The sequence below is a fragment of the Pseudoalteromonas sp. XI10 genome (assembly GCF_001469895.1).
Lineage (GTDB): Bacteria > Pseudomonadota > Gammaproteobacteria > Enterobacterales > Alteromonadaceae > Pseudoalteromonas.
Genome location: NZ_LOPY01000062.1, coordinates 1 through 57,671, shown reverse-complemented (window position 1 = coordinate 57,671; position 57,671 = coordinate 1). Strand labels below are relative to the sequence as shown.

The window sequence follows — 57,671 nt, the reverse complement described above, 5'->3', positions numbered from 1 at the left end:
TAAGCAACAAGAGCATGTAAATAGTATTAAAATCAAAACACGTGGTTTAGTGCGTGATAAAACGATTATTCAACGCCTGATCTCTGAGGGGGTTGAAGAGCTACTCATCGACTTTACACAAAGCGATGTTGCACCCCCTAAAAAATACCAACCAAAGCCTGAACCAGCTAAACCTAAGGTTGAACAAAAGCCTGCAGCTAACGAAGCACCGCAAGGGATCACGGTTCAACAAGAGTTTTTAAAAGCCAGCGTGCATTACGAGCAGCACAGCCGAAAATTGCAAGGTTTCTACTCAGATATCACATCGGGTTTAAAGATGAATGTAGCTGTGCTTGATGATATCGCCGTTGATATAGTCAGCTCGGTATTTCGTAATCACAATGCCTTAACTATTTTAACTCGCCTTAAAGATAAACATATTTATAACTGGCGGCACATGATCAACACCGCTATTTTGGTGAGTGTGTTTGCTAAGTACCTAGGTTACAAAGAAAAGACAATTAAAGAGCTGGCAATGGGTGCATTGATGCACGATATCGGTCAGGCGAAAATGCCACAAGGTGTATTGTCTAAACCAAGTGCCTTGAACGACAACGAAATGCAAGTTGTTAAAAAGCATGTGGCGCAGAGTTTAGGTTTAGTGAAAGGTGAGAAGGGCATTACGCCGTTAATGCTCGATATGATAGTGAATCACCATGAGCGTTTAGATGGTACAGGTTACCCTCGCGGTATTGCAGCTGAAAAGCTGAGCCGTGCAGCCCGTATGATGGCAATCGTCGATGTTTATGATGCAATGACTGCAGACAGGCCTCATCAAATGGGTGAAGAGCCAATCTCAGCGCTGCGTTATTTACTTGCCAATAAGCAATTGTTTGACTCTGAGTTGGTGCAACGCTTTATTAAATGCCTAGGGGTGCACCCTGTTGGAACGATTGTTAAGTTGAATAATGAGCGCTTGGCGTTAGTGATGGAAGGTAACCACGAAAACCCAATTAAGCCGAAAATAAAGATCTTCTATAATGCCAAGCATAAGCATCATATTACTGCCAAAGATGTCGATTTAAGCGTAGAAAAAGAACTAAAAATTATTGCGAGTATTAAGCCTCTAGATTATCAGCTTAATTTGGCTCGTTTGTTAAAAGAGCATCTGCTTGTTTAGACTTAACACAGCGTTTTTTGGCACTGCGTTTTGCTGATATAAATGCACCACTAAAACAACTCGTCATTAATACCAACCACAGCAATGTGCCTTTTTCTACATGTAAGGCCACACAACATAACAGTAGTGATAAAACAGCACTCAGCATGGCGCCTAGCCAATAGTGATTGACTGGGTTATCGCAATCACCCGCTTTAGTGCACGCGCAATAGTTTGCTTTACAAAAATAATGAACACTCACACCACATAACATCAGTGCCGCAATAATCAATGCGATTTCCATACTCAAACTCAACAGTAAAACCTTTATTTTTAGTCTAAAGGGACAAGAAATAGATGTCAATGCAAATGATAATTACTACCGTTTGTTGTTTTTGTAATCAGAGCTCTGATGAGTTTTAATAAGTTGTTATCTTGTTGTTAAAATGCGGGTTTTTTACCTATTTCTAACGAAAAATTACAGTTTTTTGATCTTAATTAAGGTAATGTTCGAAAGTTTGTAATCATTAGAATAAAACATCTAATACCAACATACAGCGCTAATCTTTTATGCTTAACTAATAGGTTGCCCTCATTGTTGGATTAGCTTTCGCACAAGTTTGCAAGAGGACACAGATTTATGAAGTTCACTAAAACACTAATTGCAGCATCACTTGCTGTTGTTTCTGCTGACAGCTTCGCTGCAGCTTTCCAATTAGCAGAGCAAAACGTTTCAGGTTTAGGTCGCGCATACGCTGGTGAAGCAGCTGTTGCAGATGACGCATCAGTTGTTGCTCGTAACCCTGCACTTATGTCTTTATTCAAAGACAAGCAAATCTCAGTAGCAGGTATTGCTGTCATTCCAGATGTAAGCTTAAAAGGCGAAAGTGCTGCATACGGCTTAGATGAAAGCTCTATCGATGACGATAGCATTGCACCATCTGCATTTATCCCTGCAGGTTACTTCACAATGCCTTTAAACGATAAAGTGTCTTTAGGCTTTGGTGCTTTTTCAAACTTCGGTCTTTCAACTGAGTTTAAAGATGACTACGCGGCAGGCTCTATTGCTGGTGAAACTGAAATCGTAACAGTTAACATGAATGCTAGCGCTTCATATAAAATCAACGAACAGTTCAGCTTAGGTCTTGGTTTAAACTATGTTTATGCTGATGCAAAAGTTGTTCGTAATGCAGGTACCAACCCATTTGGTTTACCAGCTAGCACGCAAATTGCTCACCTTGAAGGTGACGACTACGGCTTTGGTTGGAACATTGGTGCGATGTATCAGTTAGACGAAAACAACCGTTTTGGTTTTAACTACCGCAGTGAAACAGATATCGACTTTGAAGGCGAGTACTCAAACCAACTTCCAGCTGCAGTTGGCGGTTTAGCAGGTACTACAGTACCGGGTGAGTTAAAACTGACTTTACCAGCAATTGCTGAATTTTCTGGTTCACATCAACTTGATAAGAAGCTAGGCGTACACTACAGCATCTTATGGACTGGTTGGGACAGCTTCCAAAAATTAGAAGCTTATACACCAAGCCTTGAAACGCCTGTATTCTCTAAAGAAGAGAACTTCTCAGATTCAATGCGTTACTCTATCGGTACTGACTACCAGTACAGCGATGCACTTTTACTTCGTGCAGGTATTGCATACGATGAGTCACCAGCAGACCAATCACACCTTTCAATCTCTATCCCTGATACAGATCGTTTCTGGTTCTCGTTTGGTGGTAACTACGCATTCAGCGAAAACTCAAATGTTGACTTAGGTGTAAGTATCCTTCGTGGTAAAACACAAAACTTCTCTGAAAAAGACAGCCTAGCGGCTTCTTTAGGCCAAGATGTTTCATGGGAATATGAATCAAAAGGTCACGCAGTTCTAATTGGTGCTCAGTACAACTACAAATTTTAATTTTGACGCGACGTAAAGTCGCTGCTACAGAGCATTAAAAAGCCGCGCTATAACATTGTTATAGCGCGGCTTTTTTGTAAGCGCGAATAAATCGCGCTTTATATATGCTGTTATAGACTTTCGATTTTCGCTTTTTGCGCTAATAGTTTGTCTTTCGCATCTGTAAACTCAGCCAGCTTAGCATGCTCTTTAGCAAGTACAGCTTCTGGCGCGTTATTTACGAACTTCTCGTTAGCTAATTTGTTATTAACTTGAGCTAAGCCTTTCTCTGCTTTTTCAAGCTGCTTCGCGATACGAGCTAATTCAGCTTCAACATCGATTAGGCCAGCCATTGGGATCATGATCTCAAGGTTACCAACATACGATGTTGCACACGCAGGTGCTTCGTCTTTGTTATCAAGTAACGTGAACTCTTCAAGCTTAGCAAGAGACGCTAAGAAAGCTTCGTTTTCCGTTAAGCGACGCTTGTCTTCGTCAGACGCATTAGCGAGCAATACCGATAATGGTTTGCTTGGGCTGATATCCATTTCACCACGGATGTTACGAATAGCAAGAATGAATTGTTTAACCCATTCTAGGTCGTCCATCGCTTGGCTATCAACATTTGCTTCATTGTAAACAGGGAAACCTTGAACCATGATGCTAGTGCCCGCAGTTTCGATGCCTGCAAGTGGTGCCACGCGTTGCCAAATCGTTTCTGTGATGTATGGCATTAACGGGTGCATTAAGCGAAGTAGGCTTTCTAATACCGTGATTAGGGTATGACGAGTGCCACGTTGCTGTGCTTCGTTACCTTTAAACAATACTGGTTTAGTCAGTTCTAGGTACCAGTCACAGAATTGGTTCCAAGTGAACTCATAAATGGTGTTTGCAGCTAGGTCAAAACGGTAGTTTTCTAGATGCTCAGTATAGGTTTTAACAGTTGCTTCAAACTGGCCTAAAACCCAACGATCAGCAAGAGAATACTGTTTCTCAGCATCTGTAGCGAAACCACAGTCTTGCTGTTCTGTATTCATTAATACGTAACGACTTGCGTTCCATAGTTTGTTACAGAAGTTACGGTAACCTTCAAGACGGTTCATATCCCAGTTGATATCACGACCTGTTGAAGCCATTGCTGCAAGGGTGAAACGCAGTGCGTCTGTACCGTGTGCTTCAATACCGTTTTCGAATGTTTTACGAGTGTTCTTCTCAATCTTCTTCGCTAGTTGTGGCTGCATCATGTTACCAGTGCGCTTTTCAACTAGGCTTTCAAGATCGATACCGTCAATCATGTCGATAGGATCAAGTACGTTACCTTTCGATTTAGACATCTTATCGCCGTTTTCATCGCGGATAAGGCCAGTTACGTAAACGGTTTTAAATGGTACTTGTGGCTTGCCGTCTTCATCTTTGATGAAGTGCATGGTCATCATGATCATACGAGCAACCCAGAAGAAGATGATGTCGAAACCTGTTACCAATACGTCAGACGGGTGGAACGTTTTTAAATCATCAGTGTTTGCAGGCCAGCCTTGCGTTGAGAAAGTCCAAAGCGCAGATGAGAACCAGGTATCTAAAACGTCTTCGTCTTGCTTAAGTGCAACATCATCAGCAAGGTTGTTATCGCGGCGTACTTCAGCTTCGTCACGACCAACGTATACGTTGCCTTCGTTGTCGTACCAAGCAGGGATGCGGTGACCCCACCAAAGCTGACGTGAAATACACCAGTCTTGTACGTCGTTCATCCACGAGAAGTACATGTTCTCGTATTGTTGAGGTACAAATTGAATGTCGCCATTTTTAACGGCTTCTTTTGCAGGCTCTGCAAGTGGTGCTACGCGCACGTACCACTGATCAGTAAGAAGTGGCTCAATCACTACGCCAGAACGGTCACCGTAAGGTACAGTTAGGCTGTGATCTTCAATTTTTTCTAATAGACCAAGTTCTTCAAATTCGCTCACAATCGCTTTACGTGCATCAAAGCGGTCAAGGCCATGTAGGCGCTCAGGAATTGGCGCATCTAATTCAAGCTCTTTACCGTCGAATGTGTAGCTTTCGCCTTCGCTTAATACCGCTGCATCTTTATTGAAGATGTTGATCATTGGTAGTTGGTGACGTTTACCTACTTCGTTATCGTTAAAGTCGTGGGCAGGCGTGATTTTCACACAACCTGTGCCTTTTTCCATGTCTGCATGTTCATCGGCAACAATTGGAATACGACGGTTTACGATAGGCAGTAAAATTTCTTTACCGATCAGATCTTGGTAACGCTCATCATCAGGGTTAACAGCAACACCTGAATCACCTAGCATTGTTTCAGGACGTGTTGTCGCAACAATGATGTAGTCTTTACCATCTTTGGTTTTTACGCCATCAGCAAGTGGGTAACGTAGGTTCCACATGTGACCTTGTTTGTCTTTGTTTTCAACTTCAAGATCAGAAATAGCAGTATGTAGTTTAGGATCCCAGTTAACTAGGCGCTTACCACGGTAGATTAAATCTTCTTTGTGAAGACGTACGAATACTTCTTTAACCGCTTCAGAAAGGCCTTCGTCCATAGTGAAACGCTCACGGTCCCAATCTACAGAAGCACCTAAACGACGTAATTGTTTAGTGATCGTGCCGCCAGAGTGGTTTTTCCACTCCCAAATTTTATCGATAAATGCTTCACGGCCTAGGTCGTGACGTGTTTTACCTTCTTCAGCAGCAAGCTTACGCTCAACAAGCATTTGCGTTGCGATACCTGCGTGGTCAGTACCTACTTGCCATAAAGTGTTGTTGCCTTGCATACGCTTTAAACGCGTTAGCGTATCCATGATGGTATCTTGGAACGCGTGGCCCATGTGTAAGCTACCCGTGACGTTTGGTGGCGGGATCATAATTGAGTATGCGTCACCTTGGCCAGACGGTTTAAAGTAGCCATTTTCTTCCCAGTCTTGGTATAAAGACTGTTCAATATCTTGCGGATTATAGGTTTTATCCATTACACAGAACCTTAAATAAATGCTTAAATGTCAATTTCTTGCGTTGCAATATGGGCGCCCAGTTGGCGAAGCTTTTTAAACCGCTCACGGGCGGCTTGTTTAGCATTTGGCTCAACGGGTACGAAATCATAAACCTGCTGAAAACGGCGAATAAAATCCGGTAGGTGTTCAGCTAAGTTGATTAATATTTTTCTGTTGCCGACAGGTGGAGTCATACCAATTTCAACTGGTGCGCCACCTTTAGGGCCTTCACCTTGTAAGTTGTGAGGTACAAAACTATCTGGTTCAAAAGACCAAATGATGTCGTCAATTGTGTGGGCCGTGTCGGTGTTATCAGCGTAAATAAATACGCGATGACCTAGACGATACTGATCCGCAGCAATTTTAGCTGCCAGATCGAAAACTGCGCCAGCCGTTTGGTGGGCACTATCATCTTGTTTTAGAACGTAAAATTGTGCGTTCATATTCATAGTGACTTTCGTCCCCACAGATACACAGATCAAAGCAGGGATTTTGACATAGAACGCGAATTGCTTCAATTAATAAGGCGCCATTTGGCGCCTTATTTAGGGTTAGTTTTAAGCTTACGGTAAGGCTTAATCGTGACTTGCTTCACTCACGCCTGCGCGGTTCAGTAAATACTGAGTCAACATAGGCACCGGACGACCAGTTGCGCCTTTGTTTTTACCGCCGCTGCGCCATGCTGTACCTGCGATATCTAAATGCGCCCAGTTATATTTTTTGGTGAATTTAGATAAGAAGCATGCCGCTGTAATCGTACCTGCGGCACGGCCACCTAAGTTGGTGAAATCAGCGAATGGGCTTTCAAGTTGCTCTTGATAGTCATCCCATAAAGGTAACTGCCATGCGCGGTCGCCACTTTGCTCAGACGCTTTTAGTAGGTCGTGAGCAAGTGGGTTGTGGTTTGATAGTAAACCTGTGGCATGTGAACCCAGCGCGATAATACATGCACCTGTCAGTGTTGCTACATCGACAACGGTATCAGGTTCAAAGCGCTCAACATAAGTGAGTGCATCACACAGTACTAAACGGCCTTCAGCGTCGGTATTTAATACTTCAACTGTTTGACCTGACATGGTTGTTAAGATATCACCCGGGCGATAAGCGTTTGAGCCTGGCATGTTTTCACAACCCGCTAAAACACCGACAACGTTAATTGGTAATTGCATTTGCACTAAAGCGCGCATAGTGCCAATAACACCTGCTGCACCACCCATGTCGTATTTCATTTCATCCATGGCTTCGCCTGGCTTGATTGAAATACCACCTGAGTCAAAGGTTAAGCCTTTACCCACTAACACGATTGGCGCTTGGTCTTTGTCGCCACCTTGATAGTTGATCACCGACATAACCGATTCATTAGCACTACCACGGCCAACCGCTAGGTATGAATTCATGCCCAGCTCTGTCATTTTTTCTTCGCCAATAATATCAACGCTTACATTATCGAAGTTATCAGCAATTTCTTGTGCTTGTTCACCTAAATAAGCTGGGTTACAGATATTTGGCGGCATGTTAGCAACGTCTTTACATAACTTGCTACCTGCAGCGATGGCTAAGCCATGCTCAATTGCACTTTCGCCAATGGTTAACTCGCGACGCGTTGGTACGTTGAAAACAATTTTGCGTAGTGGGCGACGTGGGTCGCTCTTTTTGCTTTTCAGTTGATTGAAGGTGTACAAGCAGTCTTGAGTTGTTTCAACTGCTTGGCGTACTTTCCAATAAGTGTCACGGCTTTTAACGTGTTGCTCAGTTAAAAAGCATACCGCTTCCATCGAACCGGTTTCGTTTAGCGTGTTAATCGTTTTTGAGATGATTTGTTTATATTGTTTGTCATCAAGCTCACGCTCTTTACCACAACCTACTAGTAGTACACGCTCGCTCAGTACATTAGGCACATGATGCAATAGCAATACTTGGCCTGGTTTACCTTCAAGGTCACCACGACGCAGTAAGTTAGAGATATAACCGTCACTGATTTTATCTAATTGTTCACCAATGGGGGATAAACGACGTGGCTCATAAACGCCTACTACAATACATGCGCTACGTTGCTTTTCTGGACTACCACTTTTTACGCTAAATTCCATTGTTACTCCTGATATTGAGTCGTATAACCTTAGTTTATAAGGGTAAGAAATTCTTTTTCGAGTCCTTTCTTACATTTTTTAGTTTAATAGCACTAATCTTAGTACATAAACTATGACTCTATTTATGTGTTTTTGAACTTTATCTTAATGTGAATATCAATATCACATAATAGACGCCATCTGCACCATTTATGCAAGATTATATGTTCTTGCTAGGTATGATATTTAACTTTGATGGCATATAATAAAGTGAGTAAAATAACTAGTTTACTCAAAATTCCTTACTATTCCAGTGAAACTCGATGTTTAACAGGGGCGAGCATTGCTAATTTTTCGTTATTTGACCACTGAAGTCTTCAAGTCGCAGGTCGCCGTATTTTTAACTTTGATGACTATTTTTGTGTCTCAAAAGTTTGTTGTTATTTTAGGAGACGCCTCTGAAGGGGGTCTTCCAGCTAAACTTGTGCTTTCGATGATTGCACTAAAACTTCCTCAACTTGCTTCACTTATCTTACCTTTGAGTATCTTCTTAGGGATTATTTTGGCATACAGTCGCATTTATGCAGACAGCGAAATGACTGTTTTCAAAGCCTGTGGTGTTAGTGAGTGGTATGTGGTTCGTGTCACGCTTATCTCAAGTACTGCGATGGCTATTTTAGCCGGTGCGCTTACTCTTTATGTTGCGCCGTGGGCCAGTGAACAAGAATATCAATTAAAAGAGCAAGCCAAAGCTGATGCCGGCTTATCGGCATTACGTGCAGGGCGTTTTCAGCAAACGGGTAATGAGAAAGCCGTAGTCTTCATTCACAACATCGAAAATAGCGGTAAAGAGCTACACAAGGTATTTGTTGCGCAGTTACCAGATCGTGAAAAAGGTGACTTAGCCCGTTTAGTATATGCAGAGCGTGGTGTGGTGATTGAGCAAGATAACGGTGAGCAGCAACTTGTTCTTAACGATGGTAAGCGCTATGAAACAGATGGCGAGTCTGCTGCGTTAAACCTAACAGAGTTCGATGGTTACAGTGTACAAATCCAAGATCAAGAAATAGAGCACCAGCGTCGTAAATTAGAAGCTATACCAACGTTTGATTTATTCAAAATGAAAACCTCTGAAGCTATTGCACAGTGGCAGTGGCGTTTAGCTATTCCGCTTTCAATTCCGTTATTAACTTTACTTGCAGTGCCTTTGAGTGTGGTGAATCCGCGCCAAGGTAAATTCGCTAAATTAGTGCCTGCAATCAGCTTGTATTTAGGGTACTTCATTTTATTAAATGCAGCTAAGTTTGCTGTTGAAGATGGTAAAATTCCGCCTTCAATTGGTTTGTGGTGGATCCATTTATCAGCCTTGTTTATTGGTGGTTTCTTGATTATTAAAGGTCGTCCGCTCGGCGCATGGTTAAAGGCAGTTGTGACTAAGCGGGAGTTAAACGCATGATGAAAACACTCGACTGGTATTTAGGTCGCAGCATAATTCAAACAACCGGTTTTGCTTTAATGGTGCTGGTAGGTATTAGTACCCTCATTAAGTTTATTGAGCAGTTAAAATCAGTTGGCCGCGGTAGCTATGATATTGCAACTGCGCTGATTTACACCCTATACAGCATGCCGGGTGATTTAGTTATTTTCTTCCCAATGGCAGCCTTGATTGGTGGCTTAACAGGTTTAGGCGCATTGGCCTCAAACAGTGAGCTGGTCGTTATGCAAGCGGCGGGTATGTCACGCCTGCAAATTATTGCATCAGTCATGAAAACCGCGATGTTTATGGCAATTTGTATGATGGCGCTAGGTGAATGGGGTGCCCCAGAAGCACAGCTCAAAGCAAAAGAAATACGTAACCAAGCGATTTATGGTGGTGATGTATTTAATGCTAAGCAAGGTGTGTGGGCGAAAGATGGTAGCAACTTTATTAATATTGAAGATGTCGATCAGCAAGGCACTTTACGTGGCGTGCATATGTATCACTTTGATAAATCGTTGCAACTTACTCAAATTACCAAGGCAGAAGAGGCAATAAACCGTAAAGATGGTTGGTTACTTCGTGATGTAAATAAAGTCATGATCACGCCAGAGCAGATCAGTACTGAGCAGCACAAAGAAGAGTTTTACGACTCGCAACTGACCGCCGAAAAATTAGGAGTGGTGTCGGTTAAGCCCGAAGCGCTGTCGTTTACTGGGCTTTGGTCATATTTAGGTTATTTGCAGCAAAATGAGCAAGACACCAGCACTTATGAGCTAGCGCTATGGCGTAAGATCATGCAGCCTGTATCTATTGCCGTTATGTTGTTAGTTGCTTTATCGTTTATATTCGGCCCGCTTCGCACAGTAACCATGGGCGCACGTATTATCATGGGTGTTATAACCGGTATTACTTTCCACTTAACTAATGAGATATTTGGTCCTGTGGTGATGGTTTACCAAATTCCAGCTGTTGTTGGTGCTGTGTTACCAAGCCTACTGTTTATAGGGTTTGCAACTTACCTATTGAATAAACGAGTGTAATGCTCGTTTAAAAAGCACAAAAAAAGCGTGGTTTGAGCCACGCTTTTTTTGTGCTTGATGTGTTGCTTAATCAAGTGAGCGATAAATACGTTTATTTTCTTCTTTGGTGAGGGTGATCACTTCAGTTTTTGCGATGTAATCTTGTAAGGCTCGCTTATTTTTAAAATCGACCAACACCACTAAGTTACCTAAACCTAATAGTGCAGTAATGGCTCTAAGTGCACCTTGATGCCAGCTAATTAAATGACCATCGAGAGTTTGCACCTTCAAACGCCATGCACGCATACCAATAGTTTGGCCGCTCTTAGCCCAAAAATAGCTAAAGAAACTAACACTCACTACTACCAATAATGCACTACGAATGCCATACAGTAGTGGCGAGTTTTGAATGAAAGCAGATACATCTTCAGCGTCACCAATACTTAGTAAGTCTAAAGAAATTAGCCCTTGAACAGCTAATAAATACAGTACGGTTGTCAGCATCGCAAAAGCAATGATAACCAAGGTATCGTAGATTAAAGAGGCAAAGCGGCGCCAGAAACCGGCACGTGGAAACTCAGCTGACATAAACAATCTCGTCCAATTAAATTGCGCAGTAGTTTAGCAAAGTCCTTCGCAAACAAGAAATACTTAACGGCCGTTTAGCAAGTCGACAAACAGGTCTGACCTGCTATAGTTGAGAAAATAATAAAAAATGAGCACACAATTATGGCCGTTTCTCAAAGCGAAACTCACCAAGTATTTAATCAACCCAAACCTCTTGAAAACTACAACACCTATGAGGCCGACACGGTACTTCAATATTGGCAAAATCGTTTTGCTGGGCAATGGGGAACTGCGCATTTAACGGCGTTTGGGGAGCAAGTGGGTGGTGCATTACTGCAAGCAGGATTCTTAGCAAACAAACACTTACCCGAATTAACCACTCACAGCCGCTTTGGTGAACGCATAGACCAAGTTGATTATCACCCAAGTTACCATCAGCTAATGCAGCATGCTATAGAGCAAGGGCACTGCGCATTGCCTTGGCAGCAAAAGAAAGCCGGTAGCCATGTTGTAAGAGCCGTTATGGCGGTGCTGCACAATCATGCTGATCCGGGCTCAGGTTGCCCATTAACCATGACGTTTGCCAGTGTGCCTGCCATTGCAAGTCAAGAAAATGTAGCGGCTATGTGGCTACCTAAGATACTGGCAAATCATTACGATTCAGACAATAAGCCTTGGACCGAGAAAAAAGGTGTCACCATAGGTATGGCGATGACCGAAAAACAAGGCGGCTCTGATGTTCGGGCGAACACCACCAAAGCAGACGCCATCAATGAAAGTGGTGCAGGGCAATTATATGCTTTAACTGGCCACAAATGGTTTTGCTCAGCGCCCATGAGCGACGCCTTTTTAGTACTCGCTAATACCGATGAAAAGCAATTATCTTGCTTTTTAGTGCCACGCTGGCTCGAAACTGGCGAGAAAAATGCCATGTATATTCAGCGCTTAAAAAGTAAATTAGGTAATCAATCAAATGCGAGCTCTGAAATTGAATTCAGGGGTGCACATGGTTGGTTACTCGGTGAGCCGGGGCGAGGCATTGCCACTATTATTCAAATGGTCGCTTTAACTCGTTATGACTGCATGCTGGGTTCAAGCTCGCTGATGTTACAAGCAGTAAAAGAAGCAATTTGGCATACAGCTGGGCGTAGTGTGTTTGGTAAAAACTTGCATCAACAGCTACTCATGCTCAATGTACTCGCTGATTTAGCTATCGAGGCCGAAGCTGCACTTGCCATTTCAATGCGTATTGCCCATGCCCTTGATAACCAAGATAATAGCAATGAAGTGGCATTAATACGCAGCGCCACAGCAATTGGTAAATATTGGATTTGTAAGCGGGCAGTGCAGCACACTTATGAGGCTATGGAATGTATTGGTGGCGTGGGTTATGTACAAGACAACATTACCAGCCGACTTTACAAAGAAGCGCCGGTAAACTCTATCTGGGAAGGCTCAGGTAATGTGCAATGCCTTGATCTTTTACGCGTGTTTAGTCGTGAGCCTGAATCACTTGAGGTGCTTATTAATGAGCTTGAAAAAGCACGCAGTTTGCACCCTGATTTTGCAATAAAATTAGATGAGCTTAAAGAGATGCTTACAGATACCGCAAACCTTGAAATGCATGCTCGGCGCATAATAGAAAAGCTCGCGTTGCTTTGGCAAGCAGCAACGCTATTACAATTTGGTGAGCCACTTATTGCCGATGCGTTTGTAAAAAGTCGTTTAAGTAGCGCAGGGTTTAGTCAGTACGGCTGCCTGAGTCATGATATCGATTGTCAGGCGATTGTTTCGCGAATGATGCCAAAACTCTAAAGTTAACAACTTGTTTAATTATTGTGCGGTTGTTCAGTGACGCCGCACAAAACGCTTGCTGCCTTACCCATTCTTTGTATAATGCTTGGCATAGAGACAAAAGCAGTTAAAAAAGCTTTTGCTCTAAAGTGGTTTTTCTTTATCTTCTCGTGTTTAGAAGGTTAAAGAAAAATGAAGCCAGTATGATGGAATTGGTAGACATGACGGATTCAAAATCCGTTGCCTTCGGGCGTGGCGGTTCAAGTCCGCCTACTGGTACCACTTTTATGACCCCAGCAGTTTTGCTGGGGTTTTTTTATGCCTGAAAAGTCTTTAGCGGACTTGAGCGCCACGCGGGGCGTGGCACTGAAGCAAGTAAAAGTCCGCCTACTGGTACCACTTTTATGACCCCAGCAGTTTTGCTGGGGTTTTTTTATGCCTGAAAAAGCTACCAACCATCAGCTGTCAGTTTTTAGCCGAGCGTTGCGGTTGTTGGGTTATGAAACCACCCTCAGCAATTTAATTCGTAAAAGCATTGTAGGAGGTAGTTTACTGCCGAACCATGAATGCCGAACCAGCAATGCTGAAAAATATAATTCATGGCTAAAGCCATTCCTACGGGTGCATTTAGCCTAGCGCCTTAAGCCTACAACTCAATTCTATATTCAGAGTTAATTAAAAGTTCAGCCATCAGCTGTCAGTTTTTAGCCGAGCGGTGCGGTTATTGGGTTTTTGCAACCACCCTTAGCAATTCAATTCGTAAAAGCATTGTAGGAGGTAGTTTACTGCCGAACCATGAATGCCGAACCAGCAATGCTGAAAATATAATTCATGGCTAAAGCCATTCATACGGGTACATTTTGCCTAGAGCCTAGAGCCTAGAGCCTAAAGCCTATCACCCAGAGCCTATAACTCAAATCTAAGTACCAACTTCAACTCTATTAAAGCACTTTTGTTCTATTTCTAAGCGGTAAAGTTCAAACTATGCTTAATCTACAAATAACCCTGAAAAAAGTGTGTTTATTTGGTTGAAAATTAATCATTTAAGACTAGAGTACGATGGTGTTTGAATACATCTTATAATACAATTTATGGTCTTAAGTATAAGTGAAGTCAATCACTTAGTGCACATTATCGGGTAAGGTAGCTTAGCGTGGGTACATACGACTTAAAGCGTATTGTTGAAAGCATTTCAAATCTTAAAAGTGAGAACTTTTATAATGCAATATGCCTGTCTTTATCAGAAGTGCTTGGTGCTTCTCATGTTTTTTTAGCTCAAGTCGATGAGTCAACTTTGCATGCAACGACTATAGCTTTGTGTGCGCATGACGAAATTGTTGAAAACATCAGCTACGATATCCGCTGTACGCCTTGTAATGATGTTAGCTGTGGTAGCATCTCTAGTTTCAGTTCGGGCGTTCAGCAATTATTCCCTAATGATCAAATGCTCGTTGATATGGGTATCGAAGCCTATGTGGGTGTGCCTTTACAAAGTATATCGGGCAAAACCGATACTATTCTTGTCGCGCTATTTCAGCACGAAATAAATGATGCGATGCAAATTGAGTCTTTTTTCTCGTTATTTACTGGTCTTATCCAGCGTGAAATCGAAAAAGACCGTTTTATTGCTAAATTAGATTTTGCAAACCAATTGATTGAGCAAAGCCACGAAGCAATTTTTATTTGCGACCACAATGTGCATATTACTTATGCGAATACCGCATTTACGAAAATGACGGGCTATTCGTTGGATGAAGTCTTAGGGCAAAATCCAAAAATTTTAAGCTCAAATAAGTATGATCCGCATTTTTATAAAGTAATGTGGCACCAAATCAATACAGAGGGTAAGTGGTCTGGTGAAATCACTAATAAAACCAAACAAGGTAAGTTGTATACGCAATTTTTATCGATAACCAAAATGCAAAATAATGATGAAGATTGTTATGTGGCGTTTATTTTGGATATCACCGAGAAAAAAGAAGCTGAGCAGAAAATTTATTTTCACGCTAACCACGATCAACTCACCGGTTTAACTAATCGTTTTTACTTCAAAGAGTACTTATGCCAATTGCTATCATCTTTGTCGTATCAAGATGATGAGAATACTAACTTAGCCGTGATCTACTTTGATGTTGATAAGTTTCAAGATATCAACACAGTTTACGGCTTAACCTTTGGCGATAAGGTTTTATGTGAGCTTTCAGAGCGACTAAATAGCAGTTTTAAAGAGTCTGCTTTTTCGCGTATCGATGGTGATAGTTTTGCCATTTTACAAACTTATCAGCATGTCAGTGAACTTGAACATGTTTGTAAACAAATTACCGCGTTACTTGTTGAGCCCGTTTCTATTGGCGGCATTAGTCAGCAGGTGTCAGTTACGCTGGGCATTAGTCGATTTGAGCAAACTGGCGCTGTTAGTTCACAAGAAAAAATCGAAAAAATAGCCCGTCGCTTAATACGCCAAGCAGAGCTTGCTACCTTGAATGCAAAACAAACAGGCGATGAGTACCTGTTTTTCTGTAAAGAAATGGATAACAAGGTCAAAAAACATAACCAGTTGGTTGAGCAGCTTACACAAGCCGTGAAGAGCAACGAAATTGATGTGTATTTTCAACCTATTATTGATATTGAAAATAACACGGTCGCTAAATTCGAAAGTTTAGTGCGATGGAACAACCAAGGGCAATGGGTATCACCAGCCGAGTTTATTCCGCTTGCAGAAGAGTCGCGGGTGATTATTCCTCTCGGCGAACTCGTGTTGATTAAAACCTGTCAGCAAATAAAGGCGTTAGAAGCACAAGGTTATGAAAGCTTTGTTTTTAACGTAAACCGCTCTTTATTTGAATTTACTGAGTTTAACCCTGAACGTAATGCATGGCTTGAGATTATTAAAGGACAAGGGGTTAAGCCATCACAAATTTCATTTGAATTAACCGAAAGTGTTTTAGCGCCAGAAAATACCAATCATCTCGATGTGTTAAAGCAGTTGAAGCAAGCTGGGTGTTTAATTTCGCTAGATGATTTTGGTACGGGTTATTCATCTCTTAGCTACTTGCGCCGTTTTCCGGTCGATGTACTTAAACTTGATAAGTCATTTATTGATGAAGTACATGTTGATTTAGGCGACGAAGCGTTGGTGAAATCGATTATTCAAATGAGTCGTGTATTGGGTATTAAAGTCGTTGCAGAAGGGGTTGAAGAGCGCGAGCAATTGGCTGTACTAACCGAAGCAGGTTGTGATTATATCCAAGGATATTACTTTTCTAAGCCATTGCCAGCAAATGATGTAGTGCCATTTTTAACGCAATTTTCTCGAGAGCAGTAGTTAATTAAGGTATGATTTTGACATCAATCAGTTAGCAAAGCTTGTGATGTCAGAATTAACCGCAAAGCAAAATATAAAGGCGATTGTTACAGCCATTAAGGCTGAGGAGCAATCGCTTAGAGCGCGTTTCCCTATATTAAACCAGCAAAATACACTTGCTATGATTATTCTGCTGGTGTCGTTGTGCTCACTAATTGGTGTTGCGACACTTTATTACTTAGCGATTATTCCCTCGTGGCTGTGTATTATTCTGGCTGCCTTTATTACCTCGGTATCGCATGAGCTTGAGCATGACCTTATCCATAAGCAGTATTTTAGTAATCGTCCTTTTATACATAACTTTATGATGTTAACCGTGTGGCTTATGAGGCCCAATACGGTTAATCCTTGGTATCGCAGAAAAATTCATTTACATCACCATAAAGTATCCGGCACGTCGCAAGATTTAGAAGAGCGTTTAGTGGGCAATGGCATTAAATCGCCATTTTTGAGAGCCTTGGTCATCACTGATGGTCTGCTAGGTTTATTAATCAATACCAAGCGATTTAGTAAAGAAATTAATGGCTTTAAGTTTTTACGGGTGTTTAATGCAGGCTTTCCGATTGCAACCGCATATTTTGCGATTCTTTATGGGGTAATTGCTTATTACGCTGTGCAGTTTGTGCAGCCATTTACATTGCCTGATTGGGGAGCTGAGTTATTGGCGGGAGCCGAGTTTTTAATGGTGGTACTTATCGTGCCTAATATTATTCGTTCTAGTTCTCTTAACTTAGTGACATCTTCAATGCATTATTATGGTGGTGTAAATAATTTGCTTGAGCAAACGCATGTGATCACCAGCCGCTGGTTTTTACCGTTTCAGTTATTTTGTTTTGATTTTGGCCGCACCCATACAATCCATCATTTTGTGCCGAATCAGCCCTTTTATATTAGACAATTGATAAGCAAAAAAATACGTCCTATTATGGCCCAGCATGGGGTACGTTTTAATGATTTCCAAAGCTTGAAACAGGCTAATCATTACCCTGTAAAAGAGCAGCCATCTCAACAAGGAGTTTAATATGAAGGTTACCGGCCGTTGCCATTGTGGTGAAGTCACTTACCACGCAGAAGTTGATGAAAATAAAGTGATTAACTGTCACTGCACTGACTGCCAAATTATCTCGGGTGCGCCTTTTCGTACCGTTGTGGTGTCTGTGCCAGATGGGGTTACTTTTACAGGTGCTGAGCCAAAAGAATATATAAAAATTGCTGAGAGTGGTAATCAGCGTGCGCAAGGGTTTTGTGGTAACTGTGGTACAGCCTTGTATGCGACTTCTGTAGGTACAGGTGAGCGTATTTATGGCTTACGTATTGGCGCCGTAGAGCAAGCTGATGAGCTTATTCCTAAAGCGCATATTTGGTATCGCTCACATAAACCTTGGCTAGATAACCTAAGTAATATGAGCGCTTTTGAAACCGCACCTAAGTAGCTGCGGTTTTATTTTGCTTGTTGGTCGATAGTGATATTTCGGCCACTTAAGTAACCAAATAAAGCACATAACAGGCTAGATGCAATACACAGCCAAAGTGCTCCTGCCCAGTTATTAAAATAACTATGTAAGGCGCCCGCAATAATAGGGCCTGTTGCAGCCAATAAATACCCGATACATTGTGCCATACCCGATAACGCTGCCGCTTGCATTGAGTCATGAGTGCGCAGGCTTACAAATGATAAGCCCAATATAAAACAGGCACCTGAGCAAAAACCTAAGGTGACTGACCAAAGCATCGCAAAACTAGGCGCAACTAATAACCCAACAGAACAAAGCGCGCCAAGTAATGCCAGGCTTAGGGTTAAGATGCGTTGATCTTTTAATTTGGCAAGTAGTGGAATAAGCACAATACCTGGTAGCGCTGAGGCTACTTGAAAGGCGCCTTGCAAAGCTCCGGCGTGCTGCGCACTGTGGCCGCCTTCTATTAAAATGCTGGGTAGCCAACCTAACATGATATAAGTGAAAAATGAGTTAAAGCCAAGCAATAACGTAATTTGCCAAGCAAGTGCAGAATGCCAAATTTTGCTTTGTGTATTGTTCGACACATGTGCCTGTTTTGGCATGGTATGTTGCTTAAGTTGTGGTAACCACACCACAATAGCCAGCACAACCAATAAGGCATAACTGGCAAGCGCCAATTGCCAGCCAAGTTCTTTATACTCAGCCAGCGGAATGATGAGTGCTGAATAGCTGCCACCAAATATGCCCATCGCTAAAACATAACTAGACGTCATCACAGCGACTTTGTGTGGAAAGTCACGTTTTATCAAACTTGGTAACAACACATTGCCAATCGCGATACCGACACCAATCACTGCAGTACCAATAAATAGTACTGTGGCAGAATCAATAACACGAGACACAACCCCAATGCCTATTAATACAAGGGCAATAAACAGTGATAATTCAAGGCCGCATTTTTTAGCGAGGCTTGCTGCCATAGGTGAAGCAATAGCAAATGCAATTAAAGGTAAAGTCGTCAACATGCCTGCTTGTGATGCATTTAACTTAAATTGATCAATGATCTGTTCAAGCACCGGTGCAATACCAGTGATAGGGGCTCGCAAACTGGCTGCAATAAGAAAAATGCCCAGCACTAAAAGAAGGTTACGAATTAGATTTTGAGAAGATGACACGCTGTTTAGAAACTATAGCAATAGGTACATTTATCATACCAAAACACTAAACAGCGTGGGTGAACTATGAGATAGCTCACCAAATAATGCGGTTACTTAAAACTGATAACTTGCTGATAACATGGCGTTGCGCGGTCTACCCGGAAAGTAGCGGTCGCCACTAAATGTTGTGTAGTCAGCGCGCTCTGCATAACGTTCGTCGGTTAAATTGTTTATTCGTGCAGTCACAGTAAAGTTAGCTGATAGCTGCCACGCCGCTCTTAAATTTACTAATGAGTGACCTTCGTAGCTATGCTGGTTTTTAGGATCAGTGAAGTAGCTGCTGGTGGTATGTAGCTCAAGACCAACACGCGTTATGTCGTTTGCTTGCCAAAGTAGCTGTAAGTTAGCGATGTTACGTGGTGCAGTATCAATGAGATTACCATTGATATTAACCCCGCTGAGCAATTGATCATAACTGTATGTATGCTTGGCGTGGCTCGCGGCTAACTGCATCGATAAGCTTGGCGTAATGGCATAGGCTAACTCAAGCTCAACACCACGATGCTGGGTTTGGCCATCATTGACGTAATAAAAATCACTGTCGCGGAAAATCGTGTTCTTTTTATTCATCGCATAAATGCTAACTACATAATGCAGCTGTGCTTGTTGACCTTTTATACCAAGCTCTAGGTTTTTAGCTGTTTCAGATTTCAGATCTGCGACATTTTGTTCGCGTTGTAACTGATAAAGCTCTGCCGCTTGCGGTGCTCGATAACCTTCTGAAGCATTGGCGTAGATAAACTGGTTATCAGCATATTGATAGCTTAATCCAAGCTTAGGCGAAAAGTTAGTAAAGCGATTTACACCGCTTTCTGGTCGAGAATAGCGACATCCGCCCATTGCGCATGCAGTACCATCTTCTTTTGTACGACCAGCCAACATATGGTTGTCGTAGTCATAACGCATACGCTCGTATCGACCCCCAAGGCTGATAAGTAACTCATCAAGTTGCCAATCAAGATTCACAAACGGTGCTAATAGGGTGCTAGTTACTTGATAATCATAATGTTTGCCTTGTGGCACGGTGGCGACTAAAAACGCTGAGCCTTCAGTTGGGCTATCCTGATATTGTAAAAAATCAGCATCTGTAAGCTCACCATCAAAGCCAACTGTTAAGAGGCTAGAACCTGTTAACTTATGCTGCCAGCTTGATTGAAGGCCAACACCTTGCTGAGCATTTTCTTCAAGGGGAGTACCCGGTAAAAAATGCTTAAAGAAGGTCATGTTTTGGTCGCGGATATAAGGCGTTAGGGTAAAGCTGTTAGCCTCACCTTGTGTCCAATTTAGCTTTGACCAAACACGCAAAGAGCGGGCTTTACGAAATGCATCAGGATCAAAATTAGACTGAGCTATTTGCTCATCCTTATAGCTTTCAAAGCCTTCGATGTAGCTAGCCGTTTGTTGATCTAAGTGGGTGTAAGTCAGGCCTGTATTTACACTTAGTTTTTCGCCATCAAAACGGTGACGCAGTGATAGCTTTTCTTGATCAACACTTTCGTCATCACGATAACCTGTATCTCGGGTGATCGTGGCATTAATGCCTAAACCTTGCTGGCCAAAGTCACGCCCCGCACCAAGTTTGTAGCGAGTGTAGCCAAACGAGCCGTAATCAAAACCAAGTTGGTTGTGATCATAGGTTGTATCTGGCGTGATCACGTTGACTACACCATGCACTGCATTTGAACCATAAAGGGCAGAGCCCGGGCCTTTCAGCACTTCGATACGTTCAGCCATTTCAGTGTGGGCTTCGAATAATTCATTGATGTTGCAAAAACCAGCTGCGCGAAGTGGAATACCATCTTCAGCGGTAAGTAAGCCGCCGCAGGCACCAGCACCAGAAAGTACAGGTGAACGTAGAGCGGGCAAATACTCTTGGCCATTACCGTGTTGAAGATTAGCACCGGCCACTTGCTTAAGGGCTTGTTCAATATGAGTAGGAGCGATAAGCGCCAGCTGCTTTTGTGAAATACTGCTGACCACAACTGGCAATGGATCTGCCAACACTTCGCTGCGCGAGGCGGTTGTTGTAATATGTTCTAGCTCATTATTAGCGAAAGCTTGATGGTTAAATAATGAGGTGCTCACAAGCACTGAGAGTATCGACAACTTCATGAAAACCCTTTGGTTAGGTACAACAAAAACCAAAGGGTAACTGCTTTTTAGGATGGGTAAAAGCTTTCGCGATTAATAACTTTGTCTGTTATGCGCTACGGCGATGTACGGCAAAACCTGCCAGTACTGCAACTAACCAGAATAAGCTACTGCCGCCAGTACCATTTCTGTGCGTGACATTAGCTACTTTTTCTTCTTTAACGCGGGTTTTAAATTGCGCCAATTCAGTATCTAGATTTGTGATCATGTCATCAACGGCACCATTAAAGCTTGCCAGCGATTGCTCTTTAGCGACTTCATCGATGCCAATCGCTGTGCTGCGTTGCTCTGCTTTATGAATACCTGGAGCACGAAACAGCATTTTTCGGCTTTTTACGTCAAATACGGCGGTATCTACAAAGGTTTGTACTGAGTTTTCATTGCCCGGAATCACATATAAACCAACAATCGTTAGATATAAAAAAGCAGCGTTATTTTCTAAGCTTTGCGATACTTGGTCGTAAGAAACAAGCGCCATAATATCCACATCATATAATCGTGATACTTGTTCTAATGTAGTAAACCCTTCGCCGCCTTTTAAATATGTGCTTGGGATCACTTCAATGCGGTCAATATAGTCATATTGCATAAACTGCTTTTTAACTTTGTTCAGCAGTGCCACTTCGTCACCGTGGTGTAAGCCATCATTGTACTTGTTAGGAATAAAGGCAATCCCTACAGTGGCAGGTAAGTTCAAAGTTGGGATCGTTGCTTGATGGGCTGCTCTGTCTTGCTGGTCTGGGTAAAGGTATTCAACCAATGAGCTTGATTGCGTTTTTTGATTGCCATATTGGCTCATCATGGCACTACAGCCCGTTAGTGCAGTAATGCTAATGACCAAACACCATTTTAGTAGATTCATAAATTATCCTTATTATGTAGTGAGGAAGCGTTTGTTTATGTTGCAAATATAACGACAGACGCCCCAAACGGAACTGTAACTCAGACTCGATTTTTCGTAAATAGTGCCAAAGAAGTTTAAAGAAATGTAAAGGTTAGCTTTCTAATATGTTGATATGTAAACAGTTGTGTTTTTAAATTGTAACCCTTCATCTATGATTCAGGCTAAAACGTTAGGCTTTTTATCAAGAGCAAACGTTGAGGGTCTCTATTATGAATAAATTACTTACTATCTCAGTTGCCGTTTTAGGTTTGAGTTTGATACCTATGGAAGCAAACGCGAAACATGATCGTGACCATGATAGATACGAACATAAGCACGAACGTAAAAAGCATAAAAAGCATAAAAAACACCACAAACATCACCATCATGACAGACATGATCGTTACGATAGATACGACAGTTACAGCTACCGTGATTTACCACCCGGTTTATACAAAAAAGTAGGGCATGGCGGTGGCTTACCACCAGGTTGGTATAAGCGTTATCACCATGGTGATATTCTTGATCGTGATATATATCGTCATGGGCGAGTGATTAAACGTCGCGACCGAAATGGGATTATTGCCATCGAAATCGATGACCGCCTTATTCATCTAGTACACGATACGCGAGAGATTTTATCAATCGTTACTCGCCATCGTTAATCCTGTCAAAAGCCGCTTAGCGGCTTTTTTATTAATTTTAATATATTGTTCAGACGTAAATGCTAGACTTGTAAGATAATAAAAACATAACGAGGGAAGTTAATGATAATTACTTTAGGGGCGGTTGTATTAGCTTTACTGATAGTTACCTTATTGCCATTCTCATACTCCCAACATTACTTAATTCGTAGTTGTGACTTTGTACGCTTACAAGTGGTTTACCTTGCCTTTGCTAGCCTAATAGCAGCAAGTTATTTAATTAGTAGCACCCACTCATTGTTTTTTATTGGTTGTGCAGTGGCTAGTATTCTAGTGCTGCTATTGCAAGTTGGCTGGATTTACCCTTACACAAGGCTAGCTAACAAAGAAGTTGCCTCAAGCAATAAAAGCGATAAGCACAGTATTCGTATTATGTCGGCAAATGTACTGATGTCGAACACTGAATATGACAAACTCATTGGTTTAGTTAAAACGCATCAACCTGATTTCCTCATTACGTTAGAGTCTGATCAAACTTGGCAAAATAAACTGAGCAGTTTAGAAAAAGAGTACCCATATCGTGTCTACTGCCCAAAAGATAATCGCTATGGCATGCACTTGTACAGCAAGTTTAAAATCAAACAACAGCAAGTTTGTGAGCTTATAGAAAGCGATATCCCCTCAATCCATATTTTGTTTGAAGATGCAGATGGTGTAGAAGTACAAGGGCACTTTATTCATCCTGCTCCTCCGAGTCCAACCGAAGAAGACAGTTCACGACCCCGTGATACTGAGTTGATAATCTTAGCGAAAGCACTTAAAAACAGACAGCGACCTTGTATCGTTGCCGGTGATCTAAATGATGTTGCATGGTCGCGTAGTACCCGCTTGTTTATGCGTATCAGTGGTTTGTTAGACCCACGTAAAGGGAGAGGCTTTTTTAATACGTTTCATGCCAGTTATTTCTTTATGCGCTGGCCGCTTGATCACCTTTTTCATAGTAATGAGTTTAGTGTTAAGCGCATTGAGCGTTTGGCAAAATATGGCTCAGATCATTTTGCACTGCTTACTGAGCTTGTTTATAACCCCGATTCTGACAATCAAAAACAACAAGAGCAGATTGATAAAGAAAAAGCAGTGGATGAGTTAAAAATGCCAGCAGCGTCTAAGCAGCAAGTGCCAATGTTTGAAAAGTGATAATCTTATTCAGGGCGGACAATTAGATATAAGAAAGGGCTCTAACGAGCCCTTTTTTTGTGGTTAGTCGTTGATCATAATGGTTTTGATATTAACAAATTCACGTAGCCCAAAGCCGCCGTGTTCACGGCCATAGCCACTGTCTTTTACACCACCAAATGGTAAGTTCGGCTGCGCAAGACCATAGCCATTAATATTAACCATGCCGGTATCAAAATGGTGCTTTGCAAGCTCAATGGCTGCTTGTTCGTCTTTTGAGAAAATACCGCCACCAAGACCATAGCGAGAGTCATTAGCAATTTGCATAGCCTCATCATTATCTTTTGCCCTTATAAGCGATGCTACAGGGCCAAATAATTCATCATCATAGGCGGGCATGCCCGGTTTAATGTTTTCAAGCAGAGTCGGGGTGTAATAAAAGCCTGTGTGCTCAGCAACTGTACCGCCGGTAACAATGTTCGCACCTGCATTTACTGAATCAGTCACTTGCTGATGAAGTTTATCGCGTAAATCTTTACGGGCCATTGGACCGAGCGTGGTTTTTTCATCATTCGGATCACCAAGAACAACTTGTTCAAATTGCTCTTTAATTAAGGCTTTAAAATCATCGTATAAAGCATCAACAACAATAAAGCGTTTTGCTGCAACACAGGTTTGCCCGTTATTGATCAAGCGCCCTTGTGTACATGCGGTAATCGCGGTATTTAAGTCAGCATCATCAAGTACAACATAGGCATCGTTACTGCCAAGCTCAAGTACGGTTTTCTTAACCTGTTTACCTGCAAGCTCAGCAACTTTTTTGCCTGTTTCGTCGCTACCAGTAAATGTCACGCCACGAATAGCTGAGTGCTCAATAAGTTTGCTTGCGGTTTTGCCGTCAATCAGTAGGTTTTTAAAGCAATAGTCATCAAAGCCAGCTTGAGTAAATAATTGCTCAATTTTTTCAGCCATGCCAAATACATTACCAGCATGTTTTAGCACCGTGGTATTACCCGCCATGATATTCGCGCAAGCATAGCGAATGACTTGATAAAGCGGGAAGTTCCAAGGTTGGATACCTAAAACGACACCGATTGGTTGGTAGCTAATAATTGCACGGCCGTCTTGCATATCACGGCTTTCATCAGCAAGCACTTGTGGCCCTTGCTCTGCGGTATAGCGACAAATTGCAGCGCAAAGCTCAACTTCTTGTAGGCCTTGTTGATATAACTTGCCCATTTCATCGGTCATCAATTGGGCTAATTCTTGTTGATTAGACTCAATTACTTGTGCAAGTTGATTAAGTAATTTAGCGCGCTGCTCATGGGATGTGGTGCGCCACTTTAAAAAAGCTTGATGACATTGGTCAACTTCACTCTGTGCTTGTTGCAATGACAATAAATTATACGTATTTAAGGTTTGCTCATTGGCTGGATTGATTGTAGTAACAGTATCAGTCATCATTATCTCCTTACAAAATTGTAGGAAAAGGTTTGCAAGGCTAATACCTATTTTTCGCTGCTCTAGCTATCTGATTTAGTTGAATTTTATTTTGTTTTGATTTTAGCTAGGCACTCTTTTTTCTGTAAAAACTGCAACAGGCTGCAAAACTTACAAGGAATACGTAATGACAAATTCTGTGTTAAATACCGAACTTGCGATTATTCAAGCGCCGATGGCGGGTGTGCAAAACGCCAAACTGACAGTGGCTGTGTGTGAAGCTGGGGGGCTTGGTTCGTTGCCCTGCGCTATGCTTTCGGCTGAGCAGCTTGCCTCAGAGCTTGATTACATTAGTCAGCATACTGATAAGCCGTATAACCTTAATTTCTTTTGTCATCAAACACCTGACTATACATTGGCTCAGCAAACTTCATGGCATAATGTACTTGAGCCTTATTTTGATGAGTTTGCTGTCGATGCCTCACAATTTACCCGCAACGCTTCGCGCCAGCCAATTAATCAGCAAGTGATCGATATTATCGCGCCTTATAAGCCTGCCGTTGTGAGCTTTCACTTTGGTCTGCCAAGTAAAGAGATTGTTTCTCAGATTAAAGCGTGGGGCGGGGCTGTTCTTTCATCAGCCACAACGTTAGATGAAGCGCGCTGGTTACAAGCAAATGGTGCCGATGCGGTTATTGCACAAGGGATTGAAGCAGGCGGCCACCGCGGCCATTTTTTATCGATGGATTTATCGCTGCAACCAACCACAGCGCAATTAGTGCGAGAGTGTGTAGAGCTTGAAATACCGGTTATTGCAGCGGGTGGAATTTGTACAGCTGAAGATGTAGCTCAGTACCAAGCATTAGGTGTATCTGCTGTGCAGGTGGGGAGCGCTTATTTACTTTGCGAAGAAGCGACAACAAGTGCTTTACACCGTGAAGTGTTAAAAACGGCTGAGCCAGACTCAACAGAATTGACAACCTTATTCTCTGGCCGACCGGCCCGAGGAATACGCAACAGAGTGATGCAAGAATTAGGGGCGATGCCAGAGCAGGCGCCGCCTTTTCCGTATGCGTCGATTGCAATGACCGCATTACGTGCAAAAGCAGAGGCTAAAGGCGACAGTGGTTTTTCACCGCTTTGGTGTGGTGAGCGCTTTGTGGCTCGAGAAGGGATTAACGCCCAGCAAATTACTGAACTACTAATGCAAGGTTGGCAACCTTGACAGATACCCAGTTACTTCCACTTGGTGATAGTTACCATCAACTAGCCTGTGAATTTCGTAACAAGCTTGCTGGGCAATGCGCCATAAAGCGTTACGCTAAAGGCGATGTTTTATTGCAGCAAGGCGACGAACAAGATGCAGGTTACTTAATTATATCTGGGGTGCTTGGGGCATTGCATGCATCCTCACAGGGTGTGCAAAAGTGTAAAGAGTTTTACTTTCAAGATGAATTTGCACTTCTTTATGGTAACTGGTTAACTAAAACCCCAGCGCTTTATCAGCTAAAAGTAATACGTGATGCTGAGCTCATTAAAGTGCCTTTGGCTTTACTTGATAGTGCCGACTGGCAAGCAATAAAACATCAGTTAATTTGTCAGCAATTATTGTTTAAAGAAGCAAAAGAAGCGTTTTTATTACTGAATACCCCTGAGCAGCGTTACCAATATTTACTAGAACAAAAGCCGCATTGGCTTGAACAACTGAGTTTAAACGAGGTTGCAATGTATTTAGGGATCTCTGCGATTTCTTTATCGCGAATTAGACGGCGTCTTAACTTAAGTTAAGGCGCAGCAAAATAGTGAACATTACACTGCTGATTTTTCAGGAGTCGTTATGTTTATTTTATCTCAGTGCTTAGTTGCCATTGCCACATTACTCGATTTGGCTTCATTTCAGTTTAAACAAAGGCAGGCAATTTTAGCTTGTTTGTTTAGCTCGGTTTTACTGACATCTGTGCACTTTATGCTGCTCGATAACTTTAGTGCAGCAAGCTTAATGCTGATTGCAGCACTACGTTATGGCTATTGTATTTTTGCCCGCAAAACCTGGGTGATGATAGCTTTTATGCTTTTGAGTATTAGCGCAGTACTATTTACTTGGCAAAGCTGGGTTAGCTTTATCGCGCTGTCGGCAACGTTACTGCAAACTTATGCTTCATTCCAAGGCAAAGATTTTACCTTACGCATACTGATGATTGTTGGCACGATTGGTTGGATAGTCCATAACATCTTGGTTTTTTCACCATTGGCAGTGCTTATGGAAACGGTATTTTTAATAAGTAACTTAGTGGGCTTATGGCGCTTTTATGCTCACCCTAAGCCCGCTTAAATTTGATTTAAGACTTACCTAGCATACGGCTCAGCATGCCATCTTTGTCAACAAACTGGTGTTTAAGTGCTGCGGCTATATGTAATGCTAAAATCACCACGATAATAAGCACTGAACTGTGATGCACAAAGCTGCCTGCATCAGCAAGCCAAGGTGTTTTCTCTGGTGCGCTTAATAATTCAAACTCAAAAAAGCTAATTGCACGACCACCCGCATAGCTCATGATAAAACCAGATAACGGCATAGCTAGAGTTGCAAGTAATAATAAGCCATGAGTGAGGTGAGCAATCGCTGTTTGCCATTTAGGCATTGCAGATGTCGCGGGTAATGCACCTTCTTTAATACGCCAAATAAGCCTTGCAATGGCAAAAACTAATACCACTAAGCCCATTGATTTATGCCAACCCATATAAGTAAATTTAGCGGGTGGCTCGGCAAAATCAGCAACATAAATGCCCATCGCGAATACGCCGATAAACAAAATGGCAACGGTCCAATGTAAAAGGATGGTTAGCTTTGAAAGGGGGGCTACTTTACTCATGGTTTACTCTCATAATTGGTTTTAACTATAAATATAGACTGCCACAATATCTGATGGTTGCGTAAAGTAATGTAAAGTAACTTAAAGAGTGTCAGCAATGAGCTTTAATAAAAAGGTTTCGCGCTGAATCGATAGGCCCTGTTTTTCACTCATTGCCATGGTGGTTTCGTTGTGTGCGATGGCATCAAAAATATTCACCCACTTAGGGTGCATGCCATTTTGCACTTCGTAATGCTCCATTTTCGGGTCTGCAAATTCATCGCTAATTTCACAGAAGTAGCAATAGGATTTGATATGAACACAATCAAAGTCATCTTTATACCAAGGCCTGATTTCTTCGTATAATCCTAATGGCTGCTTTATTTGTATTTGTAGTGCACCCGTTTCTTCATGTAGTTCTCGTAAGAGCCCTTGCTCAATGCTTTCGCCTTCATCAACGCCACCGCCAGGTAGGCTATAGTCATCATAACGGGCGGTATATAAAAGTAGTATTTGTTCACCTTTTAAAACAATGGCGCGGGCAGTATGACGAATGAACACCGTGCCATAGTCATCACTTAAACTTGGGTGAATTACTTTTCTTAATAACTTCATAGGATTACAACTCTAAATTAATGCAAGTACAGCTTAGCTTAATATTGAACGCGCCATAATAACCTTTTTTCTAAATTTAATTCATTTTACTTACCCCAAATTGAAACTAATAAGGTAATATAATTGAAATTAAGAACTATTTAGGTATCTAACGTTTAGTTTTATTTTCGAAAAACTTTGCGTAGAATGATAGAAAAAGCTTAGGAAATGAATATGTTGAACGTACTTTTAGTCGATGATGACAGTGAATTTAGCGATGTAGTTTGTCATATAGTTGAGTTCCTAGGGCATAATATAAATACCGCAGCAAACTTGGCAGAAGCGGAGCAATGGTTTGAAAACAACACATTTGATCATGTCTTTTTAGATTTCATGCTGCCAGATGGCAGCGGCCTGCATTTACTAGAGCATTTAAAAGCAATCGGTCAATCGCCTCGTGTTACGTTAATTTCAGGGCACCCTTCAGTAAAAGGTAAGCTGGCAGAAATGTGTGAGCCTAATGTAGGCCACCTAGTTAAACCACTGCAACGCGAAGACATTGAACGTGTACTCAACCCGAAAAAAGCAGCCCCTAAGAAAAAATCAACGCCAGCAATAAAACGCCATTTTGGTACTCTAATTGGTGAATCTGAAGTCATGCAAAAGCTTTATACTATGATTGAGCGTGTTGCAGCCACTTCTGCCAATGTAATGTTGATGGGTGAAAGTGGTGCCGGTAAAGAAGTAGTGGCGCAGGCGATTCATAATGCGACTGAGTGTGATGGTCCGTTAGTGGCAACCAACTGTGGTGCATTTTCAAAAGAGCTGATTGGTAGCGAGCTTTTTGGTCATGAAAAGGGCGCGTTTACAGGGGCTATTGCGCGCAAAGAGGGAGTGTTTGAGCAAGCTGCTGGTGGTACTTTGTTTTTAGATGAAGTAACTGAAATGCCAATTGATATGCAGCCAAACTTACTACGTGTACTTGAAAGCAAAAAAGTAACCCGAGTGGGTGGCACAAAAGAGCAAGCAGTAAATTGCCGTGTTATTTCTGCAACCAACCGCACCTTGACTGACCTTGCGCAAAACAATGTTATACGTGAAGACATTTACTTTCGTTTAGCGGTATTCCCCATTGATATTCCACCACTTCGTGAGCGAAAAGAAGATATTCCACTGCTTGCAAATGCCTTTTTAGAGCAACTCAATGAAGAAAACGGCACTGACTTTAAATGGCAAGCAGCACAAATCAAAGAGCTTGAAGCCCATGATTGGCCAGGTAACGTACGTGAACTTCGTCACGCTATTCACCGCGCCTTTATTATGAGTGACCCTAAAGGCACAGCTATTACTTTACCTGAATCGCTAGAGTCGCCATTTTCTAAAGTGAATAAAGAGAGCCAAGCAAACCAAGTTGTTGCAGGGCAAACCATTGAAGAAGTTGAAAAAGAATTGATCCACGCTACTTTAGATAAAGTACAAGGTAACAAGACGATTGCAGCACAAATGCTGGGGATCAGTACGAAAACACTTTATAACCGTTTAAATGCTTATGGAGGCATTGGCGAATACAAATAAAAGGATAGCTATGAATAATAACGAGTCTTTACGAAAAATGGTGCACGATGCCCGTGCGCCGCTGAACCGTATTTCAATGAATGCAGAGTTAGTTAAGCTCGTATTAGAAAATGATATGCCAAAACAAAAAGCATTAGAGGCATTAAATAAAATAATAGCTAATTGTCAGCAGTGTAGTGAGCACTTACAAGAAATAAGTGACACTCACGCTGCAGATTAAGCGCTCATAGATTAGGAAGCAAATGCAAAAACAAAAAGGAAAGATAGCGGTCAATTGGGCAGGCTTTATAGCCGTGGTGCTCTGTATCGTGGTGGCTAATGCGTTTTTAGCTCTTAATAGCATTCGCTCACTCACCGAAACACAAAGTAGTCTTGATAACACCAATTCACTGAATACTGCGATAGAGCGACTACACTTGTCTGTAGTTCAAGCCGAGTCAGGCCAGCGTGGTTATTTACTTAGTGACCGAGAAGATTATTTATTGCCTTACAATGATGCAATTGCTTCAATGCAGGCGCAGATCATGCTTGTTAAAAGTTTGCACTCAGAAATTGAAGGGCAAGCAGACCGCATTGCTCGTTTAATACATTTGGTAAACGACAAAGTGGCGGTAATGACTAAAACAACCGACCTGGCCCTTGCAAATAAAGACGTTAAAGCTCGCCGCTTGTTACTAACAGACCAAGGTCGCGATCTATATAAAGAAATCCGTGAAGCAGTTGATGAAATACAAATGCGAGAGCTTAACTTTAAGATAGATCAGTTCGCAAAGCTCTCGCAAATCAAAGATGATGCTAAGCTAACATTTGCCATTACGTCAGTGACTAGTGCCTTATTGATTATAGGTATGTTTGTATTAACACGTATCAACACACGCAACCAAGCTAAGTACAGAGCTGAGCTTGAAAACCAAAACGAGAACCTAGCGGCAAAAGTTGCAGAACGTACGCAAGAGCTAACTATCTATTCTGATGAGCTAAGCCGCTCAAACAGAGAGCTTGAAGACTTTGCTTTTGTTGCAAGCCATGATTTACAAGAGCCACTGCGTAAGATCCAAGCCTTCAGTGACCGCCTTGAAAAGATGTTTAAAGATGAGCTAGGTGAAAAAGGTATCGACTATATTAGCCGAATGAAAAATGCGGCGCAGCGTATGTCTAATTTAATCAATGACCTGCTTGAGTTCTCACGCGTAACCACCCGTGGTAAAGATTTTACTGATACTGATTTAAATGAAGTTGTTGCAGAAGTTCTTGATGATCTTGAAATTGCGATAAAAGAATCTGAAACCACAGTTAATCTTGATACTTTACCGCATATTCAAGCCGATCCAAGCCAAATGCTGCAATTGTTCTTAAATATTCTTTCTAATGCGGTGAAGTTTAGACGTGAAAATGTTGCGCCTGTAATTGATATTACATACCAGCGAACGTCAGAATTTAGCGAAACTCACAATAGCGATGTGGAGTGGGAAGTTATTACCATTTCAGATAACGGCATTGGCTTTTCTGAAGAGTATCTTGAAAAAATATTTGTTCCGTTTCAGCGACTGCATGGTCGTTCTCAATATAAAGGCACAGGCATAGGCTTATCGGTTTGTCGTCGTATTGTTGAGCGCCATGGCGGAGAAATAACTGCAAGCAGTCGCGTTGGTGAGGGTGCAAGCTTCACCCTTAAATTACCCGTGGAAACATCGCTTTTCACATTACAAGGAGAGGCGTAATGCCACTTAATAAAGTTAAACCAATTACCATTTTAATGGCAGATGACGACGAAGATGATCGTTTATTAACCCAAGATGCATTGGCCGAAAGCCGTGTATTGAACGAGCTGTTTTTTGTTGAAGACGGTGTAGAGTTGCTTGAATACCTTGAGCGTAAAGGCAAATTTAGTGAAAAAGAAAATTCGCCTCGTCCGGGTTTGATTTTACTCGATTTAAATATGCCGCGTATGGATGGCCGAGAAGCTTTACAAGCCATCAAAGCCAACCCTAACTTAAAGGGGATTCCGGTTGTGATTTTAACCACATCAAAACAAGAAGAAGATATGGTTAAAGGCTACGACTTGGGCGCTGCATCATACATCACTAAACCGGTTACTTTTGAAGGTTTAGTTGAGTTAATGCAAACACTAGGGAAATACTGGGTAGAGTTTGTAGAGCTACCACCCTCACAGAACGATTAATACCAATTAGCAATAATAATTGATTAAGCAAACGGGTATAAGGAATAAGAATGTTAGATAAGGTAACCCGATTACTCTTAGTAGAAGACGACGAAGACGATTATATTCTTACTTGCGACTACCTAGACCAATTAGGTTCCCATACATTCGATGTTGAGTGGTTAAGTTGCCCCGAAGAGGCCATTAGTGAGCTTAGCGAAAACAAGCATGATATTTGTTTGTTAGATTATCGTTTAGGCGCATCAGATGGCCTCGAAGTACTAAAACGGGCCGTGGCAAATGGCTTTCGCGGCCCGATTATCATGCTAACCGGGCAATCAGATGAAGCTCTCGATTCTGCAGCGCTCGATGCCGGTGCGGTTGATTATCTGGTTAAGAGCGAGATGAACTCTAGCCGCTTTGCCCGTGCTATACGCTACGCTTTAGCTCGCCGAGATGTTGAAGATGAGCGTGTTGAGCGTTTAAAAGCAGAAGCAGAAAACCGCTCTAAAGACCGCTTTTTAGCTCATTTGAGTCATGAGTTACGCACACCTCTGTCTTCTATCTTGGGTTACACAGAGTTACTCATGCAAAGTGATAAAAATCAGCATGCTCAAAATGAGTTGGGCGTGATTTACCGAAATGGTAAACACTTACTGAGTTTGCTTAATGATGTGCTTGACCTATCAAAGATTGCTGCCGATAAACTTGAGCTCAATTGCAGTGATGTTAACTTAGATAGTCTAATGGCTGACGTTTATACCTTAATGCGCGTCTCAGCGCTTGATAAAGGCTTAACTCTTAAATTTGAGTCGCAGCAAGCTCTGCCTTTAGTTATAAACACAGACGCTACACGTTTACGCCAAATCCTCATTAACATCATCAACAACGCAATCAAGTTTACCAACCAAGGCGAGATCACAGTGCGTGCTTGGACTGCATGGGTTAATGAACGAGAAATGCTGTTTTTTAGTATTAAAGACACTGGCCTTGGTATTCCAGCTGAAAAACAAGCACTGATTTTTAAACCATTTGAACAAATTGCTGATGTAGAATCACGAGATGTCGGTGGAGCGGGGCTTGGCCTTGCTATTTGTTCAGAGTTGCTTAGTCGTATGCAAGGCTCTATTGAACTTGAGTCAACTCAAGGCGTGGGCTCTGAATTTACCCTTTCGATTTACCCTGGCAATATTCGAGAAATTGAACGCCAAGTGCTGCGCTTTGATTCAAATCCAGATTGCCAGCAAAAACTAGCAATGTTAAAAACCACTGGACGAGTATTAGTGGTCGACGATTTAAAAGATTTACGTAATCTCGTTGGTCACATGATTACCAGCACTGGCGCAGAAGTGGATTATGCAGAACACGGTAAACAAGCAATTGAAAAAGTAGCCAGTGCAGAGCAAGAGGGTAAGCCTTTTGATATTGTATTTATTGATTTGCATATGCCGGTTATGGGCGGTAAAGAAGCCACTATAGAGCTTCGTAAAATGGGTTATCAAGGACCAATCATCGCGCTTACCGCCGCCACCATGAAAGGGGTGAAAACTGAGTTAAGTGCGCTTGGCTTTAACGATATGATTGCAAAACCGGTTGATTCTGGGTTGCTTTACCAAGTGCTCAATCATTACATTTGCGAAGGCAATACAGAACCTGTCGTTGAGCAAGACGACAGCCCTGAAGTGACCTTACAGAGTACGCGCTATTTATTGGTTGAGGACGACGGTGATGCAGCGCAAATCACTCAATTATTGCTTGAAAGTTTAGGTGTTGAAACTGTTATAGCACCAAGTTGTGCTGCGTGTCTTGCGACACTGAGTGACGATCAAAATTTTGCTAAAGTGTTACTTGATATGCACTTGCCGGATGGCGAAGGGCTTGATTTAGCTCGCGAAATTAAACAGCGCCACCCTGACTTAAATCTAGTCATTGTTAGTGGCGCAGAGCCAGAGCCTGAAAAAATTGAACAACTTGAGATTGAACAAGTGCTATTAAAGCCAATTAACCTTGGCTTGTTATCTGAGCTGATTGGCGGCTAATTGAATGTCTAACTATCAGCTCCGGTTCAAATAGCGTTTGTAGTGGTGGGGTTTGTTTTTGATAAACATGATTTAACACCCAATCTGCTGCCATGCGACCCATCTCATCTATTGGGTAATTAACGGTGCTCAATTGTGGGTAAACGTGACGGGTGAAAAACACGTTATCGTAACCCATAATCGACAATTGCTTAGGTAAAGTTAACCCTAAATCTCTCGCGCTAGCCATGGCACCCACAGCCATTTCATCATTGGCACAGATAAGCGCAGTGAATGGGTGTGTTTGTTGATGCAGCGATTTTAAACCTTCGTAACCACTCGCTTCCATGAAATCACCTTGGAATAATAGGTTTTCATCAAACTCAAGGTTAAACTCAGCAAGAGCCTGTTTATGACCTTCTAAGCGGTCTTTAGCATCTCGTTTCCATAGCGGCCCGCTGATGTAGGCAATATCTTTATGACCTTGTTCTAAAACATGCTTAGCAGCTAAGTAACCACCTTTAATATTGTTAAGTAAAATACAGCGATCACTGAGTTCGCTGATATAGCGGTTGATCAATACAAACGGGGTACGGCCTTTACTGAGCTTAATAAGGTAGTCGTCGCTGACCGCTTCAACATGTAAAATAAGGCCATCGCAGTTACGGCTTATTAAAAATTCAATCCCTTGTTTTTCGCGTTCTTCATCACTGTGACCCGCAGCAATAATCAGGTGTTTGCCTTGGTTACGAAACGTATTTTCAATGCCACTCATCATAGGCCCGTAAAACGGACCTTGTAATTCAGAGACCAGTAAGCCAACACTGTTCGAGCAATTTGATGCCAATGATTGAGCAATTGAGTTAGGTCTATAGCCAAGCTCATCCATTGCGGCAGTGACCTTTTTACGAGTAGCATCACTGACATTTGCATTGTTGTTCATTACTCGTGAAACGGTTGCAAGAGAAACACCTGCTAGTTTCGACACCTCGTAAATGGTGGCCATATTATTCCTTTTTAAACAAAATTATGGATGCTACTTTAACGATAAATCGGCACTGATCTGCTCAACCGTTTGGTTATCCAGAATATACCTTTTCATTATAAAAGCGACAAGCATACTACCTATTGCTGGGTAAAGGGTAAACGAAATTAAGATACCTGAAAGCGTATGTTCGCTTAATTCTGTATTAGCTTCATAGCCATAAAATGCCAGTAACCAACCTGCAATGGCACCGCCAAGGGCTAGACCAAGCTTAATAAAAAAGACCACGCTTGCGTAGACTAGGCCTGTAAGCCTTTCACCAGTTTTCCACTGTCCGTAATCTATGGTGTCGGCCATTTTTGCCCACAGTAGCGGGGTTGCCATTTGCGTGAAGAAACACCATAAAAAGTAAACGGCAAAGGCAAGTATCAGTTGTTCGCCCGGCAACCAAAATGCCACGCAACTAATTGCTGCAGAGATATATTGCAAACGAATATAGGCAGTTTTCTTATCAACGCGTTTACTAAGAGGGTTTGCACAGGCGCAGCCCAGAACATTACCTATCATGCCGATGGTAACAAAGTAGGTGACCAGCTCTGCTTCACCAAGCACATATTTTACATAGTAAATGGCAAGGGTAGTGCGTAGTACCATACTGGTTAACAACATAAATGCAGCAAAGCACAACACTTTAAATGGGCCATTTTGCCATAACGTGTTCATGCGGGTTTTCCAGCTCAACGATGAGCTGTTCTGAGCTACAACGCGCTCTTTGGTAAAGCGAAAACAAATCAAAAACAAGATCACACCAAAGCCACTCATTAAAGCCATAGTGAGTTGGTAGCCGGTAGCGTTATCACCTTTTCCTAGCCAGTTTACCAAAGGTAAAGTGCAGGCACTGACAATTAAGCCGCCCAGCATACCAAATACAAATCGGTAAGATTGAATGGATACTCGCTCTTTAGGATCGCCACTTAATACTCCCCCTAATGCTGAGTAAGGAATATTAATAGCGGTATAAACCAGCATTAGCAAAGTGTAAGTGACAAATGCGTAAATGACTTTACCTGATTCTGGTAGGTCTGGTGTGGTGAAGGTGATCATACTGATCACCCCAAATGGTAAGGCGAGCCAGAGCAAGTAGGGGCGATAGCTTCCCCACTTAGTGCGGGTCGAATCGGTTAAAGCCCCCATTAGTGGATCGGTAACTGCGTCTACGAATCTCACCACCAAAAACAAGGTGCCAACAATAGCGGGTGAAATACCAAAGATATCAGTATAGAAAAAAGTTAAAAATAACATCACCGTTTGAAAGATGATATTACTTGCTGTGTCGCCTAATCCGTAGGCTATTTTTTCTCTTTTTGTCAGCATGTGTGTTCTCTATTGTTGTTATTTTTATCGCTGTTTGAGTAGCGCGCGATATTGTTTTGCGCTTTCTTTTAAAATGCGTTGTTGGTTTTGATAATCAATATAAACTAAGCCAAAGCGCTTTTCGTAGCCATACGCCCATTCAAAGTTGTCCATTAAGCTCCACGCAAAGTAGCCTTGAATATCGACGCCTTGGCGAATTGCATCACACACTGCATTTAAATGAGTGTGGTAATAATCTACCCGCTCGATGTCGTTCACTTCACCATTTTCTAACGTGTCGGCCATGGCAGCGCCATTTTCGGTGATGTACATTTTTGGTAAGTCATATTGCTGGTGCAATGATACCAAAAGCTCAGTTAAACCTTGTGGGTAAACTTCCCAGCCCATATCGGTAACACGAACATCTGTAAGGTTTGCTTCTTCAAACCAGTTATCAGCGGTATTTTTGTAGTGTATGCGGGTATAGTAGTTAACGCCAATAAAGTCGACGTCTTGGCTTATAATTGCCATATCGCCAGCAATAACAGTTGGCTTAACTTCATCAGCTAAATCATTAAATAAAGATGGATAAGCGCCTTCTAAAACCGCTTTGATATACCATTGGTTGTGATATTGATCAGCAAGCTCAGCGGCTTTTTTATCATCGGCGGTTAATGGATAGGTCGGGCTGAAGTTTAATACGATACCTGCTTCTGTATCTGGGCAGTTTTTACGTAATACTTGCATAGCAAGACCATGGGCAAGCAGTAAGTGGTGCGCAGCTTGTCGGCCAGCTTGTTGCGATTTTATACCAGGTGCATGTACACCCACTTCATAACCTAAGTAGGCACTACAAAATGGCTCGTTCAAGGTTGCAAAAGAATCAACCAAATGGCCAAGGTGCTGAGTAACAAGTTCGGCATAGTCTTTAAATTTATAGGCTGTCTCGCGATTTAACCAACCGCCATTATCTTCAAGGTATTGCGGTAAATCCCAGTGATATAAGGTGACGTAGGTCTTAATGTTGCGTGCTTTTAGGGCCGATAATAGCTGAGTGTAAAATGCTATACCTTGCTCGTTAACTGAGCCATCTTGTAGCATGACTCTCGGCCAAGAAATAGATAAGCGGTAAGCATCGACAGCCAAATCAGCAATCATCTCGATATCTTGCTGCCATCGTGCAACATGATCACAAGCTACATCGCCATGACTGTTATCTGCAATGGTGCCAAGCTTTTCGCAAAATGTATCCCAAATACAATCGAGGCGCTTATCGCGTGCCCCTTCAATCTGAAATGAGGCTGTTGCCACCCCAAAAGTGAATTCGGGCTTGAGCAAAGCCGAATCAGGTAACAGTGAAATTGATTTATACACAGTTAATACTCGTCCTTCGGGTTAGTGTAAGGCTTGAATATTTAGAGCTATGACTCCACTGTAAGCGCTTACATTTTTTCTGTAAATAAATTGCTAAATATGATTTATATGTTATAAATGTAAGCGCTTACATTTAATGTTGCAACATATTTCGCTATTGGTTGTTAGTGATTAAGTACCAGAGTTTGCTGTAACAAACTGATAAATATAATTAACTAGAGAAAAAATTATGGCTCATGTATCAACTCCTGTTTCGGCTGCAGCAGGCCAAGCAGATATGCCAAAGCAGCACTTTGCGCTGGCATCATTGACCACATTATTTTTTATGTGGGGGTTCATCACTTGTCTTAATGACATATTAATCCCTTACTTAAAAGGAATGTTTTCACTTAACTATACGCAGGCTATGCTCATTCAGTTTTGCTTCTTTGGTGCGTATTTTGTGATGTCGATTCCGGCAGGTAAGTTGGTCAGTCGTATTGGTTACCAGTTTGGTATTGTCGTTGGCTTAGTGGTTGCGGCCGTCGGTTGTGCGCTGTTTTACCCAGCTGCGGTTGCTCATGTGTATGAGTTATTCTTACTTGCCTTGTTTGTACTGGCCTCGGGCATCACTATTTTACAAGTATCTGCCAACCCTTATGTAAGTGTTCTTGGTCCACAAAAAACAGCATCTTCGCGTTTGACTATGACACAAGCGTTTAATTCTTTAGGAACAACAGTCGCGCCAATTTTTGGTGGTTGGTTAATTCTATCTGAAATTAGCCAAGCAACGGCAGAAGAAGTGAAGCTTCCTTATTTAATGTTATCGTTAAGCTTGTTGGTACTTGCGGTTATCTTTGCATTTTTAAAACTGCCAAAGCTAGGTAAAGAAAGTGATAGCGAAGCGGCACATCAAGACTTAGAAGACTTTGTTGACTTAGGCAGTGTTTGGCGTTACCGCCACCTTATCCTAGGTGCTGTAGGTATTTTTGTGTATGTAGGCGCAGAGGTAGCGATTGGCAGCTTCTTAGTAGGCTTTTTGACCCTAGATAACATTGCTGGTTTACCAGAAAATGAAGCCGCGCATTATATTAGCTACTATTTTGCTGGTGCTATGGTTGGCCGTTTCATTGGTGCTGCTGTAATGCAAAAGTTTAATGCCGGTAAGGTACTAGCCTGCCATGGCTTATTAGCTGTATTGCTGGTAATTATTGCCATGACAGGTGAGGGTAGCCTTGCTATGTGGGCAATTTTACTAGTGGGGTTATGTAACTCGATTATGTTCCCAACGATTTTCAGTCTTGCTCTACACGGCCTTGGTAAATATACCTCTAAAGGCTCAGGCATTTTATGTTTAGCGATTGTAGGTGGTGCGATTATTCCATTACTACAAGGTGTGTTAGCAGATTCTATTGGCGTGCAAATGGCGTTGTTTTTACCTATCGCATGTTATTTATACATTACTTACTTTGCGCTGGTTGGCTCAAAAGTATCGACTCAGACTCAGCAATCTTCATAGGTGTAAAAATGAAATTGAAAAAAACATTCACACTCTTCTCGTTAATGATGGCAGGCGCCAGCATGACAGCTTGCACTGGGCAAGATAAGGTGGCAAACGTGAGCGCTGAGCAAGAAATTTGGCCAAACATCGAAACGGGCATTGCTGCAAATCCAGAAATGGAAGCAAAAATTGCGGAAATGCTGGCAAATATGACCCTTGAGCAAAAAATTGCGCAAATGATCCAGCCAGAAATTCGCGATATTACCGTTGAAGATATGCGCAAATACGGCTTTGGTTCTTACCTTAATGGCGGTGGCGCATTCCCAAATAATGATAAACATGCCAGTGCCGCAGATTGGATTGATCTTGCTGAAAAAATGTATCAAGCCTCAATTGATGACTCGCTCGATGGCAGCTCAATTCCGACTATGTGGGGCACCGATGCTGTGCATGGTCACAATAACGTTATTGGTGCGACGCTATTCCCACATAACATTGGTTTAGGTGCAACAAACAACCCTGAGTTAATTGAAAAAATTGCAGCCGCTACCGCGCAAGAAGTGATGGTAACAGGCATCGATTGGGTATTCGCGCCAACAGTCGCAGTTGTTCGTGACGACCGCTGGGGTCGTACTTATGAAGGTTACTCTGAAGACCCTGAAATTGTAAAAGCATATTCAGCAGCCATTGTTAAAGGATTGCAAGGTGCGGTTGATGACGACTTTTTATCAGATAAGCGCGTGATCAGTACCGTTAAACACTTTTTAGGTGATGGCGGTACCGAAGGCGGTGATGACCAAGGTAATAACACAGCATCTGAGCAAGAGTTATTTGATATTCATGCGCAAGGGTATGTGGGCGGTTTAGGTGCTGGCGCACAAACTGTAATGGCGTCATTTAATAGCTGGAATGGTGAAAAAATTCACGGCAGCAAATACCTACTTACTGACGTACTAAAAGGCAAAATGGGCTTTGATGGTTTTGTAGTTGGTGACTGGAATGGCCATGGTCAAATTCCAGGTTGTACTAATGGCAACTGTGCACAAGCAGCAAATGCGGGCCTTGATGTGTACATGGTGCCAACAGATGCATGGAAACCTCTTTACGAAAACCTTATCAAACAAGTTAAAAGTGGCGAAATTGCGCAAAGCCGCATCGATGATGCTGTAACACGTATTTTACGTGTGAAAATGCGCGCAGGTTTGTTTGATAAGCCAAGCCCTGCTAAGCGTCCGCTTTCAGGGAAAACAGAGATCATTGGCAGTGCGAAGCATCGCGCAGTTGCAAAGCAGGCAGTGCGTGAATCACTGGTTCTTCTAAAAAATAAACAACAGTTGTTACCGCTCGCACCAAGCTCAAACGTATTAGTTGCCGGTCAGGGCGCTGATAACATTGGTATGCAGTCAGGTGGTTGGACAATCACTTGGCAGGGTACAGGTAACGAAAATAGTGACTTCCCGGGTGGTTCTTCAATTTTTGATGGTATCAAAAATACGGTTGAGCAAGCCGGTGGTCAGGTTCAATACAATATAAATGGCGAATTTGAAGCTAAGCCAGATGTTGCGATTGTTGTATTTGGTGAGCAACCGTATGCAGAAGGTAATGGTGATTTAGATAACCTTGAATACCAACGCGGTAATAAAACTGATTTAGCCTTACTTAAAAAGCTAAAAGATGCCGGTATTCCTGTGGTGTCGCTATTTATTAGTGGCCGCCCAATGTGGGTGAATGCAGAGCTCAATGCCAGTGATGCGTTTGTCGCAACTTGGTTACCAGGTAGTGAAGGTGATGCAATCAGCGATGTTATCTTTAAAAACCAAGATGGTTCTATCAATCATGACTTTAAAGGTAAGTTATCGTTCTCATGGCCAAATAACCCAGTAGGTAACCAAAACCGTGGCGATAAAGATTACGCGCCACTGCTGCCTTATGGCTTTGGTTTAACTTACCAAGATAAAAACACATTAGCAGATGACTTAAGCGAAAAATCACAAGTCGCCGCTAAATTAGAAGACTTAGTACTATTTGAGCGCGCCGTAAAAGCACCATGGTCACTGCAACTACAAAGTGGTTCTGAGCTCCAAGCCATGACTAGTAGCCGTGCAGCACTTAACGCTGTTAGCGTAAAAACCTTTGATAAAGACGTGCAAGAAGATGCGCGTGCAATCACCTTTAACGGTAAAGAAGAAGCTGCGGTTCGTTTAATGGCGGCTTTCCCGTCGGATCTTCGTTCATACGTTGAAAAAGCGGGGCAGTTAGAAATGCAAATTAAGGTAGATCAAGCCGCTGATGCGCCGCTAATGCTGGGTATGCAATGTGGTGAAAACTGTGACGGTCAATTTGATATTAGCAAACAGGTTAAAGCAGCAAATGATTGGCAAACCCTGACTATTGATTTGAGCTGCTTTGCTGAGCAAGGTGTGCAACTTGGACAAGTGTTCTCACCTTGGCAGCTAGCCACTGAAGGTGCATGGCAGGTATCGATTGCTAAATTGAATGTGACAACCGCTAAGAAAAACGATACTGCTATTTCTTGCAACTAACTTTTTTCTCCCTTAATGTTCCTCATGGCTAACAGGTGCTGTCGCATCTGTTAGCCTTTTTTATGTAAAGCCATTATTTGGTATAAATTACCTAACGGAGGAATAATGCATAAGGTTAGATTTGCAGATAAAACGTTTTTACCTAGTAAAATCATTTGTGTTGGCCGTAATTATGCAGCACATATTGCAGAGCTTAACAACGAAACGCCTACAAATATGGTGCTGTTTGCAAAACCAAATAGTGCGATCACCGATTCCCTCAATAGTGAACACTTAGCTGAGACTTTACATTACGAAACAGAGCTTTGTTTTTTAGTTAAAAATAAGCAACTGGCTGCGGTTGGGCTTGGGCTTGATTTAACTAAGCGAGGCCTACAAAGTACACTTAAAGAAAAAGGCCTACCTTGGGAGCGCGCAAAAGCATTTAATGGTTCAGCGCTTTTTACTGAGTTTGTTGCCGTTAATTCCAACTTTCACTATCAATTTAGTCTAAAGATTGATGGTAAAGACACTCAACTAGGCGATACAAAGTTAATGCTGCATAACGCAGAGCAAATCTTAGCTGAAATCAGTGAATTTATGGACCTAGAAGATGGCGACATCATTATGACGGGCACGCCCGAAGGAGTAGGGAAGGTTGTCGCTAATTCAACCTTTGCGGTAACACTTATGGATGGTCAGCAGGTGTTGTTAACTCATCAGTGGCAGGCTCTTTAAGCAGCTCTAAAATGTAGCGCTGATAATACGATGAAAACTCAGGAAAGCTTTGTTCGAGCCAAACTCGTTGGCTTTGCTGATATCTCTCGCTTGGTAGTACCTTGTTTTTCAGTGCCTCATTAATTTCTGCTAGCACTTTTTCGGCATAATTATTAGGTGCGCTTGTCGAGCAGCCTATGGCACCAAAAACCACATTCTGGGCTGGGTTAACAATAGTAAGCTTTTGAATATTCTGTTGGTTTTGTTGATTGTAATAATCAGCAACAAATGGGTAATCAATTGTGTAATCAATGTAGCCATGCTCTAACTGCGATAGCAAAGCAAAAATAGGACTGCTGCCATTACCACTTAATGCTGCACTTTCGTAAAGCTTGGTATTTTTAGCAATTTTATCTAATTGACTGCCAAATTTACGCGCATCGTTTTGACCATAAATGAAATTGGCATCAGTCAATAATGAGACTAATGACACTGGGTTACCGTGTTTTTGCTTAATTTTTAGTGCTTTTTCTTTGGTACTTAATACGCTAAACGGTGGATACACTGTGGTTGGGATTGAGTAAGTAGCAAGGTTAGTTTTTTTATCTCGATGGATCATGCAAGCATAGCATGCCATTTGTCCGTCACTGAGATATTTACTGCCACGTTTTTGCGGCAACATCACTTTGCTGTGGTTAATGTCAGGTAATGCTTCAATCAACATATCGGTAATTTCATTGCACAGCCCACCATGGGGGGTAGCGTTACTTTTCTCGATATAGAAAGGCTTCGCATCATTTTCAAGCCAGGTAATAGAGAGCTTGTCGGAGGCATGAGTAATTGGAGCTAGCAACATCCCTGCAACCACATATACTACTTGTTTTATGTATTTACTCATTAACAACCTACATAGTGAAACACTATGAATAACTATACACTAAAGTATGGGTAAAATTGTAGGTAGAGTATAAAAATGATGAATAAGTATTAATAAGCCTGTCAGGTAACAGGCTTATAATAATGCAAAATATTGCTTAGAAAGGCATTGGATAGCGGGTAAATACGTCAGCGATTTTATCGTTAGCTTCATCGCTTAATTGCACAGAAAAAGCATCTATATTTTCTTTTAACTGTGCCGTTGATGTTGCACCTATGATTGTTGAGCTTACGCCATCTACCTGATCACACCATGCTAATGCGAGCTGTGAAGGTGTTAAATTAAAGGCGTTAGCAATTTCAACATATTCAGCAATTGCAGCGCGTGATTGTGCTGTGTCTCTAAATAGGCCATTACGTTGCACGAGTGTCCAACGACTTCCTTCAGGGCGAGCACCATTTAAGTACTTACCGCTTAACATGCCGCCACCTAGCGGTGACCAAGGTAGGTAAGCAATATCTTCATGAATACATTGTTCAATCAAATACGGCCAATCTTTGGCGTGCAGTAGACTAAATTCGTTTTGAATCGATACCATACGCGGAAGGTTATGCTGTTCACTTAAACGCAAGTACTGGCTAATGCCCCAAGGAGTATCGTCTGATAAACCACAGTGCTTAATTTTACCAGCCTTGATACAGTCATTCAGACCTTCAAGAATATCTAACATGCCAGCAATATTTTGCTCAGTATCAGCCTCAGAGAAGCACACTTTACCTGGCCACTGTTTACCAAAGTGGGGTGATGTGCGGTTAGGCCAATGCAATTGGTATAAATCGATAACCTCAGTTTGTAAGCGTTTAAGAGATGCATCAACGGCTTCAACAATGGCTTGGCGAGTAATATCGCCTCCATCGCGTACCCAAGCTAAGCCGTTACCTGCAATTTTAGTGGCAATGACAAGATCATCGCGTTTGTCTTTATTACGCGCTAACCAATTACCAATGATCTCTTCAGTTTTACCGTAGGTGTCTGGAGAAGGTGGAACGGCATACATTTCGGCGGTATCAATAAAGTTAACGCCTTTATCTAATGCGTAGGCGATTTGTTCATCGGCATCGGCTTGGTTGTTTTGCATACCCCATGTCATGCTACCTAAGCAGACACGAGATACATCAATACCACTTCGACCAAGTGGGCTATAAAGCATAATAGATCCTTGTTAATCGCTAGAATGGGCTTTAAGTGCAGTTAATAACTCATCATTTAACTGGGCTTTTTTACCCGTTTTAAAATTAAACATAACCACTTGTGATGAGCCAATGGTTGTTACTGCGTCTTGGCTTTCACTAAATACAGTGTAATGCATCATAAAACGATCTTGTTCAATGTCACTAATCTTTACACCAACATGCACAGTATCAGGAAATGTCACCGGGCGTTTATAGCGGGCATTGTTTTCGCTGATCACCGGACCCACACCTGTTACTTGTAAATCTTTAAGAAAGCCTAGTTGAGTAAAAAAATCGATACGGGCTGTTTCAAAGTAGCGAAAATACACCACATTATTGACGTGCTGCAGGGCATCCATTTCACCCCATGCAACATTAATTTTTGTTCTGATAGGGTGTTGTTCTATAAACGATTGCATAGTAAATCTTCGTTGATTGTGAGAAAACTTAGGTTAGCAATATGCTGCTTTTAGCTCAAGGAAATTAGGAAACTCAGTAGATTGTGCTAGGTTTATAAGTTCACGCTTACGTAAAGTGTGAGCAAAATGAACACACATTAAAGGACCTTAATTATGCAGCAACTAACCTTGAAGGTGATAAAGTGGATTGCACTTTTCATCTTACTCGCTCTAGCTTTGCTCTGTTATAGCATGGGCACAATGTCAGGATTTATCGCTTTAATTGTCGTGGGCTTGTTATTAGAAGCCGCGTTTTGGTTATTTGGTTCACGGCTTATTAGCCGTAAAAAACCAAACCAACAAACAAGCCAAACCTCTTAGCTTGCACTCTCAGGAAGTTTAAATATAATAACTGTATATATAAACAGTTGTTGTATTCCTGATGAAAAAATTCATTCACATCGATATGGACTGCTTTTATGCTGCCGTGGAGATGCGTGATAACCCCGCGCTTGCCAATGTGCCACTGGCTATAGGTGGTAATAGTCGTCGCGGGGTGCTTTCAACTGCTAATTATATTGCCCGTAAATATGGTGTGCGCTCGGCTATGTCGAACTATCACGCCAAGCAACTGTGCCCCGATCTGGTTATCGTGCCCGGACGAATGCAGGTTTATAAAGAAATCTCCACGCAAATTCGCGCCATTTTTGCAAAGTACACCGACCTTATTGAGCCATTATCGTTAGATGAAGCCTACCTTGATGTAACCGACAGTACCGCATGCAAAGGCAGTGCAACACTGATGGCGCAGCAAATCCGCCAAGAAATCTACGACACCACAGGACTAACAGCATCAGCGGGCGTCGCGCCAATTAAGTTTATTGCCAAAATAGCCAGCGATGAAAATAAGCCTAATGGTCAGTTTGTGGTATTGCCTGATGAGGTTGATGACTTTTTAGCGAATTTACCGCTTGGTAAAATTCCCGGCGTAGGCAAGGTGACATTAGAAAAGCTGCAACTTAAAGGGCTTTACACAGGGGCTGATGTGCGTGCGAAAGGGGTTAATTGGATGCAGCAGCACATTGGTAATTTTGGCGTGTCTTTATATCAAAAGTGTGCAGGGGAATACGTTGGCAAAGTGTCAACTGAGCGAGTACGAAAGTCACTCAGTGTTGAGCACACCTATGAATACAACAAAAATAATTTAGACGAGTGTTTAAGTCAGTTACCCCGCTTGATGGATGAATTAACTCGTCGTCTTGATAAACAACAATTAAACAACCGCATCAATAAGTTATCGGTGAAGGTCAAGTTTGCCAATTTTGTCGTGACCAGTGCCGATCAAAGCCACCATCAATTAGACGAACGCATTTTTGCTGAGTTAATGAGCAAAGCCTATGAACGAGGTAACAACCAGCCCGTACGCCTGTTAGGAATAGGTGTCGGAATAAAGAGTCAGGCTCACGAGCATTTTCAGCTGAGTATATTAGACTAAAGGTTAACACCTTGGTGCTTGAAAGTTTGTTAGTGTCTAGTTGGGGTGCTAGGCCTGCCTAGTTCAACACCTTAGACAACATTATAACTTAATAAGAGAGATGACTATGCAATCGGTCGTAATCGTGCTGCTCGGAATAGTCGGTATGTTGTTCGGATGGTTCTTTTATTCGAAATTCATCGCCGAAAAAATATTTAAAATGGATGATAATTTTGTCACACCAGCTCATGAACTTGAGGATGGTGTGGATTATGTGCCAACTAACAAAGTTGTGTTATGGGGCCACCATTTCACCTCTGTTGCAGGTGCTGCGCCAATTGTTGGGCCTGCCATTGCCGTATACTGGGGCTGGGTGCCTGCGGTACTTTGGGTAGTATTTGGTACTATCTTTTTTGCTGGTGTTCACGACATGGGAGCTCTTTGGGCCAGTGCGCGTAACAAGGGTAAATCAATGGGCGCTTTATCTGAAAGCGTAATTGGTAAACGCACCCGTGCATTATTTATGATTGTGGTGTTCTTAGTACTGTTGATGGTGAATGCGGTATTTGGTGTGGTGATTGCCAAATCATTTGTATCGCAACCTAATGCGGTATTCCCTGCTTGGTCAGCGATTGTTGTGGCCTTAGTTATTGGTCAGTTGCTACGCCGTAAAGTGTCGTTAATTCCGCTTTGTTTCATTGGTGTGGGGATCCTTTATTACACCATTTACCTTGGTAGTGGCATGCCTATTTCATTACCTGATGAAATGTTTGGCTTAAGTGCTAATGCGAACTGGATCATCATCTTATTTATCTATGCAGCTATTGCTTCATTATTGCCAGTTTGGATGCTTTTACAGCCACGCGACTTCATCAATGGTATGCAGTTATTGGTTGGTTTAGTGTTACTTTATGGTGCAGTGTTTATGTCAATGCCGGATATCACAGCCCCTGCGTTTAATACTCAAACGGCGGTTGATACACCAAGTATTATTCCATTGCTATTTGTGACCATAGCTTGTGGTGCGGTATCGGGTTTCCACGGTATTGTGTCTTCAGGTACCAGCTCTAAACAGTTGAACAAAGAAACCGATGGTCGCTTTGTGGGCTACTTAGGTGCAGTAGGCGAAGGTATGCTTGCGCTTATTACGCTAGTTGCAGTTAGTGGTGTTGCACTTGCTGTATCTCCTGAAGAATGGCACGAAATTTACAGTCACTTAGGTGCTGGAAGTGTGAGCGCCTTTATTAATGGTGGCGCTAACTTAATTGAAAGTGGTTGGGGTATCTCGCAAGAGGTGGCATCAACCTTACTTGCTGTAATGGTGGTCTTGTTTGCGGGGACTACGATGGACTCTGGCGTACGCTTGCAGCGTTATATCATTCAAGAGTGGGGTGATATTTATAATATCAGCATCATTCGTAATGGTATTGTAGCTACACTCATTGCAGTACTTAGCTGTTTACTGCTTGCCTTTGGTGCTGGTGGCGCTGACGGTAGCGGCGGTATGATTATTTGGCCATTATTCGGTTCGACTAACCAAATCTTAGCAAGTTTAACCCTACTGGTTATCTCGGTAATGCTTATTAAAGCGAATCGCCCGGCTAAATACACCCTGATCCCAATGAGCTTTGTATTAGTTATGGCGTTCTTTGCTGGGGTTATTAAACTGGGCGAGTACTACCAACAAGGTAACTGGTTACTGGTGACACTTGATTTGTTAGTACTGGTTGTGAGCGTACTGGTTATGCTTGAAGCTTGGTCTGTAATTGTTAAGCATCGTAAAGACTCAGCACACATTACAGAGCAGTAAACTTAGCTTGCCAGCCATATCGTAAGCTGTCTTACTTGGCTGGCAATAGCGCTCTAAATCAATGATAATAAGGTCCTATGTTTCTAACAGCAGGACCTTTTTTATGGCATACCCTCATGCAGTTGCAGCCCCGAAATTAGCGGATGCAAATCACGATGCATTGATTATTATCGGTGATGATTTTTCTTCTTTAGCAGATGCAAGCTTAAGCCAAGCTATTAGCGCTCAACAAGCTGTAGACGCACGTATTGGCAAGCAAGTGACATTACTTGTAATTGACTCTAAACGCGTTATTTTAGCGCCTACAGGCCCTCTAAACCGTGATTATGATGATGTACGTCGTTACTTTGACGCAGCAAAGCAAGGTGTACTAGAGGCGAAAGCATCGGGTAGCACTCAGCCAGCAATTTTACTTGCTAACGTAAATCAAGACAGCCGTTACAAGCATGCCCTTGAAGTGGCTTATTTAGGTGCTTGCCAAGCGCTTTGGCAACCACTTGAGGCACGTGAGTTCCACGGCCAAGCGATTGAACCAATTAGCCAAATTAGCCTAGTGGGTGCAGATGAGGCAATGAGCAAAGCGCTTAATGCTATTGCTGCGGGTCAGTACGCTGCACGTGATTTATGTGGTACAGAGCCTGAGCGTATGGCACCACCTCGTTTTGCAGACTACTGCGTTGAGTTATTTGCTGGTAGTAAGGTGTCTGTTGAAGTGATTTCAGATATCAACACTATCGATAAAGATTACCCAATGATGAGCACTGTAGCGCGCGCATCTTATGCTGTTGAGCGTCATCACCCACGTGTTGTAAAACTAGAGTACGTGCCTGAAGGCGACGTTGAGCGTACCTTAATGTTTGTTGGTAAAGGTTTAGTTTACGATACTGGTGGTGCAGACCTTAAAGTGGGTGGCTTTATGGCAGGTATGAGCCGTGATAAAGGCGGTGCAGCTTCGGTTGCTGGCTTTATGAAATCAGTGGCTGACTTTGCACCAAAAGGCGTAAAAGTGATTGCTTACTTAGCCGTAGTTCGTAACTCAATTGGTTCTGATTGTTTTGTTCCTGATGAAATCATTACCAGCCGTGAAGGTGTGCGTGTTCGTATCGGTAACACAGATGCTGAAGGCCGTTTAGCAATGGGTGACTTACTAAGCGAAATGAAAGATCGTGCTTTAAACGAAGTAAACCCAGAGCTATTCACTGTTGCAACACTAACAGGCCATGCAGCTCGTGCGATGGGTCCTTACAGTGCGTATGTTGAAAATGGTCCAGCTCGTGCTGCGAAAATTTCGCGCCAAATTGCTGACTTAGGCGATTTATGGGCAGATGGCGCCGAAGTATCTCGTAGCCGCCGTGAAGATTATGACTTTATTCGTCCTCGCACGTTAGCTGACGATGTATTATCAAGTAACAATGCTGCTTCTGCAGTGACAGCTCGTGGTCACCAGTTCCCAATGGCATTCTTAGCGATTGTTGGTGGTTTAGATAAACATGGCACTGAATCAGCGCAACCATTACCGTATGTTCATATGGACATCGCAGGTAGCGGCGTAGAAGGCGGTGATTGGCAACATGGTAAGCCTACCGCAGCAACAGTCAGCAGCTTATTCGCTCGCTATTGTTTATAAGCTAAAAGCTATAAGTTTTTAGTTTTAAAAGCCCCGCACAGTAGTGCGGGGCTTTTTTTTGGTGTTAATCGAGCTTGAAGCGGTTAACGACATCACTTAACGCTTGTGAGCTTTGCTTTAAGTTTTCACTGGCGTTCGAGAGTCCTTCGGTATTCGACAGTGATTGCTCAGTTGATTGCGAAAGCTCATTAATCCGTAAATTAACCTCATCTGCTGCGCTAGTTTGTTGCTCGGTAGCGCGGGCGATCTGGCTGTTCATATCTTTAATAATAGAGACAAGTCGCTCAATCTCACTCAATGAACTATTTGCTTCACCTGCTTGTGAAACTGTTTCAGTTGATAACTGTTGGCTTGCTGATACAGCATCAACAGCAGCTTGTGCGCCAGTTTGTAGTTTACTGATCATGGCTTGAATTTCGTCGGTACTTTTACCTGTACGACTTGCTAATGTACGCACTTCGTCAGCTACAACGGCAAAGCCTCGACCTTGCTCACCAGCACGGGCCGCTTCAATGGCAGCATTGAGTGCCAGTAAGTTGGTCTGCTCAGCAATACTGCGGATAACATCAAGTACTGAGCCAATGTTGTTACTCTCTGCAGCAAGATCCGCCGTTACCTTACTCACTTGTTCAATATTATGCGACAGGGTCTCAATGGCGGTAATGGTCTTGTTAAGAACCTGCTTGCCCGCTTCGGCATTTTGCGCCGCTTCATTGGCGGCATGCTCAGCTTGATCGGCATTTTGGCTGACATCGTGAATTTGATGGGTCATTTGTTCCATCGCGGTTGCTACTTGTGTTGAGCTGTCGTTTTGTAATTCAATAAAAGAGTGATTTGTTTTACTGGCATCATCAACGCTATGAGCAAACTGATTTACTTGCTCGGCATTGTGGGCAACATGTTTGAGTGACTCACGCATTTTTGCGGTGTACAAGTTAAAGTAGCGCGATAAACGAGATACTTCATCATTGCCATTTTCATCAAGCTTTTGGGTCAAATCGCCTTCACCTTGCGAGATGTCTTTCATCATGTTTGCGGCAAGTTGGGTCGGGCGAAGAATGCTATTGGCAATGAGGTAGCTTAGCGCAACTAGTAGGGCAATGATCACCACAGCGGTAATAATCACATGGTTACGTAGCGAAGAGAATGCCTCTTCAATGGTATCGATGTAGACACCAGAGCCTACAATCCACTGCCATTTATCAAAGCCTTTTACGTAGGCAATTTTATCAACCGGATCGTCTTTACCTGGTTTTGGCCACTTATAAGGAATAAAACCTTCACCTTGTTTTTTGACAATATTTACCATATCGACAAATAACAACACGCCATCTGGATCTTTACTGCCAGCTAGGGATTTACCATTTAATTCGGGCTTAAATGGGTGCATGATCATCACGGGTTGATAATCGTTGATCCAAAAGTAATTGCTGTTGTCGTAACGAAGTGCAGAAATTGTTTCGAGGGCTGCTTGTTTGGCTTGTTGCTCACTCAGCTTACCTTGCTCAAACAACTCATAATTATGCTCAATAATAGAGTAAGCAGACTCAACAAGGTTTTGGGTCTTAATGTATTGCTCTTGCTTTAGCGAGCTGTATTGCTGCGTTAAACTCGAGACGCTTAAAAATATCAGCCCTATCACGACCACACTCACTAACATGGCGAGGCGCTGAAAAATTGTAAAACGGCGTAAATTCATGTGTATTCCTTCGTCATGCCCATAGGAGCAATGTATTAAGCGTAGCTAAAATAGGTCGAAAATCTAGTTAAATAGTAGAATACATTGAGACAAAAAAAAGGCTGATTTAACAATCAGCCTTTAGTCTAAGTCACCGAAATTAAACGTGATTACTCAACGTTAAAGTGTCGGTTGAAGAAACTTGTGATGGTTTGGTGTAAGTGCGTTTGTACGCTCTTGCCACGTAAACTGTGTTTTGAACCTGGGTAAGTCATCATTTCGAACTGCTTTTCTTGATCTTGCAGTTGTTTGAATAACTTAGTGGCATGAGTGAATAATACGTTATCATCTGCCATACCGTGGTAAATCATCAGTGGGCCTTTTAAGCCTTCGGCATATGGGAAAACTGCACTTGCCTCGTAACCTTTCGCGTTAGTTGCAGGGTGACCTACATAACGCTCAGTGTAGTGAGTGTCGTAAAGTGCCCAATCAGTGACTGGTGCACCAGAAACACCGGCTTTGAAGTAGTCGCCCGCTTTAAACATCGTCATAAGCGCCATATAACCACCGTAGCTGTGGCCATAAATACCAATACGTTCAGGGTCAACGTAATCAAGGGTGCGTAAGAACTCGACACCTTTAATTTGGTCTGCCACTTCAGCAACACCTAAGTGCTTATAAATCACGTCTTCAAACTTTTTACCACGGTTGTATGAACCACGGTTATCAAGTTGGAAAATAACATAGCCTTGTTGTGCCATGTACTGGAAGTATAAGTTTTTACTACGCCAGCTGTTCGTTACGCGCTGAGCATGAGGGCCACCATACACGTTAACAATAACTGGGTGCTTTTTACCATCTTGGTAATTAGTTGGCTTGAATAAACGGTAATGCATGATTTGTCCGTCTTCAGCCTTTAACGTGCCGTATTCTGGGGTGATCAAATCAGCTAGGTAAGGCGTTAATGGGTGTGACTTATCTAACTTGTTTTCTTCAAGCCAAGTGATAAATTCGCCATTAATTTTACGTAATGCTGCAGAGCCAGGCTTATTCACTGATGAGCTGTTATCGATAAAGGTTTTGTTATCTTTAGCAATCACCACATTATGATAAGCACCTAGCTCAGTTACGCGCTTAATTTCGCCTTTTTTGAATAGCGGTACGCTGTATAGGTGGCTCTCAAGTGCTGTATCTTTGCGACCTGCAAAATAAACAATGCCTTTTTTCTCGTCGATACCTTTTAAGCTATCTACAACCCACTCACCTTGGGTGATTTGACGGATCATTTCACCATTTGTGCGGTATAAATAAAGGTGTTTAAAACCGTCGCGCTCAGATGCCCAAACGAAATGTTTCTTATCGTTTAAGAACTGCAAATCAAAGTGCAGGTTAATCCAAGTGTCACTAGTTTCTGCTAGGGCAACGGCTTGTTTTTTAGTGTCGCTATTATAAAAACGTAACTCTAAGTTATGTTGCGAGCGGTCTTGCCACTGATAAGAAAGAGTTTTGTTATCTTTTAACCATTTTGCGCGAGCGATATAGATATCTTGATCGTCGCCTAAATCAACCCAGTCAGTTTTTTGATTGTTGATGCTTACAACACCTAACTGAATTTTAACGTTGTCGGTACCTGTAAACGGGTAGCGCTGATTAAATAGCTTTACTTCATCGGCGTAAATCTCATTACGGATCGCTTCTTTTACTGGGCTTTCATCAACACGGGTATAAGCGATTTTAGACTCATCACCAGACCACCAGTAACCAGTCATACGGCCCATTTCTTCTTGCGCAACAAATTCGGCCATACCATTTTTAATAACGCCGCCGCCATCTTTACTTAATTGGATTTCTTGACCCGTTTTTAAGTTAAGTGCATACAGGTTTTGCTCACGAATAAACGACACATAATGGCCTTTAGGTGAGAAACGTGCATCGGTTTCAAATGCTTCTGTGTCGGTTAATTTACGGCTTTTAGCTGAAGCAAGCTCATAATAGTAAAGGTCGCCATTAAGTGGGAATAAAAGCGCTTTACCGTCTTTTGACCATTTATATTCTAAGATCCCTTTACCAAAAATACGCTGGCGCTCACGGCGTGCTTTTTCTTCATCAGATAAGTTTTCTGGACCAGAAAATAGCGCAGCAGAATCAACTAACAAGCGGTTTTTATTATCCTTTAAGTTGTATTCCCATAAGTCGTAACGGTTGTAATCATCGGTTTTACCTTGCAGGTAAGTAACACGACTTCCGTCTGGAGAGAATTTAAGTTGTACAGGCGCTTTACCTGCTAAGCTTGGATCGTCAAAAATACGCTCAAGAGTAAGAGGTTCAGCGGTCACACTGAATGCTGTTGCCACCACTGGCAAAGCAAGTGAGAGAGATTTAATTTTTTTTAGCACAGGAGTACCTTCGCTCGAATAAAAACTGCCACGATGTTAATGGTAAGCTTAGGCAACTGCAACAAAATGCTATAAAGTAGGGTTTGTTTACCCAAGATCAAAGGATTTATTGATGAAAAATACTGATGCGCCGTTTTCTTTGGCCCCAGAACTACAACGCGACTGCATTGAGCTTGCTGATTGGCCATTGTGTAAAGTATTGCTGATGAATGATAGCCAATACCCTTGGTTTATTTTAGTGCCAAGAGTCGCTGGCGTTAAAGAGATAATTGACCTTTCTGAAGAGCTACAAATTACCTTATTACAAGAGTCGGGCAAACTGAGTAAATTATTACAACAGGTATTCAACCCAGACAAACTCAATGTAGCAGCACTAGGGAATATGGTACCGCAATTACATGTTCATCATATTGCGCGTTTCACAACTGATGCAGCTTGGCCAACACCAATTTGGGGTAAATTACCTGCAGTACCTTATAGCGACGAACAAATTGCCGCATTAAAAGCGCACTTTTAAACTGTTTGATCTAGTTATATTGAACTAAGCTAAATGGATGATAAATACAGAGGTGCAGAATAAATGAAACACACAGTCTTTGCCGTGTTGCTTATTCTGAGCTCTTTTTCTTGTTTAGCAAAAAGCTATTACTTTGTTGGTAGCCACTTTCCTGCCATTTTGGAGCAAGATCAACAAGGCACAGTGGTTGGCTTAGGTGCCGATATTGCTCACGAAATTTGCAGGCGTTTAGGGCATGAGTTGGTAATTGATATCATGCCACTAAAACGCGCTCTAAAAATGGTAGAGCAAGGTCAGGCTGATGCCATTATTGGTCCTTACAAATCCATTATTCGTCAGCAGTATATGCAATTTAGTGACTTGCCCTTTTACGAAGACCCGATTGTTTTATATACCAAAAAGAACAATGATGTGACTTGGGTTGGAAACTTTGCCAGCCTTCGTAAAGATATTATTGGTACCATTCGAGGTTGGAACTATGGTCCTGAGTTTAAGCGTAACGAGGCAAATTTATCGCTATCTGAAGTGGGTAATGTGCGGGCTAGTTTTTTACAATTGATGCATAACCGAGTTGACTTAATTCTTACCCATCCTCGGGCTGCAAAGCCTGTGATCGACAGTTTAGATATAGCAGATAAAGTGATTATGTTATCGCCGCCGGTGACGGTTAATCAGGGTTATTATGGCTTTAGTAAGCAACGCGAACTCGATGAATTTATTAATGCTTTTAATGCAGAGTTTCAAAAAATGCTGATCAACGGGGATATTGTAGAATTGAATTCTAAATACGGCCTCAATTTTGTAGCACACTAGCTATGCTTTAGTAGGTTTGGTGCAATAAAAAACGCTGCAATTGCAGCGTTTTTTATTAAAGGAGAATAAGGCTTAAAGACCTAATACTTCTTTACCTTGTTTGAAAGTAACATCAACAGGGATATTAGCTTGGCTTAGTTTTTCTAAGTCTTTAGCTAGTTCAGCTTTGATTTCGCCATGAGTTGCGATTAGCTGATCAACTTTTTGGTAATCACCGTCACCTTGAATAGTAAGGATAAGGTTAGATAGTTTCTCCATTGCTTGGCTCATTTTCTCCATGTTAACGCTGTATAAGCCGTCAGGATTTTTAGAGAATGCACCTTCTTCAGCGAAGAAGTTAAAGCGGATCATGTTCGCTTTACCGTGTGCGCTTGATGCACCAAAACGTACTGAGCGGAAGATACCAGCCATAAAGGTGATGTAGTAATCTTCTAATGTGCCCTCTGTGATCTCGCCTTTCTTAAGTAATTGCTCAACCATGTAAAGACCTAAGATATCCGCTTTACCTTCTTCAAGGGCACTTGCATGCTCTTGCAATGATTGGCGAACAGTTCCTTTACCAGTAATGGTGTTTTTAATACCTAAACCGTGCGCTACTTCGTGGAACATAGTGTTTGCGAAGAAAGCATCAAAGGTAATGTGTTTACGCTGCTCAGGAACAATTAGCTGCTCTGAAATTGGCACTAAGATTTTATCGAATTTAGCGCGCATCGCGTTTTTAAGCTGTAAACGACGTGTGCCTTTTTCTAGTTGTACTTGCTCATCATTTGGTAGGTTGATAGCAATTGTTTTACTACCTGCATTTGAGTGACCTGCGTAATAAACAACATCGTAAGCATTTAGGTCAGCATCAGAGCCAGGGACTTCTTGCTTGTACTTTTCGTCTACAGGTAAACCTTTTTGTAGCTCAGGTAAGAAAGCGGCAAATTTAGCTAAACGCTCGCTCCATGCTAAATCTTTAATTAGTACATAAGATTCATACGCTGCACGGTAACCAAATAATTGATCTTCATAGGTTTCGATAGGGCCAATAACCACGTCAATTGGGTTATTTTTCATATCCATCCATGCAAAATCAGATGGTTGGAAGTCATCACTTACTAGTGCGTCTGCGCGCATGCTTAGGTAGTTAGCAAATTCTTTATCATCAGCCAGTTTACTTGCTTCGCGTAATAAATTAGCTGCTTTTTCTAGTTCTTGTGCATACTCAACTGAGTAAGCCACGCTATAAAGAAGACCTTTTTCATCGCGCTTGATCACCGAGTAAAGACCGGTTTTGTCATCAACGATTGCGTTGTTTAATTCTTCTTTAGTGATATCGCTTGGGTAAAACTCAGCGCCTAGTGGCTTTTCTTCATAACCCGATAAGAAAACCTGGTCACCGTTTAAGCGATCCCAAGGGCCGTAGTTAATATCTGCAAACTTCTGAACTTTTTCATCATTAATTTTTGCTAAGAAAGCGTCTTTGCTCTCACCAAATGCTTGGCGCCAAAATAGCTCATCCATGATTTTTGAGGCATCTATTAACTTGCCAATCATTTGCTTCTGGTTATCGCTTAAGTGGCTAAGATCAGAAGTAAGCGTAAAGTCAGTGTAAATGTCTAAGCGGCTTTTCTCAGCATTGATAAGTTGTGGGTTGTTTTGTTCAGTAGTTTGCTTTGTTTGCTCTGCAGCAGGCTTAGTTTGAGAAGTGGTAGCTTGCTGGTCAGAACATGCACCAAGGAAAACAGCACCTGATAAGATAAGTGCTTGGCTAATTTTATTTAATGTCATTTTTTTGCCCGTTAAAAAAGTGAGAGTCATTGCTTAGAAAACAAAAAGTCTATGCATTAAAGCAAACCTGACATATATATGGCAAGTTTACAGCACTAGAAGCAATATTTATTAGGGCGTGTTGACCTTTGTGGATTAAAA

The 57,671-nt window shown here is 42.2% G+C and carries 47 protein-coding genes and 1 tRNA gene (1 of these 48 running past the window's edge); 28 read left to right on the top strand and 20 right to left on the bottom strand.

Annotation, left to right across the window (positions count from 1 at the left end):
• Positions 1-1,159: the 3' portion of an HD-GYP domain-containing protein gene (locus tag AUR67_RS20130; protein WP_058586577.1), read on the top strand. The gene continues 59 nt to the left of window position 1, outside the view; 1,159 of the gene's 1,218 nt are visible here — the last part of the coding sequence; its start codon lies off the left edge, out of view; its stop codon occupies positions 1,157-1,159.
• Here AUR67_RS20130 and AUR67_RS20125 read toward each other — a convergent pair.
• Positions 1,119-1,442: a hypothetical protein gene (locus AUR67_RS20125; RefSeq protein WP_054562719.1), complete on the bottom strand. Its 324-nt coding sequence runs from the start codon at positions 1,440-1,442 to the stop codon at positions 1,119-1,121. The two genes, AUR67_RS20130 and AUR67_RS20125, sit on opposite strands and share 41 nt — an antisense overlap.
• A 336-nt stretch (positions 1,443-1,778) precedes the next feature.
• Here AUR67_RS20125 and AUR67_RS20120 point away from each other — a divergent pair, with 336 nt between their 5' ends.
• Entirely contained in the window at positions 1,779-3,056 is a 1,278-nt protein-coding gene (locus AUR67_RS20120) for an outer membrane protein transport protein (RefSeq protein ID WP_054562718.1), read from the top strand.
• 110 nt (positions 3,057-3,166) lie between these two features.
• On the opposite strand, the gene AUR67_RS20115 is transcribed toward AUR67_RS20120, so the two are convergent.
• From AUR67_RS20115 to pepA, 3 genes are all read right to left on the bottom strand, one after another.
• On the bottom strand, positions 3,167-6,022 hold the full coding sequence (locus AUR67_RS20115) for a valine--tRNA ligase (protein ID WP_058586576.1): 2,856 nt from the start codon (positions 6,020-6,022) through the stop codon (positions 3,167-3,169).
• A 23-nt stretch (positions 6,023-6,045) separates the two neighbouring features.
• Positions 6,046-6,492 (bottom strand): DNA polymerase III subunit chi, encoded by a 447-nt coding sequence (locus tag AUR67_RS20110; protein ID WP_054562716.1) that lies wholly within the window; start codon positions 6,490-6,492, stop codon positions 6,046-6,048.
• Positions 6,493-6,618: 126 nt separating this feature from the next.
• Positions 6,619-8,133, bottom strand: a complete 1,515-nt coding sequence (gene pepA / locus AUR67_RS20105) for a leucyl aminopeptidase (RefSeq protein ID WP_058586575.1) — start codon at positions 8,131-8,133, stop codon at positions 6,619-6,621.
• A gap of 322 nt (positions 8,134-8,455) precedes the next feature.
• Between pepA and lptF the strand changes: the two genes are divergently transcribed.
• Together lptF and lptG are read left to right on the top strand one after the other, a co-directional pair.
• Positions 8,456-9,568 (top strand): LPS export ABC transporter permease LptF, encoded by a 1,113-nt coding sequence (gene lptF, locus AUR67_RS20100; RefSeq protein WP_054562715.1) that lies wholly within the window; start codon positions 8,456-8,458, stop codon positions 9,566-9,568.
• Positions 9,565-10,632 (top strand): LPS export ABC transporter permease LptG, encoded by a 1,068-nt coding sequence (gene lptG / locus AUR67_RS20095; protein WP_054562714.1) that lies wholly within the window; start codon positions 9,565-9,567, stop codon positions 10,630-10,632. Before lptF ends, lptG begins: the two co-directional genes overlap by 4 nt.
• Before the next feature lie 66 nt (positions 10,633-10,698).
• Here lptG and AUR67_RS20090 read toward each other — a convergent pair whose 3' ends face one another.
• A complete protein-coding gene (locus AUR67_RS20090) occupies positions 10,699-11,199 on the bottom strand; it encodes an RDD family protein (protein WP_058586574.1) in 501 nt (166 codons plus the stop codon).
• Between the two features lie 141 nt (positions 11,200-11,340).
• Between AUR67_RS20090 and AUR67_RS20085 the strand changes: the two genes are divergently transcribed.
• The 5 genes from AUR67_RS20085 (at position 11,341) to AUR67_RS20065 (ending at position 17,769) form a co-directional block, all read left to right on the top strand.
• Positions 11,341-12,993, top strand: coding sequence for an acyl-CoA dehydrogenase family protein (locus AUR67_RS20085; protein WP_058586573.1), 1,653 nt, complete (start codon positions 11,341-11,343; stop codon positions 12,991-12,993).
• Positions 12,994-13,169: 176 nt separating this feature from the next.
• A tRNA-Leu gene (locus AUR67_RS20080) sits at positions 13,170-13,254 on the top strand.
• An 871-nt stretch (positions 13,255-14,125) separates the two neighbouring features.
• Positions 14,126-16,297: a putative bifunctional diguanylate cyclase/phosphodiesterase gene (locus tag AUR67_RS20075; protein WP_058586572.1), complete on the top strand. Its 2,172-nt coding sequence runs from the start codon at positions 14,126-14,128 to the stop codon at positions 16,295-16,297.
• A gap of 46 nt (positions 16,298-16,343) precedes the next feature.
• Positions 16,344-17,357, top strand: coding sequence for a fatty acid desaturase (locus AUR67_RS20070; protein ID WP_058586571.1), 1,014 nt, complete (start codon positions 16,344-16,346; stop codon positions 17,355-17,357).
• Position 17,358: 1 nt separating this feature from the next.
• Entirely contained in the window at positions 17,359-17,769 is a 411-nt protein-coding gene (locus AUR67_RS20065; protein WP_058586570.1) for a GFA family protein, read from the top strand.
• 8 nt (positions 17,770-17,777) lie between these two features.
• On the opposite strand, the gene AUR67_RS20060 is transcribed toward AUR67_RS20065, so the two are convergent.
• The 3 genes from AUR67_RS20060 to rhlP all read right to left on the bottom strand — a co-directional run bounded on the left by AUR67_RS20060 (position 17,778) and on the right by rhlP (position 22,023).
• Positions 17,778-18,968, bottom strand: coding sequence for an MFS transporter (locus tag AUR67_RS20060; protein ID WP_058586569.1), 1,191 nt, complete (start codon positions 18,966-18,968; stop codon positions 17,778-17,780).
• Between the two features lie 96 nt (positions 18,969-19,064).
• Positions 19,065-21,122: a TonB-dependent receptor gene (locus AUR67_RS20055; protein ID WP_058586568.1), complete on the bottom strand. Its 2,058-nt coding sequence runs from the start codon at positions 21,120-21,122 to the stop codon at positions 19,065-19,067.
• Between the two features lie 88 nt (positions 21,123-21,210).
• On the bottom strand, positions 21,211-22,023 hold the full coding sequence (gene rhlP / locus AUR67_RS20050; protein WP_058586567.1) for a rhombotarget lipoprotein: 813 nt from the start codon (positions 22,021-22,023) through the stop codon (positions 21,211-21,213).
• Between the two features lie 251 nt (positions 22,024-22,274).
• Between rhlP and AUR67_RS20045 the strand changes: the two genes are divergently transcribed.
• A complete protein-coding gene (locus tag AUR67_RS20045; protein WP_058586566.1) occupies positions 22,275-22,709 on the top strand; it encodes a hypothetical protein in 435 nt (144 codons plus the stop codon).
• Between the two features lie 102 nt (positions 22,710-22,811).
• On the top strand, positions 22,812-23,885 hold the full coding sequence (locus AUR67_RS20040; protein ID WP_058586565.1) for an endonuclease/exonuclease/phosphatase family protein: 1,074 nt from the start codon (positions 22,812-22,814) through the stop codon (positions 23,883-23,885).
• 63 nt (positions 23,886-23,948) lie between these two features.
• Here the strand turns inward: AUR67_RS20040 and AUR67_RS20035 are convergent, their stop codons facing one another.
• On the bottom strand, positions 23,949-25,325 hold the full coding sequence (locus tag AUR67_RS20035) for an NAD-dependent succinate-semialdehyde dehydrogenase (protein WP_058586564.1): 1,377 nt from the start codon (positions 25,323-25,325) through the stop codon (positions 23,949-23,951).
• Between the two features lie 166 nt (positions 25,326-25,491).
• On the opposite strand from AUR67_RS20035, the gene AUR67_RS20030 reads away from it, so the two are divergent.
• From AUR67_RS20030 to AUR67_RS20020, 3 genes are read left to right on the top strand one after another with little or no spacing between them, the layout of a single operon-like run.
• On the top strand, positions 25,492-26,529 hold the full coding sequence (locus AUR67_RS20030; RefSeq protein WP_058586563.1) for an NAD(P)H-dependent flavin oxidoreductase: 1,038 nt from the start codon (positions 25,492-25,494) through the stop codon (positions 26,527-26,529).
• Positions 26,526-27,092, top strand: a complete 567-nt coding sequence (locus AUR67_RS20025; RefSeq protein ID WP_058586562.1) for a Crp/Fnr family transcriptional regulator — start codon at positions 26,526-26,528, stop codon at positions 27,090-27,092. Before AUR67_RS20030 ends, AUR67_RS20025 begins: the two co-directional genes overlap by 4 nt.
• 49 nt (positions 27,093-27,141) lie before the next feature.
• Complete coding sequence (locus AUR67_RS20020) at positions 27,142-27,636, top strand: YgjV family protein (protein WP_058586561.1); 495 nt, start codon at positions 27,142-27,144, stop codon at positions 27,634-27,636.
• A gap of 7 nt (positions 27,637-27,643) precedes the next feature.
• Here the strand turns inward: AUR67_RS20020 and AUR67_RS20015 are convergent, their stop codons facing one another.
• Together AUR67_RS20015 and AUR67_RS20010 are read right to left on the bottom strand one after the other, a co-directional pair.
• Entirely contained in the window at positions 27,644-28,177 is a 534-nt protein-coding gene (locus AUR67_RS20015; protein ID WP_058586560.1) for a cytochrome b, read from the bottom strand.
• Between the two features lie 81 nt (positions 28,178-28,258).
• Positions 28,259-28,771: an NUDIX hydrolase gene (locus AUR67_RS20010; protein WP_058586559.1), complete on the bottom strand. Its 513-nt coding sequence runs from the start codon at positions 28,769-28,771 to the stop codon at positions 28,259-28,261.
• A 213-nt stretch (positions 28,772-28,984) separates the two neighbouring features.
• Between AUR67_RS20010 and AUR67_RS20005 the strand changes: the two genes are divergently transcribed.
• Genes AUR67_RS20005 through AUR67_RS19985 form a run of 5 tightly spaced genes read left to right on the top strand, consistent with a single transcriptional unit; the run spans position 28,985 to position 34,525 of the window.
• Positions 28,985-30,325, top strand: a complete 1,341-nt coding sequence (locus tag AUR67_RS20005) for a sigma-54-dependent transcriptional regulator (RefSeq protein ID WP_058586558.1) — start codon at positions 28,985-28,987, stop codon at positions 30,323-30,325.
• Positions 30,326-30,335: 10 nt separating this feature from the next.
• Entirely contained in the window at positions 30,336-30,545 is a 210-nt protein-coding gene (locus AUR67_RS20000) for a histidine kinase (RefSeq protein ID WP_054562695.1), read from the top strand.
• A 22-nt stretch (positions 30,546-30,567) separates the two neighbouring features.
• A complete protein-coding gene (locus AUR67_RS19995; RefSeq protein WP_058586557.1) occupies positions 30,568-32,046 on the top strand; it encodes a sensor histidine kinase in 1,479 nt (492 codons plus the stop codon).
• Positions 32,046-32,507 (top strand): response regulator, encoded by a 462-nt coding sequence (locus tag AUR67_RS19990; protein WP_054562693.1) that lies wholly within the window; start codon positions 32,046-32,048, stop codon positions 32,505-32,507. The genes AUR67_RS19995 and AUR67_RS19990 overlap by 1 nt, the downstream gene beginning before the upstream one ends.
• 50 nt (positions 32,508-32,557) lie before the next feature.
• On the top strand, positions 32,558-34,525 hold the full coding sequence (locus tag AUR67_RS19985) for a response regulator (protein ID WP_058586556.1): 1,968 nt from the start codon (positions 32,558-32,560) through the stop codon (positions 34,523-34,525).
• On the opposite strand, the gene AUR67_RS19980 is transcribed toward AUR67_RS19985, so the two are convergent.
• The 3 genes from AUR67_RS19980 to AUR67_RS19970 are packed head-to-tail and all read right to left on the bottom strand — an operon-like array spanning position 34,488 to position 38,216.
• Entirely contained in the window at positions 34,488-35,510 is a 1,023-nt protein-coding gene (locus tag AUR67_RS19980; RefSeq protein ID WP_058586555.1) for a LacI family DNA-binding transcriptional regulator, read from the bottom strand. The genes AUR67_RS19985 and AUR67_RS19980 overlap by 38 nt on opposite strands.
• 30 nt (positions 35,511-35,540) lie before the next feature.
• The gene (locus AUR67_RS19975) at positions 35,541-36,863 is read right to left on the bottom strand and encodes a glycoside-pentoside-hexuronide (GPH):cation symporter (RefSeq protein ID WP_058586554.1); all 1,323 of its coding nucleotides are present in this window, start codon (positions 36,861-36,863) and stop codon (positions 35,541-35,543) included.
• Positions 36,864-36,887: 24 nt separating this feature from the next.
• Positions 36,888-38,216, bottom strand: coding sequence for a GH1 family beta-glucosidase (locus tag AUR67_RS19970; RefSeq protein ID WP_058586553.1), 1,329 nt, complete (start codon positions 38,214-38,216; stop codon positions 36,888-36,890).
• Positions 38,217-38,445: 229 nt separating this feature from the next.
• Between AUR67_RS19970 and AUR67_RS19965 the strand changes: the two genes are divergently transcribed.
• The 3 genes from AUR67_RS19965 to AUR67_RS19955 all read left to right on the top strand — a co-directional run bounded on the left by AUR67_RS19965 (position 38,446) and on the right by AUR67_RS19955 (position 42,956).
• Positions 38,446-39,714 carry a sugar MFS transporter gene (locus AUR67_RS19965; protein WP_058586552.1) on the top strand — a complete coding sequence of 423 codons (1,269 nt, stop codon included), beginning with the start codon at positions 38,446-38,448 and terminating at the stop codon, positions 39,712-39,714.
• An 8-nt stretch (positions 39,715-39,722) separates the two neighbouring features.
• Complete coding sequence (locus tag AUR67_RS19960) at positions 39,723-42,239, top strand: glycoside hydrolase family 3 protein (RefSeq protein ID WP_058586551.1); 2,517 nt, start codon at positions 39,723-39,725, stop codon at positions 42,237-42,239.
• A gap of 105 nt (positions 42,240-42,344) precedes the next feature.
• A complete protein-coding gene (locus AUR67_RS19955) occupies positions 42,345-42,956 on the top strand; it encodes a fumarylacetoacetate hydrolase family protein (protein ID WP_058586550.1) in 612 nt (203 codons plus the stop codon).
• On the opposite strand, the gene AUR67_RS19950 is transcribed toward AUR67_RS19955, so the two are convergent.
• From AUR67_RS19950 to AUR67_RS19940, 3 genes are all read right to left on the bottom strand, one after another.
• The gene (locus tag AUR67_RS19950) at positions 42,907-43,833 is read right to left on the bottom strand and encodes a hypothetical protein (RefSeq protein WP_058586549.1); all 927 of its coding nucleotides are present in this window, start codon (positions 43,831-43,833) and stop codon (positions 42,907-42,909) included. The genes AUR67_RS19955 and AUR67_RS19950 overlap by 50 nt on opposite strands.
• A 136-nt stretch (positions 43,834-43,969) precedes the next feature.
• Positions 43,970-45,022 (bottom strand): aldo/keto reductase, encoded by a 1,053-nt coding sequence (locus tag AUR67_RS19945; protein WP_058586548.1) that lies wholly within the window; start codon positions 45,020-45,022, stop codon positions 43,970-43,972.
• A gap of 12 nt (positions 45,023-45,034) precedes the next feature.
• Positions 45,035-45,463 carry an acyl-CoA thioesterase gene (locus AUR67_RS19940; RefSeq protein WP_058586547.1) on the bottom strand — a complete coding sequence of 143 codons (429 nt, stop codon included), beginning with the start codon at positions 45,461-45,463 and terminating at the stop codon, positions 45,035-45,037.
• Positions 45,464-45,616: 153 nt separating this feature from the next.
• Here AUR67_RS19940 and AUR67_RS19935 point away from each other — a divergent pair, with 153 nt between their 5' ends.
• From AUR67_RS19935 to AUR67_RS19920, 4 genes are all read left to right on the top strand, one after another.
• Complete coding sequence (locus tag AUR67_RS19935) at positions 45,617-45,823, top strand: hypothetical protein (protein WP_058586546.1); 207 nt, start codon at positions 45,617-45,619, stop codon at positions 45,821-45,823.
• Positions 45,824-45,884: 61 nt separating this feature from the next.
• Entirely contained in the window at positions 45,885-46,937 is a 1,053-nt protein-coding gene (gene dinB, locus AUR67_RS19930) for a DNA polymerase IV (protein WP_058586545.1), read from the top strand.
• A 106-nt stretch (positions 46,938-47,043) separates the two neighbouring features.
• Positions 47,044-48,726: a carbon starvation protein A gene (locus AUR67_RS19925; protein ID WP_058586544.1), complete on the top strand. Its 1,683-nt coding sequence runs from the start codon at positions 47,044-47,046 to the stop codon at positions 48,724-48,726.
• 103 nt (positions 48,727-48,829) lie between these two features.
• The gene (locus AUR67_RS19920; RefSeq protein WP_058586543.1) at positions 48,830-50,353 is read left to right on the top strand and encodes a M17 family metallopeptidase; all 1,524 of its coding nucleotides are present in this window, start codon (positions 48,830-48,832) and stop codon (positions 50,351-50,353) included.
• A 64-nt stretch (positions 50,354-50,417) separates the two neighbouring features.
• Here AUR67_RS19920 and AUR67_RS19915 read toward each other — a convergent pair whose 3' ends face one another.
• Entirely contained in the window at positions 50,418-52,052 is a 1,635-nt protein-coding gene (locus tag AUR67_RS19915; RefSeq protein WP_058586542.1) for a methyl-accepting chemotaxis protein, read from the bottom strand.
• 149 nt (positions 52,053-52,201) lie between these two features.
• On the bottom strand, positions 52,202-54,427 hold the full coding sequence (locus AUR67_RS19910) for a S9 family peptidase (protein ID WP_058586541.1): 2,226 nt from the start codon (positions 54,425-54,427) through the stop codon (positions 52,202-52,204).
• Between the two features lie 112 nt (positions 54,428-54,539).
• On the opposite strand from AUR67_RS19910, the gene AUR67_RS19905 reads away from it, so the two are divergent.
• Positions 54,540-54,944 carry an HIT domain-containing protein gene (locus tag AUR67_RS19905; protein ID WP_058586540.1) on the top strand — a complete coding sequence of 135 codons (405 nt, stop codon included), beginning with the start codon at positions 54,540-54,542 and terminating at the stop codon, positions 54,942-54,944.
• Positions 54,945-55,007: 63 nt separating this feature from the next.
• A complete protein-coding gene (locus AUR67_RS19900; RefSeq protein ID WP_058586539.1) occupies positions 55,008-55,757 on the top strand; it encodes a substrate-binding periplasmic protein in 750 nt (249 codons plus the stop codon).
• 72 nt (positions 55,758-55,829) lie between these two features.
• Here the strand turns inward: AUR67_RS19900 and AUR67_RS19895 are convergent, their stop codons facing one another.
• A complete protein-coding gene (locus AUR67_RS19895; protein ID WP_058586538.1) occupies positions 55,830-57,530 on the bottom strand; it encodes a dipeptidyl-peptidase 3 family protein in 1,701 nt (566 codons plus the stop codon).
• Positions 57,531-57,671: the final 141 nt, after the last annotated feature.

What these genes read in the sequence shown, in the direction of transcription:
- AUR67_RS20125 (WP_054562719.1), bottom strand. Translation starts at nt 1,442, where the DNA reads ATGGAAATCGCATTGATTATTGCGGCACTGATGTTATGTGGTGTGAGT.
- AUR67_RS20120 (WP_054562718.1), top strand. Translation starts at nt 1,779, where the DNA reads ATGAAGTTCACTAAAACACTAATTGCAGCATCACTTGCTGTTGTTTCT.
- AUR67_RS20115 (WP_058586576.1), bottom strand. Translation starts at nt 6,022, where the DNA reads ATGGATAAAACCTATAATCCGCAAGATATTGAACAGTCTTTATACCAA.
- AUR67_RS20110 (WP_054562716.1), bottom strand. Translation starts at nt 6,492, where the DNA reads ATGAATATGAACGCACAATTTTACGTTCTAAAACAAGATGATAGTGCC.
- pepA (WP_058586575.1), bottom strand. Translation starts at nt 8,133, where the DNA reads ATGGAATTTAGCGTAAAAAGTGGTAGTCCAGAAAAGCAACGTAGCGCA.
- lptG (WP_054562714.1), top strand. Translation starts at nt 9,565, where the DNA reads ATGATGAAAACACTCGACTGGTATTTAGGTCGCAGCATAATTCAAACA.
- AUR67_RS20090 (WP_058586574.1), bottom strand. Translation starts at nt 11,199, where the DNA reads ATGTCAGCTGAGTTTCCACGTGCCGGTTTCTGGCGCCGCTTTGCCTCT.
- AUR67_RS20085 (WP_058586573.1), top strand. Translation starts at nt 11,341, where the DNA reads ATGGCCGTTTCTCAAAGCGAAACTCACCAAGTATTTAATCAACCCAAA.
- AUR67_RS20070 (WP_058586571.1), top strand. Translation starts at nt 16,344, where the DNA reads ATGTCAGAATTAACCGCAAAGCAAAATATAAAGGCGATTGTTACAGCC.
- AUR67_RS20065 (WP_058586570.1), top strand. Translation starts at nt 17,359, where the DNA reads ATGAAGGTTACCGGCCGTTGCCATTGTGGTGAAGTCACTTACCACGCA.
- AUR67_RS20055 (WP_058586568.1), bottom strand. Translation starts at nt 21,122, where the DNA reads ATGAAGTTGTCGATACTCTCAGTGCTTGTGAGCACCTCATTATTTAAC.
- rhlP (WP_058586567.1), bottom strand. Translation starts at nt 22,023, where the DNA reads ATGAATCTACTAAAATGGTGTTTGGTCATTAGCATTACTGCACTAACG.
- AUR67_RS20045 (WP_058586566.1), top strand. Translation starts at nt 22,275, where the DNA reads ATGAATAAATTACTTACTATCTCAGTTGCCGTTTTAGGTTTGAGTTTG.
- AUR67_RS20040 (WP_058586565.1), top strand. Translation starts at nt 22,812, where the DNA reads ATGATAATTACTTTAGGGGCGGTTGTATTAGCTTTACTGATAGTTACC.
- AUR67_RS20035 (WP_058586564.1), bottom strand. Translation starts at nt 25,325, where the DNA reads ATGACTGATACTGTTACTACAATCAATCCAGCCAATGAGCAAACCTTA.
- AUR67_RS20030 (WP_058586563.1), top strand. Translation starts at nt 25,492, where the DNA reads ATGACAAATTCTGTGTTAAATACCGAACTTGCGATTATTCAAGCGCCG.
- AUR67_RS20020 (WP_058586561.1), top strand. Translation starts at nt 27,142, where the DNA reads ATGTTTATTTTATCTCAGTGCTTAGTTGCCATTGCCACATTACTCGAT.
- AUR67_RS20015 (WP_058586560.1), bottom strand. Translation starts at nt 28,177, where the DNA reads ATGAGTAAAGTAGCCCCCCTTTCAAAGCTAACCATCCTTTTACATTGG.
- AUR67_RS20010 (WP_058586559.1), bottom strand. Translation starts at nt 28,771, where the DNA reads ATGAAGTTATTAAGAAAAGTAATTCACCCAAGTTTAAGTGATGACTAT.
- AUR67_RS20005 (WP_058586558.1), top strand. Translation starts at nt 28,985, where the DNA reads ATGTTGAACGTACTTTTAGTCGATGATGACAGTGAATTTAGCGATGTA.
- AUR67_RS20000 (WP_054562695.1), top strand. Translation starts at nt 30,336, where the DNA reads ATGAATAATAACGAGTCTTTACGAAAAATGGTGCACGATGCCCGTGCG.
- AUR67_RS19995 (WP_058586557.1), top strand. Translation starts at nt 30,568, where the DNA reads ATGCAAAAACAAAAAGGAAAGATAGCGGTCAATTGGGCAGGCTTTATA.
- AUR67_RS19990 (WP_054562693.1), top strand. Translation starts at nt 32,046, where the DNA reads ATGCCACTTAATAAAGTTAAACCAATTACCATTTTAATGGCAGATGAC.
- AUR67_RS19985 (WP_058586556.1), top strand. Translation starts at nt 32,558, where the DNA reads ATGTTAGATAAGGTAACCCGATTACTCTTAGTAGAAGACGACGAAGAC.
- AUR67_RS19980 (WP_058586555.1), bottom strand. Translation starts at nt 35,510, where the DNA reads ATGGCCACCATTTACGAGGTGTCGAAACTAGCAGGTGTTTCTCTTGCA.
- AUR67_RS19975 (WP_058586554.1), bottom strand. Translation starts at nt 36,863, where the DNA reads ATGCTGACAAAAAGAGAAAAAATAGCCTACGGATTAGGCGACACAGCA.
- AUR67_RS19965 (WP_058586552.1), top strand. Translation starts at nt 38,446, where the DNA reads ATGGCTCATGTATCAACTCCTGTTTCGGCTGCAGCAGGCCAAGCAGAT.
- AUR67_RS19960 (WP_058586551.1), top strand. Translation starts at nt 39,723, where the DNA reads ATGAAATTGAAAAAAACATTCACACTCTTCTCGTTAATGATGGCAGGC.
- AUR67_RS19955 (WP_058586550.1), top strand. Translation starts at nt 42,345, where the DNA reads ATGCATAAGGTTAGATTTGCAGATAAAACGTTTTTACCTAGTAAAATC.
- AUR67_RS19950 (WP_058586549.1), bottom strand. Translation starts at nt 43,833, where the DNA reads ATGAGTAAATACATAAAACAAGTAGTATATGTGGTTGCAGGGATGTTG.
- AUR67_RS19945 (WP_058586548.1), bottom strand. Translation starts at nt 45,022, where the DNA reads ATGCTTTATAGCCCACTTGGTCGAAGTGGTATTGATGTATCTCGTGTC.
- AUR67_RS19940 (WP_058586547.1), bottom strand. Translation starts at nt 45,463, where the DNA reads ATGCAATCGTTTATAGAACAACACCCTATCAGAACAAAAATTAATGTT.
- AUR67_RS19935 (WP_058586546.1), top strand. Translation starts at nt 45,617, where the DNA reads ATGCAGCAACTAACCTTGAAGGTGATAAAGTGGATTGCACTTTTCATC.
- dinB (WP_058586545.1), top strand. Translation starts at nt 45,885, where the DNA reads ATGAAAAAATTCATTCACATCGATATGGACTGCTTTTATGCTGCCGTG.
- AUR67_RS19925 (WP_058586544.1), top strand. Translation starts at nt 47,044, where the DNA reads ATGCAATCGGTCGTAATCGTGCTGCTCGGAATAGTCGGTATGTTGTTC.
- AUR67_RS19920 (WP_058586543.1), top strand. Translation starts at nt 48,830, where the DNA reads ATGGCATACCCTCATGCAGTTGCAGCCCCGAAATTAGCGGATGCAAAT.
- AUR67_RS19915 (WP_058586542.1), bottom strand. Translation starts at nt 52,052, where the DNA reads ATGAATTTACGCCGTTTTACAATTTTTCAGCGCCTCGCCATGTTAGTG.
- AUR67_RS19905 (WP_058586540.1), top strand. Translation starts at nt 54,540, where the DNA reads ATGAAAAATACTGATGCGCCGTTTTCTTTGGCCCCAGAACTACAACGC.
- AUR67_RS19900 (WP_058586539.1), top strand. Translation starts at nt 55,008, where the DNA reads ATGAAACACACAGTCTTTGCCGTGTTGCTTATTCTGAGCTCTTTTTCT.
- AUR67_RS19895 (WP_058586538.1), bottom strand. Translation starts at nt 57,530, where the DNA reads ATGACATTAAATAAAATTAGCCAAGCACTTATCTTATCAGGTGCTGTT.